46 protein-coding genes, 5 pseudogenes and 1 riboswitch (2 of these 52 cut by a window edge) are annotated in these 57,671 nt (G+C 58.7%); of the genes and pseudogenes, 29 read left to right on the top strand and 22 right to left on the bottom strand.

Annotation, left to right across the window (positions count from 1 at the left end):
• From Electrica_RS12875 to nhoA, 4 genes are all read left to right on the top strand, one after another.
• Positions 1 to 131 carry the 3' portion of an ABC transporter ATP-binding protein gene (locus Electrica_RS12875; protein ID WP_160704019.1) on the top strand. It extends 574 nt beyond the left edge of the window, so the window shows 131 of its 705 coding nt (coding positions 575-705); its start codon lies off the left edge, out of view; its stop codon occupies positions 129 to 131.
• On the top strand, positions 128 to 1,096 hold the full coding sequence (locus Electrica_RS12870) for an ABC transporter substrate-binding protein (RefSeq protein WP_141964641.1): 969 nt from the start codon (positions 128 to 130) through the stop codon (positions 1,094 to 1,096). Before Electrica_RS12875 ends, Electrica_RS12870 begins: the two co-directional genes overlap by 4 nt.
• A gap of 155 nt (positions 1,097 to 1,251) precedes the next feature.
• A complete protein-coding gene (locus Electrica_RS12865; protein ID WP_141964640.1) occupies positions 1,252 to 2,913 on the top strand; it encodes an ABC transporter permease in 1,662 nt (553 codons plus the stop codon).
• A 70-nt stretch (positions 2,914 to 2,983) separates the two neighbouring features.
• The gene (gene nhoA, locus Electrica_RS12860) at positions 2,984 to 3,829 is read left to right on the top strand and encodes an N-hydroxyarylamine O-acetyltransferase (RefSeq protein ID WP_141964639.1); all 846 of its coding nucleotides are present in this window, start codon (positions 2,984 to 2,986) and stop codon (positions 3,827 to 3,829) included.
• Between the two features lie 79 nt (positions 3,830 to 3,908).
• Here the strand turns inward: nhoA and Electrica_RS12855 are convergent, their stop codons facing one another.
• Positions 3,909 to 4,319 carry a tautomerase family protein gene (locus Electrica_RS12855; RefSeq protein WP_141964638.1) on the bottom strand — a complete coding sequence of 137 codons (411 nt, stop codon included), beginning with the start codon at positions 4,317 to 4,319 and terminating at the stop codon, positions 3,909 to 3,911.
• A 10-nt stretch (positions 4,320 to 4,329) separates the two neighbouring features.
• Positions 4,330 to 4,644 (bottom strand): carboxymuconolactone decarboxylase family protein, encoded by a 315-nt coding sequence (locus Electrica_RS12850; protein ID WP_100684279.1) that lies wholly within the window; start codon positions 4,642 to 4,644, stop codon positions 4,330 to 4,332.
• Between the two features lie 105 nt (positions 4,645 to 4,749).
• On the opposite strand from Electrica_RS12850, the pseudogene Electrica_RS12845 reads away from it, so the two are divergent.
• Positions 4,750 to 5,658: pseudogene (locus Electrica_RS12845) on the top strand (LysR substrate-binding domain-containing protein).
• Between the two features lie 47 nt (positions 5,659 to 5,705).
• Here the strand turns inward: Electrica_RS12845 and Electrica_RS12840 are convergent.
• Positions 5,706 to 5,978: a hypothetical protein gene (locus Electrica_RS12840; RefSeq protein WP_141964637.1), complete on the bottom strand. Its 273-nt coding sequence runs from the start codon at positions 5,976 to 5,978 to the stop codon at positions 5,706 to 5,708.
• A 238-nt stretch (positions 5,979 to 6,216) separates the two neighbouring features.
• The gene (locus tag Electrica_RS12835; protein WP_141964636.1) at positions 6,217 to 6,798 is read right to left on the bottom strand and encodes a TetR family transcriptional regulator; all 582 of its coding nucleotides are present in this window, start codon (positions 6,796 to 6,798) and stop codon (positions 6,217 to 6,219) included.
• Between the two features lie 119 nt (positions 6,799 to 6,917).
• Between Electrica_RS12835 and Electrica_RS12830 the strand changes: the two genes are divergently transcribed.
• Positions 6,918 to 8,408 (top strand): SmvA family efflux MFS transporter, encoded by a 1,491-nt coding sequence (locus Electrica_RS12830; protein ID WP_100684276.1) that lies wholly within the window; start codon positions 6,918 to 6,920, stop codon positions 8,406 to 8,408.
• 2 nt (positions 8,409 to 8,410) lie between these two features.
• Here Electrica_RS12830 and Electrica_RS12825 read toward each other — a convergent pair.
• Positions 8,411 to 9,308: pseudogene (locus tag Electrica_RS12825) on the bottom strand (IclR family transcriptional regulator domain-containing protein).
• Between the two features lie 112 nt (positions 9,309 to 9,420).
• Between Electrica_RS12825 and Electrica_RS12820 the strand changes: the two are divergent.
• The 4 genes and pseudogenes from Electrica_RS12820 to Electrica_RS28870 all read left to right on the top strand — a co-directional run.
• Entirely contained in the window at positions 9,421 to 10,587 is a 1,167-nt protein-coding gene (locus Electrica_RS12820) for a muconate cycloisomerase family protein (RefSeq protein ID WP_160704015.1), read from the top strand.
• A 19-nt stretch (positions 10,588 to 10,606) separates the two neighbouring features.
• A complete protein-coding gene (catC, locus tag Electrica_RS12815; protein WP_131049052.1) occupies positions 10,607 to 10,897 on the top strand; it encodes a muconolactone Delta-isomerase in 291 nt (96 codons plus the stop codon).
• A gap of 76 nt (positions 10,898 to 10,973) precedes the next feature.
• On the top strand, positions 10,974 to 11,903 hold the full coding sequence (gene catA / locus Electrica_RS12810; protein ID WP_131049053.1) for a catechol 1,2-dioxygenase: 930 nt from the start codon (positions 10,974 to 10,976) through the stop codon (positions 11,901 to 11,903).
• A gap of 84 nt (positions 11,904 to 11,987) precedes the next feature.
• Positions 11,988 to 12,065 (top strand): annotated as a pseudogene (locus tag Electrica_RS28870) (hypothetical protein); the annotation flags it as partial.
• Here Electrica_RS28870 and yddG read toward each other — a convergent pair.
• On the bottom strand, positions 12,062 to 12,940 hold the full coding sequence (yddG, locus tag Electrica_RS12805) for an aromatic amino acid DMT transporter YddG (protein ID WP_100684267.1): 879 nt from the start codon (positions 12,938 to 12,940) through the stop codon (positions 12,062 to 12,064). The pseudogene Electrica_RS28870 and the gene yddG overlap by 4 nt on opposite strands.
• A 223-nt stretch (positions 12,941 to 13,163) precedes the next feature.
• On the opposite strand from yddG, the gene fdnG reads away from it, so the two are divergent.
• From fdnG to fdnI, 3 genes are read left to right on the top strand one after another with little or no spacing between them, the layout of a single operon-like run.
• Positions 13,164 to 16,211: a formate dehydrogenase-N subunit alpha gene (gene fdnG, locus Electrica_RS12800; RefSeq protein ID WP_141964633.1), complete on the top strand. Its 3,048-nt coding sequence runs from the start codon at positions 13,164 to 13,166 to the stop codon at positions 16,209 to 16,211.
• Positions 16,212 to 16,222: 11 nt separating this feature from the next.
• The gene (gene fdxH, locus Electrica_RS12795) at positions 16,223 to 17,107 is read left to right on the top strand and encodes a formate dehydrogenase subunit beta (RefSeq protein ID WP_141964632.1); all 885 of its coding nucleotides are present in this window, start codon (positions 16,223 to 16,225) and stop codon (positions 17,105 to 17,107) included.
• The gene (gene fdnI, locus Electrica_RS12790; protein ID WP_131049057.1) at positions 17,100 to 17,768 is read left to right on the top strand and encodes a formate dehydrogenase-N subunit gamma; all 669 of its coding nucleotides are present in this window, start codon (positions 17,100 to 17,102) and stop codon (positions 17,766 to 17,768) included. The genes fdxH and fdnI overlap by 8 nt, the downstream gene beginning before the upstream one ends.
• A gap of 38 nt (positions 17,769 to 17,806) precedes the next feature.
• Here fdnI and Electrica_RS12785 read toward each other — a convergent pair whose 3' ends face one another.
• Positions 17,807 to 18,238 (bottom strand): VOC family protein, encoded by a 432-nt coding sequence (locus Electrica_RS12785; RefSeq protein WP_141964631.1) that lies wholly within the window; start codon positions 18,236 to 18,238, stop codon positions 17,807 to 17,809.
• Positions 18,239 to 18,398: 160 nt separating this feature from the next.
• Positions 18,399 to 19,217: a polyphosphate kinase 2 gene (gene ppk2, locus Electrica_RS12780; RefSeq protein ID WP_141964630.1), complete on the bottom strand. Its 819-nt coding sequence runs from the start codon at positions 19,215 to 19,217 to the stop codon at positions 18,399 to 18,401.
• 420 nt (positions 19,218 to 19,637) lie between these two features.
• On the opposite strand from ppk2, the gene araJ reads away from it, so the two are divergent.
• On the top strand, positions 19,638 to 20,807 hold the full coding sequence (gene araJ, locus Electrica_RS12775) for an MFS transporter AraJ (protein ID WP_141964629.1): 1,170 nt from the start codon (positions 19,638 to 19,640) through the stop codon (positions 20,805 to 20,807).
• Here araJ and Electrica_RS12770 read toward each other — a convergent pair.
• From Electrica_RS12770 to Electrica_RS12745, 6 genes and pseudogenes are all read right to left on the bottom strand, one after another.
• A pseudogene (locus Electrica_RS12770) lies at positions 20,804 to 21,898 on the bottom strand (alkylhydroperoxidase domain protein). The gene araJ and the pseudogene Electrica_RS12770 sit on opposite strands and share 4 nt — an antisense overlap.
• 8 nt (positions 21,899 to 21,906) lie before the next feature.
• On the bottom strand, positions 21,907 to 22,896 hold the full coding sequence (locus tag Electrica_RS12765) for a putative FMN-dependent luciferase-like monooxygenase (RefSeq protein WP_141964628.1): 990 nt from the start codon (positions 22,894 to 22,896) through the stop codon (positions 21,907 to 21,909).
• A complete protein-coding gene (locus tag Electrica_RS12760) occupies positions 22,893 to 24,497 on the bottom strand; it encodes a dipeptide ABC transporter ATP-binding protein (protein WP_141964627.1) in 1,605 nt (534 codons plus the stop codon). The genes Electrica_RS12765 and Electrica_RS12760 overlap by 4 nt, the downstream gene beginning before the upstream one ends.
• The gene (locus Electrica_RS12755) at positions 24,494 to 25,345 is read right to left on the bottom strand and encodes an ABC transporter permease (protein ID WP_141964626.1); all 852 of its coding nucleotides are present in this window, start codon (positions 25,343 to 25,345) and stop codon (positions 24,494 to 24,496) included. The genes Electrica_RS12760 and Electrica_RS12755 overlap by 4 nt, the downstream gene beginning before the upstream one ends.
• A complete protein-coding gene (locus Electrica_RS12750; protein WP_100684257.1) occupies positions 25,342 to 26,286 on the bottom strand; it encodes an ABC transporter permease in 945 nt (314 codons plus the stop codon). The genes Electrica_RS12755 and Electrica_RS12750 overlap by 4 nt, the downstream gene beginning before the upstream one ends.
• Before the next feature lie 10 nt (positions 26,287 to 26,296).
• Positions 26,297 to 27,919: a TIGR04028 family ABC transporter substrate-binding protein gene (locus Electrica_RS12745; protein ID WP_141964625.1), complete on the bottom strand. Its 1,623-nt coding sequence runs from the start codon at positions 27,917 to 27,919 to the stop codon at positions 26,297 to 26,299.
• Between the two features lie 164 nt (positions 27,920 to 28,083).
• On the opposite strand from Electrica_RS12745, the pseudogene Electrica_RS29300 reads away from it, so the two are divergent.
• Positions 28,084 to 28,177: pseudogene (locus tag Electrica_RS29300) on the top strand (inorganic diphosphatase); the annotation flags it as partial.
• Between the two features lie 201 nt (positions 28,178 to 28,378).
• Positions 28,379 to 29,356 (top strand): bifunctional helix-turn-helix transcriptional regulator/GNAT family N-acetyltransferase, encoded by a 978-nt coding sequence (locus Electrica_RS12740; protein ID WP_141964624.1) that lies wholly within the window; start codon positions 28,379 to 28,381, stop codon positions 29,354 to 29,356.
• Positions 29,357 to 29,416: 60 nt separating this feature from the next.
• On the opposite strand, the gene Electrica_RS12735 is transcribed toward Electrica_RS12740, so the two are convergent.
• The 4 genes from Electrica_RS12735 to Electrica_RS12720 all read right to left on the bottom strand — a co-directional run bounded on the left by Electrica_RS12735 (position 29,417) and on the right by Electrica_RS12720 (position 34,492).
• Positions 29,417 to 31,129: an ATP-binding cassette domain-containing protein gene (locus Electrica_RS12735; protein WP_141964623.1), complete on the bottom strand. Its 1,713-nt coding sequence runs from the start codon at positions 31,127 to 31,129 to the stop codon at positions 29,417 to 29,419.
• 339 nt (positions 31,130 to 31,468) lie between these two features.
• Entirely contained in the window at positions 31,469 to 33,166 is a 1,698-nt protein-coding gene (locus Electrica_RS12730) for an NAD-dependent malic enzyme (RefSeq protein WP_100684253.1), read from the bottom strand.
• A 172-nt stretch (positions 33,167 to 33,338) separates the two neighbouring features.
• Positions 33,339 to 33,479: a stationary-phase-induced ribosome-associated protein gene (gene sra / locus Electrica_RS12725; RefSeq protein WP_004861775.1), complete on the bottom strand. Its 141-nt coding sequence runs from the start codon at positions 33,477 to 33,479 to the stop codon at positions 33,339 to 33,341.
• Positions 33,480 to 33,640: 161 nt separating this feature from the next.
• A complete protein-coding gene (locus tag Electrica_RS12720) occupies positions 33,641 to 34,492 on the bottom strand; it encodes a Vmh family MBL fold metallo-hydrolase (protein WP_141964622.1) in 852 nt (283 codons plus the stop codon).
• Positions 34,493 to 34,605: 113 nt separating this feature from the next.
• Here Electrica_RS12720 and Electrica_RS12715 point away from each other — a divergent pair, with 113 nt between their 5' ends.
• The 6 genes from Electrica_RS12715 (at position 34,606) to Electrica_RS12690 (ending at position 42,083) form a co-directional block, all read left to right on the top strand.
• Positions 34,606 to 35,490: a LysR family transcriptional regulator gene (locus tag Electrica_RS12715; protein ID WP_141964621.1), complete on the top strand. Its 885-nt coding sequence runs from the start codon at positions 34,606 to 34,608 to the stop codon at positions 35,488 to 35,490.
• 175 nt (positions 35,491 to 35,665) lie between these two features.
• Complete coding sequence (locus Electrica_RS12710; protein WP_100684249.1) at positions 35,666 to 36,097, top strand: OsmC family protein; 432 nt, start codon at positions 35,666 to 35,668, stop codon at positions 36,095 to 36,097.
• A 128-nt stretch (positions 36,098 to 36,225) separates the two neighbouring features.
• Positions 36,226 to 37,095, top strand: a complete 870-nt coding sequence (locus Electrica_RS12705) for an oxygenase MpaB family protein (protein WP_141964620.1) — start codon at positions 36,226 to 36,228, stop codon at positions 37,093 to 37,095.
• A gap of 400 nt (positions 37,096 to 37,495) precedes the next feature.
• Positions 37,496 to 38,413 (top strand): bestrophin family protein, encoded by a 918-nt coding sequence (locus Electrica_RS12700; RefSeq protein WP_100684247.1) that lies wholly within the window; start codon positions 37,496 to 37,498, stop codon positions 38,411 to 38,413.
• Between the two features lie 214 nt (positions 38,414 to 38,627).
• Entirely contained in the window at positions 38,628 to 40,928 is a 2,301-nt protein-coding gene (locus Electrica_RS12695) for an FdhF/YdeP family oxidoreductase (RefSeq protein WP_141964619.1), read from the top strand.
• Positions 40,929 to 41,201: 273 nt separating this feature from the next.
• Positions 41,202 to 42,083, top strand: coding sequence for a LysR family transcriptional regulator (locus Electrica_RS12690; protein ID WP_131049071.1), 882 nt, complete (start codon positions 41,202 to 41,204; stop codon positions 42,081 to 42,083).
• A gap of 135 nt (positions 42,084 to 42,218) precedes the next feature.
• Here the strand turns inward: Electrica_RS12690 and Electrica_RS12685 are convergent, their stop codons facing one another.
• From Electrica_RS12685 to Electrica_RS12675, 3 genes are all read right to left on the bottom strand, one after another.
• Positions 42,219 to 43,628: an MFS transporter gene (locus Electrica_RS12685; protein WP_141964618.1), complete on the bottom strand. Its 1,410-nt coding sequence runs from the start codon at positions 43,626 to 43,628 to the stop codon at positions 42,219 to 42,221.
• Between the two features lie 219 nt (positions 43,629 to 43,847).
• Positions 43,848 to 44,870, bottom strand: coding sequence for an ABC transporter substrate-binding protein (locus Electrica_RS12680; protein ID WP_131049072.1), 1,023 nt, complete (start codon positions 44,868 to 44,870; stop codon positions 43,848 to 43,850).
• Positions 44,871 to 44,878: 8 nt separating this feature from the next.
• Positions 44,879 to 46,948, bottom strand: a complete 2,070-nt coding sequence (locus tag Electrica_RS12675; RefSeq protein WP_407081234.1) for a TonB-dependent receptor — start codon at positions 46,946 to 46,948, stop codon at positions 44,879 to 44,881.
• Positions 46,949 to 47,375: 427 nt separating this feature from the next.
• On the opposite strand from Electrica_RS12675, the gene zapE reads away from it, so the two are divergent.
• The gene (gene zapE / locus Electrica_RS12670) at positions 47,376 to 48,401 is read left to right on the top strand and encodes a cell division protein ZapE (protein WP_141964616.1); all 1,026 of its coding nucleotides are present in this window, start codon (positions 47,376 to 47,378) and stop codon (positions 48,399 to 48,401) included.
• A gap of 51 nt (positions 48,402 to 48,452) precedes the next feature.
• On the opposite strand, the gene katG is transcribed toward zapE, so the two are convergent.
• On the bottom strand, positions 48,453 to 50,630 hold the full coding sequence (gene katG, locus Electrica_RS12665) for a catalase/peroxidase HPI (RefSeq protein ID WP_141964615.1): 2,178 nt from the start codon (positions 50,628 to 50,630) through the stop codon (positions 48,453 to 48,455).
• A gap of 566 nt (positions 50,631 to 51,196) precedes the next feature.
• A riboswitch (guanidine-I (ykkC/yxkD leader) is annotated at positions 51,197 to 51,295 on the top strand.
• 56 nt (positions 51,296 to 51,351) lie between these two features.
• Here katG and Electrica_RS12660 point away from each other — a divergent pair.
• The 6 genes from Electrica_RS12660 to uca all read left to right on the top strand — a co-directional run.
• Positions 51,352 to 52,410 (top strand): putative urea ABC transporter substrate-binding protein, encoded by a 1,059-nt coding sequence (locus tag Electrica_RS12660; RefSeq protein ID WP_100684237.1) that lies wholly within the window; start codon positions 51,352 to 51,354, stop codon positions 52,408 to 52,410.
• Positions 52,411 to 52,434: 24 nt separating this feature from the next.
• Positions 52,435 to 53,250 (top strand): ABC transporter permease, encoded by an 816-nt coding sequence (locus tag Electrica_RS12655; RefSeq protein WP_131049076.1) that lies wholly within the window; start codon positions 52,435 to 52,437, stop codon positions 53,248 to 53,250.
• A complete protein-coding gene (locus tag Electrica_RS12650) occupies positions 53,247 to 54,029 on the top strand; it encodes an ABC transporter ATP-binding protein (protein WP_131049077.1) in 783 nt (260 codons plus the stop codon). Before Electrica_RS12655 ends, Electrica_RS12650 begins: the two co-directional genes overlap by 4 nt.
• A 4-nt stretch (positions 54,030 to 54,033) precedes the next feature.
• Positions 54,034 to 54,762, top strand: coding sequence for an urea amidolyase associated protein UAAP1 (locus Electrica_RS12645; RefSeq protein WP_131049078.1), 729 nt, complete (start codon positions 54,034 to 54,036; stop codon positions 54,760 to 54,762).
• A gap of 10 nt (positions 54,763 to 54,772) precedes the next feature.
• Entirely contained in the window at positions 54,773 to 55,408 is a 636-nt protein-coding gene (locus Electrica_RS12640; RefSeq protein WP_131049079.1) for an urea amidolyase associated protein UAAP2, read from the top strand.
• Positions 55,409 to 55,576: 168 nt separating this feature from the next.
• Positions 55,577 to 57,671 carry the 5' portion of an urea carboxylase gene (gene uca, locus Electrica_RS12635; protein ID WP_141964614.1) on the top strand. The gene runs 1,511 nt beyond the window's last position, so the window shows 2,095 of its 3,606 coding nt (coding positions 1-2,095); it begins with the start codon at positions 55,577 to 55,579; its stop codon lies beyond the right edge, outside the window.

The raw sequence follows: 57,671 nt of genomic DNA, 5'->3' as shown, positions 1-57,671 counted from the left end.
GGATCACCGCGGTGTATGTGACTCACGACCGCCGCGAAGCCGAACTGCTGGCCGACCGAATTGTTCATTTATCTGCCGGCACTATTGCCGCCGTTCGTACCATCACTTCATCCTCCGGGGAACTCGCATGAAAACCGTTATGACCGTTAAGAAAGGAGCTGTGCTCGCGATGTTGTTGTCTGCCACCATGATGTCCAGCGCCCACGCGCTGACCGTATATACCGCTGGACCGGGTTCGCTGGCGAAAAGTCTCGCCAGCGGCTATGAGAAGAAAACCGGGGTGAAGGTCAATATTTTCCAGGCCACGACCGGCAAAGTAATGGCTCGTCTTGATGCGGAGCAGGCCAACCCGCAGGCGGATGTGCTGATCTCCGCCTCCTGGGATACCGCGGAAGATTTGCATCAACGCGGCTGGCTGCTGCCGTATCAAAGCGCTAATGCCGATAAGGTCCCGGCGAACCTGAAATCGGCGGATTATGTGGCGCAGGGGATATCGGCACTGGGGATCGTCTGGAACAGCAAAAGTGGCACCCCGGAGCCGAAAGAGTGGCGCGACCTGACCGAAACGGCGTTTAAAGATAAGGTCACCACGCCAGATCCGGCGCTCTCCGGCGCATCGCTGGATTTGCTGATCGGGTTGCAAAATGGCATGGGCGACAAGGCCTGGGCACTGTTCGACGATCTGAAAAAGAACGGCATGGTGGTCAGCGGGCCGAATGCGCAGGCGGTGACGCCGGTGATGCAGGGGGCGAAAGCGGCGGTGTTTGGCGCGGTGGACTATGTCTCTTACGGCAATATCGACCAGGGTGAATCCCTGAAGGTGATTTTCCCCGCCAGCGGCACGGTGATTGCCCCGCGACCGATGATGATCCTCAAAACCACGGCGCATGCTGACGATGCCAAAGCCTTCGTGGACTACGTGCTGTCGCCGGAGGGCCAGGCGCTGGTCGCCGGGGCGTGGCTGATGCCTGCGCGTAGCGACATTCCGGCCAAACGCCCGCTGCTCAAAGAACTGAAAATCCTGCCGACCACCAGCGATGGCAAGAGCGAACGCAGCGCGGTGCTTTCCCGCTTTAATACGCTTTTCGCCCAGTAAACCAACTTTTCCCGGGTTGCGAAAGTTTGCTCGGGCACATTACCCGGAGGCGGCGCTGGCGCGCCTGTCCGGGCTACTGGACCGCAGATGGCTGTGAACCTGTAGCCCGGCTAAGCGCAGCGCGAGCCGGGTAAGATCGTATCCAGGAAAATACCGTGAAACAGAAACTGATTTCCGGCGTCACCCTGACGGTGCTGCTGGTGCTGGTGGCGTTACCGCTTTTATTCATCGTGTTACAGGCGATTTTCCCCCATTTTAGCGCCGGTTCCCTGAGCGAAGCGTTGACCGGCGTACCGACGCTGTTAGCCGATCCTCAGCTCCTGCCGATGCTCGGCGGCACCCTGTGGGTCGCCGGCGGCGTGGCGCTGATGAGTGTGGTTATCGGCCTGCCGCTGGGGGTGCTGCGCGGTCTGTTTAATGTTCCGCTGCCGCGCCTGTGGGACCTGCTGTTCCTGATCCCGTTTCTCACGCCGCCCTATATCGCGGCGCTGTCGTGGATGCTGGTGCTGCAAAGCAACGGTTATCTGCAACAGCTAACCGGCTGGGATCTGAACGATCTGTTGTTCAGCCGCAGCGGCATCGTGCTGGTGATGACCTTTAATATTTTCCCGGTGGTCTATTTTGCCGTCTCCCGCAGCCTGCTGGCGAGCGGCCAGCGGCTGGCGATCGTCGCGCGCGTTCACGGCGCCAGCGCCTGGCGGGCCTTCTGGCATATTACGCTGCCGATGCTTTCCCCGGCGCTGGCGGCAGGGATGCTGCTGGCGTTTACCCTGGCGATTGAGGAGTTTGGCGTCCCGGCGGCGCTGGGCACGCGGGCCGGGCTGGTGATGCTGACCGTCGGTATCGAGAAAAAGCTGGCCGACTGGCCCATCGATCTGCCCGGCGCGTCGTTGCTGTCGCTGCTGCTGATTGCGGTGGCGCTGCTGGCCTGGTGGCTGCAAAAGCGGTTGGTGGGGGATAAAGAGATTACCAGCGTGACCGGCAAGCCGGGAGAAAATTGTGGGGCGGAGCTGGGGTGGCTGGCGTTGCCCGCGGTTCTGCTGATGCTGGGCATCGGAGGCGTCGCGGTGGTGCTGCCGGGGGCGGCGATGGTTCTGACCGGCCTGATGGGCACCTTATCAGGCGGCATTCATGCCGATAATTTTACCTTCCGCCATTTTGCCGCGCTGTTTGCCCGGCAGGGGGATGCGCTGTCGGCGCTGGGCACCAGCCTTTCTCTGGCGCTGGCCTCGGCGCTGATCGTCGGTCTGTTGGGGCTGGTCGTCGCGTGGCTGGTGCTGGTGCAGAAAATCAAAGGCCGCGGGATCGTCGATGCGCTGTCGCTGGTGCCGGCGGCGCTGCCGGGCGTGGTCGTCGGCGTCGGGCTGATTCTGCTGTGGAACCAGCCGTTCTGGCCGGTTTCGCCCTATAACAGCGGATGGATGCTGCTGCTGTCTTATTGTTGCCTGTTGCTGCCGTGGCCGGTGCGCTATGTTGGCAGCGCCCTGCGTCAGCTGGGCACGAATCTCGAACCGGCGGCGCGAGTGCACGGCGCGTCGCCGCTGCAGGCGCTGCGTCTGATTGTGCTGCCGCTGGTCTTTCCGGCGCTGCTGGCGGCGATGCTGATGGTGTTTGCCATCGCTTCACGCGAGCTGGTGACGTCGCTGCTGCTGGCTCCGGCGGGGACGCAAACCGTGGCGGTATTTATCTGGCGTCAGTTTGAGCAGGGGTCGATAGGCGAGGGTATGGCGATGGCCTCGCTGACGCTGTTGACCGGTCTGGTGTTGATGCTCGGCGCGCTGGCCTTGATGCAGCGCGGCACGCGCGGTCAACGGTGAACGCACAAAATATGCAGTCAGACGGGAAAAATAGGCTATAAATGTCGGACACCGATTGCTGGAGGCATTGATGAGTCAATTTTTAAGCGCTTATTTTTCTCGTCTGGGCTGGACGGGAACCCCTGAGGTATCGCTTAACACCCTGCGCGAACTGCATATTCACCACAATGGCGCGATCCCGTTTGAAAATCTGGATGTGCTGCTGCCCAGAGAGATCCATCTCGACGATCGGACGCTGGAAGAGAAGCTGATTCATGGCCGTCGCGGTGGTTACTGCTTTGAGCAAAACGGGCTGCTGGAGCGGGCGCTGCGCGAGCTGGGTTTTGATGTCCGCAGCCTGCTGGGCCGCGTGGTGCTGGCGAATCCGCCGCAGATGCCGCCGCGAACCCATCGCCTGCTGCTGGTCGAGGTTGAAGGCGAGCGCTGGATTGCCGATGTCGGCTTCGGCGGCCAGACCCTGACCGCGCCCATCCGCCTGCTGGCGGATGTGGAACAGTCAACTCCGCACGGCGTCTACCGGCTGATTTGTGAAGGCGATGAATGGACGTTGCAGTACAGCCATCACGGCCACTGGCAGTCGATGTACCTTTTCGACCTCGGGCACCAGTATGCCGCTGACTATGTGATGGGGAATTTCTGGTCGGCGCACTGGCCGCAGTCGCATTTCCGCCACCATCTGCTGATGTGCCGTCACCTGCCGGACGGCGGAAAAATGACGTTAACCAATTTCCACTTCACCCATTGGGATAACGCCCATGTGGTCGAGAAGGTTGATTTACCGGATGTTCCGGCGCTGTATGAAGCGCTGCAAACCCGCTTCGGTCTTGGCGTCGATGATACCAAATATGGCTTTACCGAAGCCGAGCTTGCAGCGGTCATGGCGGCGTTTGATACCCATCCGGAGGCGGGGAAGTAGTCAGTCATTGCCAGGACGAGGGGGCGAAAGCCTGTCTCCGGCCCCTCGCTGAACTCAGCCTCCGTTATCCGCACATTGCTCACAGCGGCGGCGGAATATCCGTTAAGCCGAACATTTTCCCGCAGCCGAATGACCAGTCCTCCGGCGCGGTAAATGCGATGACCACCATGATGTTGTGCGGGCTGATCCCCAACGACTGTTCAAGTCTGGCGACTAAATGTTGATAAAAAACCTGTTTCTGATGAGGGCTGCGCGCTTTACCGGCCGTTATCTGAAACAGCAGATAATCGTCGCTGCGCCCGCCCTCTGCGCCGCAGAGGTAGTCAGGGTCAAACACGCGCTGTCGCGGGCTGTAGCAGTCAAAAAGCTGAAAACAGTCGCCAGGCGGGACCGAAAAATGGTCGACAAGCGCCTGCTGCAAGTCGATGGAGATTTGAGCGTGCCATTGCCCGAAGCGCGCCTCAGATATGGCGATGTGGGTTACCGGCATAAATGTCTCCTCATTCGGTATCGGGCTGGCTAAACACATTCAGTGCCGACACCGCCGCAGGCCATCCGGCGTAAAACGACAGATGGGTAAAAAGCTCGGTGATTTCGCTCTCCGTTACGCCGTTAGCGCGGGCAAATTTCAGGTGCCAGGCAAGCTGTTCCGGGCGATACATCGCGACCAGCGCGCTGAGAGTGATGAGGCTTCTGTCGCGCGGCGACAGCGCCGGGCGCTGCCAGATATCGCCAAACAGGACCTCTTCACTCAGTGATGCCAGCTTTGGCGCCAGCGCCGCCAGGTTTTCTCGTGTCAGATTAACTTTGTCCATTTTCAACCTCATAGGTGGGATGTCAGGGAGACGATATCCGGTTATGATGGTTTCGATAATCATATAATTTATGACTAATAATCCTGAAAAACGGGATGGTTAATGATGAGCAGACGACCTCTGACCTTTGATGCCGACGCGCTGCGCGCTTTCGTGACCGGGATGGAACTCGGCAGTTTTGCGTTGGCTGCCGAACGCCTCGGGCGTTCCACATCGGCTATCAGCGCTCAGCTTAAAAAGCTTGAGCAGCAGACCGGTACGGCGCTGGTACAAAAAGCCGGGCGTCATCTGGCGTTGACGGCAGAAGGGGAGATCATGCTGAGCTACGCGCGGCGCATGCTGAGCCTGAATGACGAAGCCTGGACTGCGCTCCAGGCCAGAAGGGTAAGCGGCGAGGTGCGTCTTGGACTGCAGGAAGATTTTGGCGAGGTGCTACTGCCGGCGGTCCTCGGGCAGTTTGCCCGGGCCTGTCCCGCGGTTGAGATCGCGGTTACCGTCACGCGAAATGCGCCGCTGCGCGAGGCGATGATGCGCTAGGAACTTGATCTGGCCCTGAGCTGGGAAGGGCCAGACGAACCGGCTTTTGATCATCTGTTGGGAAGACTGCCGCTGCAATGGATCGCGGCGACGGAGTTCGATCTCTCCGGCTGCCTCGACAGAAACCAGCCGCTGCCGCTGCTGGCCTTCGAAGCGCCGTGCGTCATGCGCACCGCCGCCACCAGGGCGTTGGACAAAGCCAGTATCCCCTGGCGTATTGCCGTTACCAGCCGCAGCCTGAACGGTATCTGGGCCGCCGCATCGGCAGGACTGGGGGTGGCGCTACGGCCCACAATGGGCATGCCCGCTTCGCTACAGGTCGTTCATGGCGCGAAATTACCCGCGGCGGGTGATATTGGCGTCGGGTTATACGGTGATGAAAATCTGCTTTCCGCGCCGGCGAAACTGCTGCTGCACACGATTATCGCCTGTTTTGCGCCGCCTGTACCGCCGACGGATGATTCTGGTTGGCGCTGAAAGCCGGTCTGTGAACCGGTGTTTGTGAGCCTGGCGGCGTAAATTCGCTAGCTATTTGAAAAGAGAAAAACGATGAAAATAACCATCGCGCACAGGCAGATAAATATAGTGCTTGCGCTGTACTCCTTGACCTCCGTCAGGTAATCGTCATTAAATTGATTTAACGCTTTAACGGCATCTGCTTCATTTTCAGCGTCTACATCAAGGTGATGTTTTCTGAAACCCTGTCGTTTAATCTCTTTAATCAAAGAGGATGTCACCTGGTCTTTTGGTACGGCTTTCCCGCCACGGCTGCTGATAAAAATGACATATTTACCCATGGTTCCCTCGCAAACGTATCATCCGGCTGAGTCAGAGGCTTCAGGCGCAGGTCTGAAACACGAAAAGAGTATAAGCCATTGCCGGCAGCGACTACAGCTTTACCCCTTCTTTAGCGCCTGTTTTTAAACGCATCAGCCCCTGGCGCGGAGGCTGATTTGTCTGCTGAACAGGATGCCAGTTTGTGCCTTATACCTGAAATGTGATGCAAACTGCCGTGCTGTTGGCGGCGCAAAGGCTTTAGCGGGGCATCAGCTCTAACGTTATGTAATGATTGATGTATTGTGTAAATGCGCTGTCGTCGATAGCCTCCATTCCCAGCGCATAAATCCCGTCCAGCCCGCAGACCAGGGCAATTAAGCGCCAGGCGATATTCTCCGCGCTATCCACGGGGTGGAATTCGCCGCTGTCACAACCGCGGCGTATTATCCTGACCGTCTCTTCATGCCACATCGACATGGTGAGCAGATAGGCCTCTTTGATGTCGCTATCGCTACCGGAAAGCAGCTGTCCCTCGCGCCACAGGCGGATGTAGGGTTCCAGCCGACCATCCTCGCTGCCGAGCATTGAGAATAAACGCTCGCGGGAGCTGGCGTCTTCCGCGACCAGCTGGATATCGAGCATCTCGCGGTTTAAACGGACGAAGACCTGCGCCTTAAGTTTGCCGATGGAGGTGAAATGGTGATGCAGCTGCCCGGTGGCGACCCCGGCTTCGGCGGCGATTTGCCGGACGGTCATGGCGCCCAGGCCACCCTGCAGTGCGACGCGCATCGCCGCCAGCATGATCACCTCGCGACGAGCTTCCCGATTTAAGTAGTGCATATTTCCCCGCAGAACCGTGGTTTTCCTCGATAGTAACAAAAAGTTGGACAGTCGTTCAACAATCCGGCAGGATCGTAATCCTGGACGCGTGTCCAATTTGGAAAGTAGAGGAACAAGGTATGTCTCGGCAATGGTTAACGCTGGTGGCGATTTTACTGGTTTATCTGCCGGTGGCGATTGACGCCACGGTACTGCATGTCGCCGCGCCAACGCTTAGTATGTCGTTGGGGACCAGCAGCAATGAGCTGCTGTGGATCATTGATATTTATTCATTAGTGATGGCCGGTATGGTGCTGCCGATGGGCGCGCTCGGCGATAAAATCGGCTTTAAACGTCTGCTGCTGCTCGGCAGCGCTATTTTTGGCGTCTCGTCGCTGGCGGCGGCATTTTCACCCACAGCGCTGGCGCTGATCGGCTCCCGCGCGCTGCTGGCTATCGGCGCGGCGATGATCGTCCCGGCGACGCTCGCCGGTATCCGCACCACGTTTTCGCAGGCGCGTCACCGCAACATGGCGCTTGGCCTGTGGGCGGCGATTGGCTCTGGCGGGGCCGCCTTCGGCCCGCTGGTGGGCGGCATCCTGCTGGAACATTTTTACTGGGGGTCGGTGTTCCTGCTCAACGTGCCCATCGTGCTGGCGGTTATCGCCTTCAGCGCCCGGATGGTACCTCGTCAGCCGGCGCGCCGCGAACAGCCGCTTAATCTGACCCAGGCATTGATGCTGATTGTGGCGATCCTGATGCTGGTGTTCAGCGCAAAATCGGCGCTGAAAGGGCAAATGGCCGTATGGATGACCGGCGCCATCGCGCTGGTGGGGCTGGCGCTGCTGGTGCGTTTTGTTCGCCAGCAGCTTTCCGCCGCGACTCCGATGGTCGATATGCGCCTGTTTACGCATCGCATTATCTTAAGCGGCGTGATGATGGCGATGACCGCGCTGATCACCCTCGTCGGCTTTGAGTTGCTGATGGCGCAGGAACTGCAGTTCGTCCACGGCAAAACGCCGTTTGAAGCCGGGCTGTTTATGCTGCCGCTGATGCTGGCGAGCGGGTTTAGCGGCCCCGTCGCCGGAGCGATGGTTTCCCGTCTCGGTCTGCGCCAGGTCGCAACCGGCGGGATGCTGCTGAGCGCGCTCAGTTTCCTTGGCCTGTCGATGACCGATTTCAGCACCCAGCAGTGGCTGGCATGGGGATTAATGACTCTCTTAGGGTTCAGCGTCGCCAGCGCATTGTTGGCTTCCAGCTCCGCCATTATGGCGGCGGCGCCGAAAGAGAAAGCGGCGGCGGCTGGCGCCATTGAAACCATGGCGTATGAGCTGGGGGCCGGTCTGGGGATCGCGCTGTTCGGCCTGATCCTGACCCGCAGCTACAGTTCATCGATTGTGCTGCCCGTCGGGGTGGACGGCCAGACCGCGGCGCAGGCCTCATCATCCATCAGCGAAGCGATCGCGCTGGCGCAGTCGCTGCCCGCGGTTCCGGCGCATTCGCTGATTGTCGCGGCGAAAACCGCATTTATCAGCGCTCACAGTATTGTGCTGGCCACCGCCGGAGTGCTGCTGTTGCTGCTGGCCGCCGGGATCTGGCGCAGTCTGGCGCAGGCGCCGAAAATGAACTAGCCCTATAGCTGGAGAGAAAGCGCCATGGCCGCTCGTCGCAGCGGGTCCAGCGCTTTCTCTCGCAGCGCGGCGGCGCTCATGGCGCTGGCGGGTACGCCGACATTGAGCGCCGCGACCACCTGGCCGCTGCGGGACAGCAGCGGAACCGCCAGCGAACATAATCCCACCTCAATTTGCCGATCGGCTATCGCGTACCCCTGCATACGGACCCGGGCTATTTCCTGCCGCAATCCCGCTAAATCACACAGCGTATGCGGGGTGTAGCGAAGTAAATTTGCGCGTGACAATGTCACGTTTAGCTGTTCTTCCGCCAGGGCGCTAAGCAGGACGCGGCCCATTGAGGTCGCCCACGCGGGGAGACGACTGCCGCGACCGATGTCGACGCTCAGCAGATTGTTGACGGCGGCTCTGGCGATGTAGAGCACGTTATCGCCATCGAGGGTGGCGGCGGAGCAGGACTCGCCGAGGGTCTTGCCGAGATTATCCAGCGCGCTCTGAGCCACTTTCGCCAGCGGCGTCCCGGCCAGGTAGGCATGGCCGACGGCCAATACCCGCGGTAGCAATTCATAGCTGCGTCCGTCCGTGCTGTGCACCATGCCGAGCGCGGCGAGGGTATACAGGCAGCGGCGGACGGCGGCGCGGGAAATCTGCGTTTTCTGACTGAGCTGCGAGATAGTCAGCCGCTGGCGCTGGGGAGTAAAGGCATTGAGAACTTCCAGTCCGCGCGCCAGCGACAGCATGAAATTCGGGTCGTGTTCGGCCTGCCTGGCGCTGAGGGGGGTTGGCGGTGTCGCGCTCATTGAATTCCTCTCCGTTCGAAAACAAAAGCTCACGGGGCACCACTATACCGCGGGGAAAAAGGGCGGCGACGGAATGTGCCCGTTTTACCACCCGGATCACACTATTAACCTCATTTTAACAAGCGCGTCGATAATCGCACAACATTTCGATTATCGCCGTTGACCATTTCACCGGCTCGCCCCTATTGTCAAAGTCACCGTCACCCCTCGTTATGGTTGGCGGCACAAAAAGTTATGTATTTAACGAGCAGGAAGAAAACATGACCGCGACCGTAGAACGCATTGAAAGCTGGCTGGTTGACGTCCCGACCATTCGCCCGCACAAACTCTCGATGACAACCATGGGCTGCCAGACGTTGGTGATTGTCCGCATTACGCGCTCTGACGGCATTTGTGGAATCGGCGAGGCGACCACCATCGGCGGGTTGAGCTATGGCGTCGAGAGTCCGGAAGCCATCTCCAGCGCCATTAACCATTACCTGACGCCGCTGCTCAAGGGGCAGCCCGCCGATAACCTGAATGCGCTGATGCAGCGTATCAACAGCGCCATCAAAGGTAATACGTTCGCCAAATCGGCGATTGAAACCGCGCTGTTGGATGCGCAGGGCAAGGCGCTGGGTCTGCCGGTTTCGGCGCTGCTGGGCGGCGCGCTGCAGACGTCGCTGCCGGTGCTGTGGACCCTGGCGAGCGGGGAGACCAGCAAGGACATCGCCGAAGGGGAAAGGCTGCTGGTCGAAGGCCGCCACCAGGCATTTAAGTTAAAAATCGGCGCGCGCGAACTGGCGACCGATTTACGCCACACCCGAGCGATTGTCGAGGCGCTGGGCGATCGGGCGAGTATTCGCGTCGACGTTAACCAGGCCTGGGACGCCACCGCGGCGGCCAAAGGCTGTCGTGAACTGGCGGCAATGGGCATCGACTTAATTGAGCAACCGGTCAGCGCGCAGGACAGCGCGGCGCTGGTTCGCCTTAGTCAGCATATTGAAACCGCGATTCTGGCGGATGAAGCGGTGGCGACGCATTACGATGGTTATCGCCTGGCGCAGCAGGGCTTTAGCGGCGCCTATGCGCTGAAAATCGCCAAAGCGGGCGGCCCGGCCAGCGTTTTAGCCCTGGCGCATGTCGCGCAGGCGGCGGGTATCGGGTTGTATGGCGGAACCATGCTGGAAGGCACCGTCGGCACCGTCGCATCGCTGCACGCCTGGTCGACGCTGCCGCTGCAATGGGGCACGGAAATGTTCGGCCCGCTGTTGCTCAAAGATGACATCGTCAGCGTACCGCTGACCTTCGCCAACGGCAGCGTCGTTGTGCCTCAGACCCCGGGCTTAGGTGTCGAACTTGATGAAGATAAATTGCACTTCTATGCCCGCAAAGCGTAGGGCATGACAGGAGAAAAATATGCTGTTTAAAGTGGATATGACCGTCAAGATCCCGCTGGGCTATCCCGCCGCCGAGCTTGAGGAGATTAAACAACGAGAAAAAGCTTATTCGCAGCAATTACAGCGTGCAGGCACCTGGCGACATATCTGGCGCGTCGCCGGACTGTACGCCAATGTCAGTATTTTTGATGTGCGTGATGCCGATGAGTTGCACCAGATATTAATGGGGTTGCCATTATACCCGTTTATGGAAATCCGCGTGGAGGCCTTGTGCCGCCATCCCTCCTCGATTCGTGAAGACGATAGCTAAAAATAATAAAAACCTCGCGCCGGACAGGCCGGCGTAAACCCTACAAGCCACCTGCAAGCAATAAGTGAGAATCAAAATGAAAAATTCTTTCGTACAACAAGAAGCCGTGCAGAAATTATTACGTGAAAGTGCCGGATTAACCGTTCCCGGCGGTAATGAGCGTTTTAAAGTCATTGTCCATCGTTTACTGGAAGATATATGCACCCTGATCGACGATTATAATATTACCCAGGAAGAGTTCTGGCATGCGGTGAACTATCTGCACGAACTGGGCGGACGTCAGGAAGCGGCGCTGCTGGCGGCGGGTCTCGGGCTGGAACATTTCCTCGATCTGCGTCAGGATGCGATCGACGCCGCAGCGCATCGTGAAACCGGCACGCCGCGTACCATTGAAGGGCCGCTGTACGTTGCCAATGCGCCGCTTGTCGAAGGGCACGCGCGGATGGATGACGGTCTCGATGCCGGGGAGGTCATGTGGTTGCACGGTCAGGTTTGCGATACCCAGGGCCGTCCGGTCGCCAACGCGATTGTGGATATCTGGCATGCCAACACCCTCGGGAACTACTCGTTCTTTGACCAGAGCCAGAGTGAATACAACCTGCGTCGCCGCATCCGTACCGGCGCAGATGGCCGCTACAGCGTGCGCAGTATCATGCCTTCCGGTTACGGCTGTCCGCCGGATGGTCCGACGCAAAAGTTGCTTAACCAGTTGGGTCGTCACGGCAACCGTCCGGCGCATATTCACTTCTTCGTCTCCGCGCCGGGCCACAAGCATTTAACCAGCCAGATTAACCTTAACGGCGATAAGTATCTGTGGGACGACTTTGCCTTCGCCACCCGCGATGGCCTGATTGCCGACCCGGTAAAAATCACCGATCGTGAGCTGATTGCGCAGCGTAAGCTCGACGGCGAGCACACCGAAGTTCGCTTCGACTTTACCTTGTGCCCGGCCCTCAACGCCGAAGAAGAGCAGCGTATTTCCCGCCTGCGCGCACAAGAGTCATGACCGGTACACCTCCCGGGCCGGTGCGCCCGGGGCGGTGAGTCATACTATTGCCCGGCCTGCCGCGCGGCCGGGGATATTCCTGAATTGATTATTCTTGCCAGCGATGAGGCCAGTTATATCACCGGCGTCACGCTGCCGGTGGCCGGAGGCGACCTCGGTTAGCGTCGGGTGGCATACCAGCAGAGCAGGGAGCCGGCGCAAACCATACCGGCGCCCTGCCAGAACGGCCAGGAGAGGGCCGCGCTGAGCAGCACCGCCGCCAGCGCCGAAGAGAGCACCGGGGTAAAGTAAGAGGCGGCCGCCAGCAGGCTGACGTTGCCGTGCAGAATACCGACGTTCCAGGCCGCATAGCCAAATCCCAGCGCCACCGCGCACATTACCAGCTTAATGACCACCGGCCAGCTGAAAATCATCGGCGGTTGATCGCTGAGCATAAACTTCAGCCACAGGGTCAGGGCGGTTAATAAAACAAACAGGGTAATGCCGTTTTTGCCGCGCGCATATTTCGCGGTGACCGTGCAGTAGGTCGCCCAGATAAATGCGCCGACAAAAGCCAGAATATAGCTCAGGGGGCTGGAGACGACGTTGCGGGTAATTTCATCACTATTCAGGCCGTGCTCGCCGCCTAATACCCAGGTGACGCCAAGCAGCGCGAGAAATAAGCCGGGCACGACCAGCCAGCTGGTTTTCTGCCCATTAAAGAGAATGGCAAAGAGTATCGTCAGGCTGGGCCACAGATAATTGACCATCCCGACTTCAATCGCCTGCTGACGGCTACCGGCAAAGCCCAGCGACAGCGCCAGACATATTTCATAGCTGACGAACAGCAGACTGCCGGCCAGCAGATAGGCGCGCGGCATCTGCCGCAGCCGGGGAAACCCGACGGTGGTCAGCAGCAATAAGCCGCTCAGCGTATAGATCATTGCCGCGCCGCCGACCGGGCCTAACCCTTCGCTGACGCCGCGAATTAATCCGACCATCGTGCTCCACAGCACAATGGCGGCCAGACCGGTCAACGTCGCTTTTTTCTTTTCCATGTCAAACCTGACACCGATATTTATCAAGAGCCGATTTATAACACTTTTTCATTCCGTCTGGCCCCTGTTTTCCTTCGCGCTTAATACCAAGGGGGTAATGAAATCCGCTGACCTTGACTATTAAGGGGGCGACGGTTTTCGACATTGATTTGACGCAAAAAAATCAGGGACATTGCTGGTAGTTTCCCCCGCGATGAACACGCATCCTGCATGGAGAAAATCAATGGACGTCAGCCGCAGAAAGTTTTTTAAAATCTGCGCAGGCGGTATGGCCGGAACAACAGCCGCTGCCCTGGGTTTCGCACCCAAAATGGCGCTGGCTCAGGCGCGTAATTACAAATTATTGCGCGCCAAAGAGATCCGCAACACCTGCACATACTGCTCCGTGGGCTGCGGGCTATTAATGTATAGCCTCGGCGACGGCGCGAAGAACGCGAAAGAAGCCATCTATCATATTGAAGGGGATCCCGATCATCCGGTCAGCCGGGGCGCTTTATGCCCGAAAGGCGCGGGGCTGCTGGATTATGTTCATAGCGACAACCGACTGCGCTACCCGGAATACCGCGCGCCGGGGTCTGACAAATGGCAGCGTATCTCCTGGGACGACGCCTTCAACCGGATCGCCAGGCTGATGAAAGCCGACCGTGATGCCAACTTTATTGAGAAAAACGAGCAGGGCACCGTGGTTAACCGCTGGCTTTCAACCGGGATGCTGTGCGCCTCGGCGGCCAGTAACGAAACCGGGATGCTGACGCAGAAATTTGCGCGCTCGCTCGGCATGCTGGCAGTGGATAACCAGGCGCGCGTCTGACACGGACCAACGGTAGCAAGTCTTGCTCCAACATTTGGTCGCGGTGCGATGACCAACCACTGGGTTGATATCAAAAACGCTAATGTCGTGATGGTGATGGGCGGCAACGCCGCTGAAGCCCATCCGGTGGGATTCCGCTGGGTGATGGAGGCGAAAAACAACAACGATGCTCTGCTTATCGTCGTCGACCCGCGCTTTACGCGCACGGCTTCGGTGGCCGATATCTATGCGCCGATTCGTTCCGGCACCGACATTACCTTCCTGTCGGGGGTGCTGCTGTACCTGATTGAAAACAACAAAATCAATGCGCAGTACGTTAAACACTACACCAACGCCAACCTGCTGGTACGCGACGATTTTGCCTTCGAAGATGGCTTGTTCAGCGGCTATGACGCTGAAAAACGGCGGTATGACAAAACATCGTGGAACTATCAGTTTGACGAAAACGGCTATGCGCTGCGCGATGAAACCCTGCAACATCCGCGCTGCGTATGGAACCTGCTGAAGCAGCATGTCTCGCGCTACACGCCGGAGGTGGTGGAGAACATCTGCGGGACGCCGAAAGCCGACTTCCTGAAAGTGTGCGAAGTGCTGGCGTCGACCAGCGCCGCGGACCGGACCACCACTTTCCTGTACGCATTGGGCTGGACGCAGCATACCGTCGGGGCGCAGAACATCCGCACCATGGCGATGATCCAACTGCTGCTCGGCAACATGGGGATGGCGGGCGGTGGGGTGAATGCCCTGCGCGGTCACTCCAACATTCAGGGCTTAACCGACTTAGGTCTGCTCTCTACCAGCCTGCCGGGTTATCTGACGCTGCCATCAGAAAAACAGAGCGACTGGCAGACCTGGCTGAACGCCAACACGCCGAAGGCCACGCTGGCCGACCAGGTGAACTACTGGAGCAACTATCCGAAGTTTGCGGTCAGCCTGATGAAAGCGTTTTACGGCGATGCGGCGCAGAAAGAGAACGACTGGGGCTTTAACTGGCTGCCGAAGTGGGACCAGGCTTACGACGTCATCAAGTATTTCAACATGATGGATAAAGGTCAGGTCACGGGCTATATCTGCCAGGGCTTTAACCCGGTGGCCTCGTTCCCGGACAAAAACAAGGTGGTCCGCAGCCTGAGCAAGCTTAAGTACATGGTGGTTATCGACCCGCTGGTGACCGAAACCTCGACCTTCTGGCAAAACCACGGCGAGTCGAACGATGTCGACCCGGCGGCGATTCAGACCGAAGTGTTCCGTCTGCCGTCCACCTGCTTTGCGGAAGAGGACGGGTCGATTGCCAACTCCGGACGCTGGCTGCAATGGCACTGGAAAGGCCAGGATGCGCCGGGCGAAGCGCGTAACGACGGCGAAATTCTGGCCGGCATTTACCATCGCCTGCGCGAAATGTATCGCACCGAAGGTGGGAAAGGCGCCGAGCCGCTGCTGAAGATGAGCTGGAGCTACAAACAGCCGGATCATCCGGAATCGGAAGAGGTGGCGAAAGAGAACAACGGCTATGCGCTGGCGGATCTGTATGACGGCAACGGTGCCCTGCTGGCGAAAAAAGGCCAGCTGTTGAGCAGCTTCGCGCTGCTGCGCGATGACGGCACCACGGCATCGTCCTGCTGGATCTACGCCGGGAGCTGGACGGAGCAGGGTAACCAGATGGCCAACCGCGATAACGCCGATCCGTCAGGGCTGGGCAATACGCTGGGCTGGGCCTGGGCGTGGCCGCTCAACCGCCGCGTGCTGTATAACCGCGCTTCGGCGGATATTAACGGCAAACCGTGGGATGCGAAACGGATGCTGATCCAGTGGAACGGAACGAAGTGGACGGGGAACGATATCCCTGACTTCAATACCGCCGCGCCGGGCAGCAACACCGGGCCGTTTATCATGCAGCCGGAGGGGCTGGGGCGTCTGTTTGCCCTCGATAAGCTGGCGGAAGGTCCGTTCCCGGAACATTACGAGCCGATGGAAACGCCGCTGGGTACCAACCCGCTGCACCCGAACGTGATCTCCAGTCCGGTGGTGCGTCTGTATGAAGACGACGCCCTGCGCTTAGGGAAGAAAGATAAGTTCCCGTACGTCGGGACCACCTATCGTCTGACCGAGCATTTCCATACCTGGACCAAGCATGCGCGGCTCAACGCCATTGCACAGCCGGAACAGTTTGTGGAAATCAGCGAAGGTCTGGCGCAGGCGAAAGGGATTGCCAACGGCGATCGGGTGACGGTGAGCAGCCAGCGCGGCTTTATCCGCGCGGTGGCGGTGGTGACCCGCCGTCTGCGGACCCTCAACGTTCACGGCCAGCAGGTAGAAACCGTCGGCATCCCGCTGCACTGGGGCTTTGAAGGGGTGGCGCGGAAGGGCTACATCGCCAACACCCTGACGCCAAACGTCGGCGATTCCAATTCGCAAACGCCGGAGTACAAAGCGTTTCTGGTCAACATCGAGAAAGCGTAAGGAGCGATTCAATGGCGATGGAAACACAGGACATTATTCAGCGCTCCGCAACCAACCCGATGACCCCCGCGCCGCGTGCGCGGGACTACAAGGCGGAAGTGGCCAAGCTGATTGATGTCTCCACCTGCGTGGGCTGCAAAGCCTGCCAGGTGGCCTGTTCCGAGTGGAACGATATCCGCGACGAGGTGGGGCACTGCGTCGGGGTGTACGATAACCCGGCGGACCTGAGCGCAAAATCGTGGACGGTGATGCGCTTTAGCGAAACCGAGCAGAACGGCAAGCTGGAGTGGCTGATCCGCAAAGACGGCTGCATGCACTGCGAGGAGCCCGGCTGTCTGAAAGCCTGTCCTTCCGCCGGAGCGATTATTCAGTACGCCAACGGCATCGTCGATTTTCAGCAGGAGAACTGCATCGGCTGCGGCTACTGCATTGCCGGCTGTCCATTTAATGTCCCGCGGCTCAATAAAGAGGATAACCGGGTCTATAAATGTACTCTCTGCGTGGATCGCGTCAGCGTCGGCCAGGAGCCGGCCTGCGTGAAGACCTGCCCAACCGGAGCGATTCATTTTGGTACTAAGAAAGAGATGCTGGAGGTGGCGCACGAGCGCGTGGAAAAGCTGAAGAAGCGCGGCTATCCACACGCCGGGGTCTACAACCCGCCGGGGGTGGGCGGTACCCACGTGATGTACGTCCTGCACCATGCCGACCAGCCTGAGCTGTACCACAATTTGCCGAAGCAGCCGCAGATAGATACCAGTATTAATCTGTGGAAGGGGGCGCTTAAACCGCTGTCGGCGGTCGGCTTTATCGCCACCTTTGCTGGCCTGATTTACCACTACATCGGCATCGGGCCGAATAAAGAAGTGGATGACGACGAGGAGGAGCATGATGCATAAATCGAAAATGATTGTGCGCACCAGGTTTATCGATCGCGCCTGTCACTGGACGGTGGTTATCTGTTTCTTTCTGGTGGCGCTCTCCGGGATCTCGTTCTTTTTCCCGACGCTGCAGTGGCTGACGGAAACCTTCGGTACGCCGCAGATGGGGCGCATTTTGCATCCGTTCTTCGGCGTGGCTATCTTCATGGCGCTGATGTTGATGTTTGTGCGCTTTGTCCAGCATAACATTCCGGACAAGCAGGACATCCCGTGGCTGAAGGGCATTGTTGAAGTGCTGAAGGGCAATGAACATAAAGTGGCCCGCGTCGGCAAATATAACGCCGGGCAGAAGATGATGTTCTGGACCATCATGAGCATGATTTTTGTGCTGCTGGTGACCGGAGTGATCATCTGGCGTCCCTGGTTTGCCCCTTTCTTCCCGATCGAAGTCATTCGCTACAGCCTGCTGCTTCACGCCACCTCGGCGATTATTTTGATTCACGCCATCCTTATCCATATGTATATGGCATTCTGGGTGAAAGGGTCGATTAAGGGGATGGTCGAAGGGAAAGTGAGCCGCCGCTGGGCGCAGAAGCATCACCCGCGCTGGTATCGCGACGTTGAGCGTCTGGAGGCGAAAAAAGAGAGTGAGGAAGGCATCGCCGCGCGCCGTTCCTGATGGTTCTTCATGGCGCGACCGGGTCGCGCCATGTGCTTTCAGCTCTCGCTACGCAGGACTTCCAGTCCGACGCGCTGGCCGTAAGAGAGTTCCAGCGTATTGCCATCCGGGTCGCTGAAAAAGACGTAATAGCCCACCGGCTCCCCGAGCTGCTCCGGCTCCTTTCGCAGCACGCCTTCCCGCCGTGCCATCGCGGTTTTCGCGTCGATCTCCTCTTTGGTCGCGCAGGCGACGCCTAAATGGCCAAACGGCCCCAGCGGGGTATCGGTCGGTTCATCCGCCTGCACCAGTACCAGGGCGAATAAGCGGGTACGATCGCTTAACCACGCCACGTGGCGAGCGGAGGGAAGATCCGGCGAGCGCTGATGGATCACCTGCATGGCGGTGTAGCGGGTATAAAAATCGATGCTCCTGTTGAGATCCCGCACCATAAAGGCCACATGGGTAAAACCGCTGTCAATCTCATGCATATCATGTCCTTATCGTTATCTGACGGTATGCGTTAAGCGTAATACCTGAAGTTAAGTTGAGGTAAACGGCGGATTTATCGATTTGAGCTCACCAGAAAAGGGGGGGATAACCTTTCCCGCTCCGGCAGAAAAGCATGAAGCGGGCAAGGCGAGTCAGCGCTCAGAAGCGCTCGGCAATAAAGCGGAAAGGATAATTGGCGGTTTTCACTTTACCGATTTTACGTTTGGGTAATTTTACCGGTTCGGTATGCACGCTCTTATAGGGGATCTGCGACAGCAGATGGGTAATGATATTCAGGCGCACGCGCTTCTTCTCTTCCGAACGGGCGACAAACCACGGCGCCCAGGCGGTATCGGTGGCGGCAAACATCGCATCCCTGGCCTGCGTGAACTCATCCCAGCGGTTAAACGACTTGATATCCATCGGCGACAATTTCCAGATTTTGCGCCCGTCATCGATGCGGTCGCGGAGCCGACGTTCCTGTTCCTCTGGCGTCACCTCCAGCCAGTATTTGAGCAGGATAATGCCGGACTCTACCATCGAGCGCTCTACCAGCGGCGCCCCCTCGAGGAATTTTTCCACTTCGTCGGCGGTGCAAAATCCCATCACCCGTTCAACGCCGGCCCGGTTATACCAGCTGCGGTCGAAAATGACGATTTCGCCGGCGGCCGGCAGATGCGGGATATAGCGTTGAAAATAGAGCTGGGTCTTCTCTTTGTCGGTCGGGGCCGGCAGAGCAACCACCCGGAATACGCGCGGGCTGACCCGCTCGGTGATCGCTTTAATGGTGCCACCTTTACCGGCGCCATCGCGGCCTTCAAACACAATACAGACCTTCAGTCCCTGGCTGACCACCCACAGCTGTAATTTAACCAGCTCAACGTGAAGTTTACGCAGCGCTTTTTCATACTCTTTCTCGCCAAGCGGCTTCAATTTACTCGAACCCGCTACACCCCTGGCCTTCTTGTTGTTTCCCATGGCTATCGCTCCGTTATGAGAGGGGAAATAGGGCTTGTGTAACGTAAAGTGTAATCACCCCGGGCGAGACTGGCGGACATTATGCAATTTTCGTCGATAAACAGATAACGCTGCGCGGTGTCACAAGCCAGGAGGACGCTGACTTATGCAGATTTGGCGCGGTTTTTCGTTGCTTGCGCGGGCGAGCGCATCCCGTTTGCCGACTGCGGGTCACCAGACCGCCAGGCCTTGCTCATGAGCATTGCCGGTGTGGCGGGCGCCGCATCGAGGCTTCCTGCCTTCTTCTCTGCCAGACCATGACTCGCATGAATGGATCGCGTTATTTTATGGACAAACGGGTCAGCGCACGTTTTTGTCTGGTTTGCCGATCCCGAATGGTCAATAATGCCGACCGAAAAGGCAAAATACGTGATTAACTGAATGAAAAAGACGATTTTTTCGCTCGCGCTGGGCACGTTCGGCCTGGGCATGGCGGAATTTGGCATTATGGGCGTGTTGCCGGAGATCGCTCGCGATGTCGGGATCTCGATTCCTGTCGCCGGCAATATGATAGCCTGGTATGCCTTTGGCGTGGTGATTGGCGCGCCGGTGATGGCGCTGTTTTCCAGCCGCTTTTCATTAAAGTCGGTGATGCTGTTCCTGGCCGCGCTGTGTATTCTCGGGAATACCCTGTTTACCTTTTCCTCCAGCTACCCCATGTTGGCAGCAGGCCGCCTGCTGTCCGGCTTCCCGCATGGTGCCTTTTTTGGCGTCGGGGCGATTATTCTGTCGAAGGTGGCGCCGCCGGGCAAAGTGACCGCCGCAGTGGCCGGGATGATTGCCGGTATGACGGTGGCTAACCTGATCGGTGTTCCCGCCGGAACCTGGCTGGGGCATCAGTTCAGCTGGCGCTATACCTTTCTGGGCATCGCGCTTTTCAACGTTGCGGTGCTGATGGCGATTCTGTGGTGGGTTCCGACGGTCTATGATCGAGCCACGACAAGACTGCGGGAACAGTTTCATTTCTTATCGTCGCCTGCGCCGTGGCTTATTTTCGCTGCGACCCTGTTTGGCAATGCCGGGATATTTACGTGGTTCAGCTATATCAAACCGTTTATGCTCCATGTCTCCGGGTTTTCCGAAAGCGCGATGATCGCCATCATGATGCTGGTGGGGCTGGGGATGGTTATCGGTAATCTGCTGAGCGGGAAAATCTCCGCTCGCTACAGCCCGCTGCGCATCGCGGCCACCACCGACGGCGCTATTGTGGCGGTGATGCTGCTGATCTTTCTCTTTGGTGACCATAAAACGGCGTCGCTGCTGCTGGCATTTTTGTGCTGTGCCGGACTCTTTGCGCTGGCGGCGCCGCTGCAAATCTTATTGCTGCAAAATGCGCGGGGCGGAGAGATGCTGGGGGCGGCTGGCGGGCAGATAGCCTTCAACCTCGGCAGCGCGCTCGGCGCATTTTGCGGCGGGATGATGATTACCTCCGGCTTTGGCTGGAATACGATCGCGCTCCCGGCGGCGTTCCTCTCCTTCCTCGCGATGACATCGCTGTTGCTTTACGCCCGCGGCCAGCGGAACCGCCCGATCGCGGGCACGATGGATTAATCGATTTCCCACGGCTCGCCGAGGGTTAACATCAGCCGGTTGGCCCATGCGAAAAAGGCCGCCGATTGCAGTAAATCAAGCTGAGCCAGGGTATCCAGACCCTGCTCTTGCAGGCCATGGAGATGCGCGGCGGTCAGGGCCGGCGGCGTGACGGAAAGGGCGGCGGCGAAATCTATTTCCGCCCGCCAGCGCGGCGACTGGCCGTCGCTCAATGTTTCCCCCGGCGTCACCGCCAGCAGCGTTTATATCGCGCTCTCATCTTTTGCCAACTGCGCCGCCTTGCGGGCATGCACCGATGCGCAGTAAATACAGCCGTTAACCTTACTGGCGACGGTGGCGGCCAGTTCCCGTTCCGCGCGCGGCAGACCGCCGGGCGTATAGAAGATGCCTTTGTCGGTTAGCGTGCGCTGCTCCAGCACCGGCTGATTGCGCGCCAGCAGGCGAAAATAGGGGGAATCCGTATGGCCAAATTTCGCCAGAATCGCCTGTTCATCATCGCTGAAGGCTTCCAGCGGTTTGGCCTCAAGCCAGGGCTCCCAGTTGAGTTCATCGCGGGTGAAATGTCCTGGGGCCCGCTTGCCGCTGACGGTTTGCCGGGTGGTATGCCAGAAACCGGCCGCCACCGGCGTATCGGCGCTGGCGAAGGGTTTACCGTTCAATAAGCGCAGGCCGTTGAGTAACCGGCTCTGGAAGCTGACGAAGGCGATTAGCTGGGCGAGGGTGACTATCCCACGCGGGGTCCAGCCGGCGCGGGTGAGCGCCTGCAGTGCCGAAGGCGTGGCCTCCAGCGGGCTGAAGGTTAGCAGGCGGGCAAACGCCAGCGCCGCGGTCAGCCGCGCGGAGGTCGGGTCGGCAAGGCCAAAACCGGCATAGTGGGCGGCCAGCGCATCGGCCTGATGCAGCTTCGCCACTCTGGCGGCGACGGCAAAACGCTCATCGGGTGGAAAATCCTCATCCTGCTGGCTGAACAGCACCTCGTAGCTGCCCTGCGCGTGGCGGGTCGCCGCGTCGCGCACGGCCCGGGCCTCGGCTAATGGGGAACCCGGGGAAATCTCTGCCAGCTCTGCCAAAATATCCTGACTCAGTGTCATGGTGACTCCTACCTTAGTTGCGGGGTGATATGCTGAGCGATCAGCTCAAGGGAACGCAGCGTGTCACGGTGCGAGGGCTCAACGGAGTGCACCTGGAACGAAATATCGGTGACGCGGGCCAGCACGCTGTCCCGCGCCAGAGATGCCTGCACATGTTCAACATCGCCGACATGGGCATCCAGCTGCGACAAATAATCCGTGACAGTGTCACCGATTATCTCATGTCCGGCAGCGCGATGTGCCGCCGCCTGTTGGCGTAATCCCGGTTCCGCGACCTGTAGGGCGTACTGCTGGCTGTCGGCAATAAAGGCGGTGCGCGAGGCGAGGATCCTTGGCGCTCTGCCAGCGGGCAACGCCGCGAGGTAGGCATCGATCAGGGGATTCTGGATAGCATCAAGCGCTAAATCCGGCTGCCCGAGCGGGCGCGGCTGTGTACGGGAGAGCATCAGGCCGTGACCGGCCTGACCGGCGCGAACGGCGCCGTCAATTGAAAAGGTCGCTATCCAGATCCGTTCAGCCAACTGCGGCGCCGGTGGATAGAGATGATTTTCCGGATGGCCCAGTGAATCACCGCGCCAGGCGCTGTGGATCAGATGCAGATTTTCGGCGAACACGGCTCCCCGCTGCTCGCTGGTTAAGCCAAACGGCAGAAATGAGGTTGGCGTACCGCCGGAGCCAAAGCCGACCTCAAGACGTCCGTTGGCCAGGAGATCCAGCACCGCCGCGTCTTCGGCGACCCGCAGCGCGTTCTCCATCGGCAGCGTAATAATGGCGGTACCGAGGCGAATATGTGCGGTCTGTGCCGCCACGTGGGCGAGAAAGACCAGCGGCGAAGGCAGGCCGCCTTCATGCTCGTGGAAGTGATGCTGGGCAATCCACGCGCTGTCAAAGCCGAGACGTTCGGCGTGGCGAATCTGTTCGGTTGCCAGCCGGTAGCGCTGTTGCGCAGGGGCAGAGTCCAGCAGGCGGGTGAAAAAACCCAGGCGTTTACGCGTCATGCGATCTCCTTGCTCAGGGTGGATACGTGGGGAATGGCGGCGATGAGCTCGCGGGTATAGGGGTGCAGCGGCTGGCTAAACAGGCGGTTGACCTCGCCGTATTCCACGACCTGACCGGCGCGCAGTACCGTAACGCTCTGCGCGATGCGTCGCACCGTCGCCAGGTCGTGGGTGATAAACAGATAGGTCAGCCCCAGCTGTTGCTGGAGCTGCTGAAGCAGGGCGAGAATCTGCGCCTGCACGGTGACATCCAGCGCGGAAGTGGCTTCGTCGAGGACCAGGATCGTCGGCTCCAGCACCAGCGCCCGCGCAATGGCGACCCGCTGGCGCTGGCCGCCGGAGAGCTCGCGGGCGGTTCGCGTCAGCAGCTCCGGTGCCAGCGCGACCCGGGCGGCAACTGCTTCGACGCGGGAGCGGCGGATGGTCGGGCTCAGCGGGTCGAAATTTTTCAGCGGCTCTTCGATAATCTCAAACAGGGTCTGACGCGGGTCGAGCGAGGCGAACGGGTTCTGATAAACGAACTGAATTTTACGCCGTAGCTGGCGCTGCGCCTCGCGGCTTAAATGACCGGCATCAATACCATCAATGGCGATGTGGCCGCTATCGGCCTGTTCAAAACCGAGCAGAATCCGCGCCAGCGTGGTTTTGCCCGAACCCGACTCGCCAACTAACGCATGGGTCGTGCCGCGTTTGACCTCAAAGCTGACGGCGTCCAGCGCCTGTAGCCCGGCATCGCCCAGCGAAAAACGTTTACTGATATTGGCGACGCGGATAGCGGGCGTCGCCACAGGGTGGCGCGGCGCTGTCCCGATGGTAGGCTGGATTCCCTGCAGATCGCTCAACAGCTGGCGGGTGTAGGCGTGTTGTGGCGCGCGGACGATATCCGCGGTGAGGCCCTGTTCCTGAACTTCTCCGTGGCGAAAAACCAGCAGCCGGTCGGCGCGTTGCGCCGCCAGCGCCAGATCGTGGGTGACGAGCAGCACCGCCGTCCCGGACTCCCGGCGCAGGGTATCGAGTAGGTCGAGAATGCGTTTCTGGACGGTAACATCGAGGGCGCTGGTCGGTTCATCGGCAATGATTAAGTCCGGTTTCAGAGCAATAGCGATGGCAATTAACACCCGCTGCTTCATGCCGCCGGAGAGCTGATGAGGATACTGATAAAAGCGCTGTTCGGGATGGCTGAGGCCAACTTTGCTTAACAGGGCCAGCACCTGCTGCTTACGCACGGCGGCGGGCTCTTTCTGGTGCAGACGAAGTATTTCGCCAACCTGCGCGCCGATCGTTTGTACCGGGTTCAGGGAGTTGCCCGGATCCTGCGGGACCAGACTGATGCGCGTGCCGCGCAGACTATCAAGTCGTTTCCCCGACCAGCCGCTGATATCCTCGCCGTTAATTTCCACTCGTCCGCTGTCGCGCCGGGCATTATTCGCCAGCAGACCGATAATGGCCTGGGCGGTGGTGGTTTTACCGGACCCGGACTCCCCGACAAAGGCCAGCATTTCGCCGCGTTGCAGGCTGAAGCTGACGTTATGCACCACTTCCTGCCAGCGGTGCTGCGATCGGTAGCTGATGCGCAGATTTTCCACGCGTAAGACGTTCATGAGCGCTCTCCGCTAAATTGACGGCTGATACGGTTGGCGGCCAGCACCACGGCAACCACCGCCACGCCGGGGAAGGTGGTCAGCCACCAGGCGGTCGAGAGATAGTTGCGTCCTTCGGCAATCAACAGCCCCCACTCCGGTACCGGCGGCGGGGTCCCGTAGCCGAGAAAGCTCAGGGTGGAGAGGGCGAGGATCGCCTGACCAAACTGCAGCGTGGCGAAGGCCAATACGGCGGTCAGCGAGTTGGGTAAAATATGCCGCCAGAACACGGCAAAGAAGGTGCCGCCGCTGCCAAAGGCCGCTTCGACATAGTCGCTGCGGCGCACGCGGACCACTTCCGCGCGCGCCAGGCGGGCAAAGCTGGCAATAGCGGCGACGCCCACGGCCACCGCGGCGTTCACGGTGCCGAAGCCGAGCAGAATAATCACCGTTAACGACAGCAGCAGCGACGGGATGGCCAGCAGGACATCAACCAGCCGCATCACCAGCGACTCGACGCGTCCGGCAACGGCACCGGCCAGCGTACCGAGCGCGGTACCGACCAACAGGCCGATAGCGACAGCCGCCAGCGCGGCGGAAAGCGAGTGCGCCGCGCCATAGACGATCCGCGTCCACAGGTCGCGACCCAACTGGTCGGTTCCCAGCCAGTGGCCCGCCTGCGGCGCCAGACGCGGCGCGCCGGAGGTGCCATCAAGCGGGTTATAGTCGCTGAACAGCTGCGGGGCGATCGCCATCAACAGCGCGATGAACATGATGCTCCAGGCGAGCCATAGCCCCGGCTGGAAACGTAGCGGCCGACGGCCAGGCACCCGTCGGCGGGCGGCGGTAGCGTAATCAACGAGGCTCATACCACGCCTCCGGTTACGGTTTTCAGGCGGGGATCGAACAGCGGCATCAGCAGATCCACCAGCAGATTAATCAACACAAATGCGAGGGCGGAGATCATCACCACCGCCTGTAATACGGCAATATCCTGGTTGTTGACCGCCTGCTGGGTCAACTGACCCAGACCGCCGCGGCCGAAGACGGTTTCGGTAATCAATGCCCCGGCGATCAGCTCCCCCAGCAGCAGCCCGGCGATATTCAACGCCGGTAGCAGGGCGTTGCCGGTGACGTGTCGCCACAGCACGCCGGTTTCACTCATCCCTTTGGCGCGGGCGACGGCGACAAACGGCAGGGCGGCCACCTGGTCCATGCTGCGCATCAGGATCTGCGCCAGCGGGGCGGAAATGGGCACCGCGACGGCGATGATCGGCAGTATCAGCCCCTGTAGCGGGCCAGGATTAATCACCGGGATCCAGCGCAACTGGAAGGAGAAAAGTTGAATCAGCGCAATCCCCAACCAGAAGGTCGGCAGCGAGATAAACAGCACCGGCAAAGACTGTAAGGTATTGCTCAGCCAGCGCAGCCCCGGCAGACGGGAGGCGAAGGCCAGGCTAAAGGCCAGCGCGATAGCCAGTATAAACGCCGGGATTGCCAGACTGAGTGTGTCCGGCAGGTTGCTGGCCAGCAGGGTACTGACCGCAATACCGGCCTGTAACGAGTAGCCAAAATCCCCCTGCAGCATCGCCGCTAAGGTATGGAAATATTGCTTCCAGACCGGGCTGTCGGCACCGTAGGCGATGCGCATGTCGGCGATTTGCGCCGGGCTGAGACCGAGATCCGGGTTCTGAAACTTGATCAATACCGCATCCCCCGGCAGCACCTGCAGCAGCACGAAGGAGAGGGTAAAGGCCGCCCACAGCACCAGCAAACTCTGGCCCAGACGTCGCAGAAGGTTATGGCTCATCCCAGACTCCTTAGTGTTTTTCCAGCCAGCTGCCGTAGAACGACGGTCGGCCGACGGCTTCAAAGCTTACGCCCTTCACCCAAGGCGCACCGGCAAAGACCTGCGGCTCTTCAAATATCGGGATCACGTAGGCGTTATCCAGCAGATAGCGCTGGGCATCGCCGGTCAGCTGCAGGCGTTTTTGCGCATCGACTTCGGCGGAAATCGCGGTCAGCAGAGCGTTAAGCTTATCGTCGCGAAAGCGCTGCACTTTGTCGCTGGATCCGCCCTGTTGCAGCAGAGCATCGCGGTTGGCCGGGAAGAACATGCTTTTCACCACGTCCGGGTCGGCGCGACCCACTTCCGAAACGGTCAGCGGGGTCTTCAGCGGATCGAGGTTATCAATAACCCGGCTACCGGCATCGCCGGCTTTTACGCTCAGCGCCACCCCTACCTGGCGCCACTGCTGGGCAATCAGCTGGAGCACCTCTTTGTTTTGCGGCTGCGGCAGAGATTCATAAACCGTCAGCGCCAGGCGCTGGCCATCTTTCTCTCTGATCCCGTCGGCGGCCGGTTTCCAGCCGGCTTCATCGAGCAGCTGCCGGGCCCTGGCCTGATCGAAGGTCAGCTTGTCGCTGAGGTTGACGTAGCCTGCCGCTGAACGGGCCAGCACTGACGTCGCCTGTGGATAGTTAGCCGAGAACAGCGTCTCGACCACCTGTCTGGCGTTGGTGGCGTGCAGCAGTGCCTGGCGGACGCGCAGGTCGGAAACCAGCGGGTTATCCGGGCGGAAACTCAGACTGTCATTGACGCCGCGGGTGGGGGCGGCATACACCTGGAATCCCTGGTCGGTCGCCTGCTTTTCATCGTAGGCCTGCACCTGGCGGATAAAATCGGCCTGACCCGCCAGTAATGCCCCGATACGCACGCTGTCTTCCGGGGTGACGATAAAGGTAATGCCGTCGAGGTTGGCTGGCCCCTGTTGAGCCAGGTTTTTCGGCCCCCACTGATAGTCTTTGCGGGCGACCAGCGTCAGCTCGCGACCCGGTTTTTCATCTTTAACGATAAAGGGCCCGGAGCCGATAATATTACGCGCATCGCCGAGTTCGTCGAAATTACGCTGCAAGGTGCTGAGAGAGACCAGCCCGGAGCCGATGGTGGCGGTGCCCTGCAGGAAGCCTGGCGACGGTTTTTTGAAGTAAAACTTCACCGTCAGCGGATTGATGACTTCGCTATGGTCGTAGTTGTTGATAACCTCAGAAACCGGCAGCCGCTGGGTTTTATTGCCAAGACCGTAGGTATCAAAATTTTTGGCCACCGCGTTGGCATCCAGCGGGGTGCCGTCGGAGAAGGTGATGCCGGGACGCAGCGTAAAGGTGTATTCGGTTTTATCGGCGTTCGTCGTCCAGCTCTCGGCAATCCACGGTTCGATCTCCAGCGTTTTGGGGTTTTGCCAGGTCAGCTTATCGGTTATCTGATTGAGAATGCCGCCGTTGGGATAGAATCCTCCGGCCGGTGGATAGAGATTGGTGTGCGGCTGCTGCTCCAGATAGATTAATGTCCCGCCCTTGACCGGTGTATCGGCGGCCCAGACGGAAAAAGCGCCGGATAAAAAAAGGGCTGCCAACGCGGGCAGACGAAAACGGTTTTGCATGGTGAATTCCTTTGTTATCTATTGTGTTGCCATCATCGGGCGCAGATATAAACAAGGGAACCAACGAATTGCGCTAAGCATTTGCGGAAAAGGCATTTGCCGCAGCGGGGAAATATTCCCCATGGGAGATAGCCGGTGAGGCGGCATGAACCGGACGGGCGTAAAAAGTGGAGCTGGACGGCTTTAACGATGCCGCTGCGGCGAAGCAGGAGATCAAACAGGCCTGGGATGCCTGGTAAAGCCAAAAATCCACAATAAGATAAAAACAGGCTCTGCCCGGTAGCGGTGATTTTTTCGTCTGGCAATGGCCGGATCAGGCCATTTTTCATCCTGTAAAAGAGCGGCCTGGCCGGAAGCAAATCCTCATCGGGCCGGTTAGCCCAGTGGCGGCGTGGATTGACAGGGTGAGGGTGATGATGGTTGTATTGTACAACCATTAACTCGCCTGCACCGATCGCCATGACACCTCCATCGCTGATTAACGAATCGCTCATTAATGAAATACGCCGCTCTTCCCGTCTGATGGTTCGTGAGCTTGGCTTCATGAATTCCACGCTGGCGGCCACCGACTATTCTCCCTCCGCCGTGCATACGCTGCTGGAAATTTCCGCACACGGAGCGATGACCGCCGCGCAGCTGGTGCAGATCCTGGGCCTGGAGAAATCGAGCGTCAGCCGCATGGTGTCCCGTCTGCTGGCCGCCGGCGAGTTACAGGAAAAACCCGATGGTGCAGATGCTCGCTTTAAACGGCTCGAACTGACGCAACAGGGGTGCGTGACGGTCAGGCGGATCAACGAGTACGGGGCGATGCGGGTGGTTGATGCCCTGATGCATCTCGATGCCGGACAACAGCAAAACGTGGCGCTGGGGCTGACGGCGTACGCGCAGGCGCTGGCGAAATGCCGTGAAGTACAGCGGCCTGCGGCGACTGATAAGGTGACGATTGTCAGCGGATATCGACCCGGGATGATTGGCCGTATCGCGCAGATGCACGGCGAATATTACGCCCGGCACCACGGTTTCGGCCACTTCTTCGAAGGTAAGGTTGCCTGCGGGCTGGCGGAATTTTCCGCCCGACTTAACGCGCAGTGCAATCACATCTGGCTGGCGGTGCAGGAGGGTAACATCGTCGGTTCTGTGGCTATCGATGGCGAAGATCTGGGCAACAACCAGGCGCATCTACGCTGGTTTATTCTCGACGACAGCTGTCGGGGCCGCGGCGTTGGCCGACGTCTGCTGACGGAGGCGATGGCTTTTTGCGACCGCCGCGCTTTTGCTGCTGTCCAGCTGTGGACCTTCAGCGGACTTGACGCTGCCCGCTCGCTGTACGAAAAATTCGGCTTTACGCTACATAAACAGTGGCAGGGCGATCAGTGGGGGATGATGATGACCGAACAGCAGTTCAGCCGCGACAAGACCGATTCTGCTTCGGCCTGACCGCCGTGCGCCGTGACCCCGGCTAAAGTGTCTCCACCTTAGCCAGGGATTTAGCCTCCGTTAACTCAGTCTGGCGGTAATGACCGCTATCTCGTCACGCCACTGGGCCTGCAGGTGCGGCTTCTGGTGCTTAGGTTTACGCGATATATCATCCGCCAGCCGCTGTTCGAGATCGATTAACCGTTCCAGCAGGGCGTCATGGTCGTCGGCGACGATGGCCGTCGTATCCGCTTCGACACGCCTGTCGACCTGGGGCGCCCCCTCGCGCAGGCGGGCATAGACTTCGTCGGCGGTATGCCACTCGCTGAGCCCGTTATCATCAATCAGCCAGAAGCGGTTACAGCTGCTATCAATCAACTGGCGGTCATGACTGACCAGCAGCAGACCGCCGGAATACTCGCGCAGCGAGGCGGCCAGCGCCTCTTTGCCCTCCATGTCCAGATGGTTGGTGGGCTCATCCAGCAGCAGCAGGCTATAGCTGGCCAGCGACAGACCGACAAACAGCAACCGGGAACGTTCGCCGCCGCTGAGGGTGCTGACCTTTTGCCCGTGACGGTTCCAGCCGAAACCGGCGGAAATCAGCGCCCGCTTACGGCGTTCGCCAGCGGGTTCGAAGTTCTCCAGCGCTTCCAGCAGCGTGGCGTTATCCGCCAGCTGATGCAGCGTCTGGTCGTAGTAGCCCGGATGCAATCGCGGATGCAGACGCAGTCCGGCATCCGGCGCCGCCTGCTGCATTTGCCGCCACAGCAGGCGCAGCAACGACGATTTCCCGCCGCCGTTACGCCCCATAATCGCCACCCGGTCGCCGCTGCGCAGGCGCGCCAGCCCGGCGGTGAACAGGGCGGGCAATCCCGGAGCCGGGGGGACCGGCAGTTGCTCCATCTCAAGTAAACGATCGGCCCGCAGGGCGTCGCCGTTGAGCGCCAGGCGCCACGGCGTACCGGCGGTCAGCTCGGTTTGACTCTCCTTCAGGCGCGCGACCTGTTTTTCCATCTGTTTGGCTTTACGCGACAGATCTTCGTTGTCGTACACCTGTCCCCAGGTGGCCAGCCGTTTAGCGCTGGCGGTGACGCGGTCGATTTCTCGCTGCTCGGCTTTATGACGCAGGGCATCGCTTTCGTCGCGTTCCGCCAACGCCAGGCGCGCCGCGCTGCAGGGAAGAGAGAAGGCGTGCAGGGTTCTGTCGCGCAGGATCCAACTGCTATTAGTTACAGCATCCAGTAAGATGGGGTCATGGGACACCAGCACGAAGCTCCCCTGCCAGGTTTGCAAGAAGCTTTCCAGCCACAACAGGGTCGGCAGGTCGAGATGGTTGCCGGGCTCGTCCAGCAGCAGGAGATCCGGCTGCAGAATTAACGCTCTGGCCAGCAGCAGCCGGGTATGTTGCCCGCCGCTCAGCGTTGCCGCTTGCTGCGTGAACTCCGCCGTCGCGAACCCCATTTCCGCCAGCAGACGCTCTGCCTGCCAGCGCTGTTGTTCACGTCCGCTGGCGGGGAGCCGCGCCAGAACCCCCTCGATCAGCGATTGCTGGAGCAGGGCATCCGGCAGGTGTTGTTCAACCCGTGCCAGCAGACAATGATGGGCCAACGCCACGCTACCGGTAGCGGGCGTCAGCGTGCCGTCCAGTACCTGGAGCAGTGTACTTTTGCCGCAGCCGTTATGACCGATCAGGCCGATACGATCGCCTTTTTTCAGGGTAAAGGAGAGGTCGGTGAAAAGCGGGCCGAATGCCGTTTCAACATGCAGAGACTGCGCGGTAAATAATGTGCTCATAGTGAACTTACTCAAGAGTTACAGGCGTAAAAACGCCTCGTCAAACATCGCTGACGATAACCCGGTAAGCCCGAGGGAAGGGAATTGGTCTAAGTGTCTTCGCTCAAGCTGAAGTTATCGCAGCACGATACCGATAACGCTTGAGTGGGCACGATCGCCAATGGTCAGTGAAAAAATAAACATTTCACAAGACAGCATGGGGATCCTCCTTTTAAGTTCAGTCAGTTGATGGGTAAAGGCAGTCTAGACGGGAAGAGGATATTTGGCTAGTGACTAAAGATGGTGGGGCGGCGACAGAAAAAACGGGCCGTTGTCAGGCCCGTTGGTGAGTCGCTTAAATCAGATCGAGGTCCGGCGATAGTTGCGATACTCCGGCAGCCAGAAGTTATCGCTAATCGCCTGCAACAGCGCTTCGGCAGAGGTCTTCACCGCCACCCCTTGCTCCTGAGCCGTTTTACCGACGGCAAAGGCGATTGCGCGCGATACGGTCTGGATATCTTTTAGCTCCGGCAGAACCGGACCCTCGCCGTTGTTGACCAGCGGCGAGTGCTTCGCCAGCGTCTCACTGGCCGCCATCAGCATGTCGTCGGTGACCCGCGATGCGCCAGAGGCGATGACGCCAAGACCAATACCGGGGAAGATATAGGAGTTGTTGCACTGGGCAATGACATACTGCTTACCTTTCAGCGTGACCGGCGCGAACGGGCTGCCGGTGGCAACCAGCGCTTCGCCGTCGGTCCAGCTGAGGATATTCTGCGGCGTGGCTTCCACGCGAGAAGTCGGGTTCGACAGCGGCATGACGATCGGCCGCGGGCAGTGCTTATGCATCTCACGAATAATCTCTTCGGTGAACAGACCCGGCTGGCCGGAAACGCCGATCAGAATATTCGGTTTAACGTTGCGCACCACATCGAGCAGAGAAAGCACTTCGTTGGTGGTATCCCACTGCTGCAGATTCTCGCGTTTTTGCACCAGTTTGTTCTGGAACGGCAGCAGGTTCGGCATGGCGTCGGTCAGCAGGCCGAAGCGGTCAACCATAAACACGCGCTGACGCGCTTCTTGTTCGCTTAATCCTTCACGCTGGATCTGGGCGATAATCTGCTCGGCAATCCCGCAACCGGCGGAACCGGCGCCGAGGAAGACGATTTTCTGCTCGCTCAGCTGGCTGCCCGCACCGCGGCTGGCGGCAATCAGCGTACCTACGGTCACCGAGGCGGTGCCCTGGATGTCGTCATTGAAGGAGCAAATCTCATTGCGATAGCGGTTGAGCAACGGCATGGCGTTTTTCTGCGCGAAGTCTTCGAACTGCAGCAGAACGTCCGGCCAGCGGTGCTTAATCGCCTGAATAACGTCATCGACAAACTGATAATACTCATCGTCGGTAATACGCGGATGGCGCCAGCCCATATACAGCGGATCGTCGAGCAACTGCTGGTTGTTGGTCCCCACGTCCAGCACGATAGGCAGCGTGTAGGCCGGGCTGATACCGCCGCAGGTGGTGTACAGCGAGAGTTTACCGATAGGGATCCCCATCCCGCCGATGCCCTGATCGCCGAGACCGAGAATACGTTCCCCGTCGGTCACGACGATCACTTTGACGTTGTGGTTCGGCACGTTTTGCAGGATGTCGTCGAGGTTGTGCCGGTTCTGGTAGGAGATAAACACCCCGCGTGAGCGGCGGTAGATCTCAGAGAAGCGTTCGCAGGCGGCGCCGACGGTCGGCGTATAAATGACCGGCATCATCTCATCGAGATGGTTGCCAATCAGGCGATAGAAGAGGGTTTCGTTGGTGTCCTGAATGTTGCGCAGGTAAATGTGTTTGTCGATCTCGGTTTTAAACCCCTGGTACTGGATCCATGCGCGTTCCGCTTGTTCCTCGATTGTTTCAACAACTTCCGGCAGCAGGCCGAGCAGGTTAAAGCTGCTGCGCTCTTCCATGCTGAAGGCGCTACCTTTGTTGAGAAGGGGGAATTCGAGCAGAACGGGGCCAGCGTAGGGGATATACAGAGAACGGTTTTTCTTATGGGTGAATTGCATCGCACTAACTCCTTGATGTTCACTTCAGACCGTGCGCGGCGATAAGCGTGCGGGCTGGCAGGGAAAGCAGCGCAAGCAGTATAGAGCAGATGTTATCAAAGAGGGGAAATTGAATTAAAAAAACACCATCCTGACCAAAGGACGGTGTTTTTATCATCTCTCCGCTGAGAAATTAACCCGCGCGGCGCTTACGCCCGGTGGCATGAGCGTGGTTAATTGTCGTTTCTACATCGCCGTCCAGCACCACTTTTTTCTGCTGGGACAGTTTATAGTTCAGACCGAGAAGATGACGTGCCTGATGGTTCGATTTCATTCTTACTCCTTAATCCAGTTCTGTTTCAAGGACAAGCCCGGCATGGCCGGACGAAATGTAACCCTAAGAACGGCGCGCTGCTAACGCGACCGCGCTATCTATCGTGGTCTATTTTTTCGCCCCTGGCAACTTCATCGCCTGGAATCAGGAATAATCTGCGCTTACCACTTCATCTCGCCGGTGTTCACTTTCGCACTCAGCTCCAGCGAACTGACTTCCGCCAGCTGCGGCCAGCGCTGCTTCATGTCGGCGATCACGCCAGCGGAATCTTTGTGCGTTTTCAGCGCCTGCTCAAACTGCTGCAGATAGTCGCGGGTAAAGACGATCGCGCGATCTGCGGCTGGCGGAGTCCCGAGATAGTGACCGGGAATGGCATGCTGCGGGTGGAGCGCGGCCATATCGTCGAGCGTTTTACGCCACTGCAAGCGGCTTTCGGCGCTCTGGGTATCGGCGGTCCATACGTGCATACCCCAGGCGACGCCGGTACCCCCGAGGATGGTCTTGTTCGCCGGGATCCAGACGAACGCCGCATAGTTCTGGGGTTGCCGAATCTCCACTTTTTCACCGTCAATGGTGAACGAGCTGGCTTCAATCTGCTGCGGTACGTACAACTGCTTTGGCGCGCCGTCTTTCATCTGTGGGCCCCAGAATGCCAGCTTCGCGGAGTGGGTCGCTTCGATGTGCTTAACCACCTCGGCCGTGGCGACAACTTTTGCCTCAGGGAACGCCTTCACCAGCGGTTCGAGGCCGAAATAGAAATCCGGGTCGCCGGAGGTGATAACAATACGGCTCAGTTTCTTGCCGCTTTGACGGATCATATCAACCAGCTTTTCGCCATCTTTAACGCTAAATTGCGCATCAAACAGCACCGCTTCATGCGGGCCGGAAACCAGCGTCGAGTTCACGGCGAAGATGCCTTTATCCTGCGGGTTATAGGTCTGCAAGGTTAAAGGCGCGGCGAACGCAGCGGAGCTGAACAGTGCGGCGGCAACGGCAAGGGCGGATAATTTCATGTCGGTTTTCTCTGTGTCAGGTGAATAACGCTATTTTACGGATTTCCTGATTTGCGAAAATTCCTGAAAAAAGAGATGCTGAGTTTCATAAAACGTGCAGATGGAAGTGAAAGATGGACAGAATTATTGCCGCGCAGGTCTATATGCGGATCTGCGAACTGGGGAGCCTGAGCGCCGCAGCCCGCGCGCTGGGAATGTCGCGTCCGATGGTCAGTCGCTATCTGGAACAGATGGAGCACTGGGCGGGCACCCGCCTGATCCACCGTTCGACGCGCAAATTAACCTTAACCACCGCCGGGGAGAAGGTGCTGCAAAAAACCCGCAGTCTGACGCAGCTGTCGGACGAAATTGCCGGGCAGACCGAGCGGGCGGTACCCAGCGGAACGCTGCGCGTCGCCTGCGCCCACTTTACGGCGATGCACTTAATTTCGCCGTTGTTACCCGATTTTCTCGCCCGTTACCCCCAGTTACGCCTCGAACTGGATATCAATAACCATCCGGTGAGTCTGATTGGCGAGCGCATTGACGTGGCGATTCGGATAACCGATAACCCGGAGCCTGGCGCGATTGCCCGGCGGCTGGGGGTCTGTCGTTCGGTGCTGTGCGCGTCGCCGCGTTGGCTACAGCTCCATGGCCAGCCGCAGACGCCGGCCGAACTCAGCGAACATAACTGCCTGCACTACAGCCATTTTGTCGCGCCGACCTGGCAGCTTACCGACCCGCAGGGCGAGGCCGTTGCCGTGGCGGTTTCCGGGAACCTCAGCGCCGGGATCTCCTCATTATTGCTGGAAGCGGCGGTAGCCGGATGCGGCATCGCGATGCTGCCGGAACTGGAAGCCCAGCGCGCCCTTAACAGCGGGGCGCTGAAACCGGTGTTGCCGGCCTGGACGCCGAAAGCCCTCAGCGTCTACGGCATCTATTTATCGCGTGACTACCAGCCCAGCGCGCTACCGCTGTTTCTCGATGAGATTCAACAGCAACTGACGCAGCTTAGCTAGTCCACGCGCGTCTGTCCCCCCGGCGGCCATGAATTATGGTTATGATGGTGTAAAAAATAACGACTCACTGCGTCACTTGATAATTTTTTGTTTTATAAGGAATTGTCTTAATCCACATCCATGATCCGTCTCACCGTCTATACTGTGGGTTCGACATAGCAACAGGAGCGAATTCATGGCAATCCATAAGAAAGGTCAGGCGCACTGGGAAGGCGATTTAAAAAGCGGCAAGGGGACCGTTTCGACAGAAAGCGGGGCGTTGAGCCAGCAGCCGTATGGTTTCAACACCCGTTTTGAGGGGGTGAAAGGGACCAATCCGGAAGAGCTGATCGGCGCTGCGCACGCGGCTTGCTTCTCCATGGCGCTGTCGCTGATGCTCAGTGAAGCAGGCTACACGGCCACGACGATTGATACGGTGGCGGTGGTGACGCTGGATAAATCCGGCGGCGGTTTTGCGATTACCGAGGTCGCGTTGCAGAGTCAGATTGTCCTGCCGGGTATTGAAGCCGATGTTTTTGACGGCATTATCCAGAAAGCGAAAGCTGGCTGCCCGGTATCACAGGTGTTAAACGCCGAGATTAGCCTCGACTACCAGCTGAATCCTTGACTCTTTGCTGCCCGTTTGTAACGGGCACGCCCTGCGTCTGTCCGCAGTGGATAACGTCACGGCCTGCGCATGAGTCTCGCGCCGAATAGTGGTATGTTTTGCTGTCACGGAGAACATCAGGCAAAACAATGACCAGTATACGCGGAATGATAGAGGCTCAGGTTCTGGGCTTAACCGGCATGGCGCTGAAAGAGATTGATTTTGAGCACCCGAAAGGGGAGCCGGGGCTGTTTGGCCCCCAATCTGCTATCTGGCAGGTACACGGCGACTTTACGTCGATGCTTTGCGGAGGCGTGAGCGCACTATTGCTGCAGATGCTGCATCCGCTGGCGCTGGCCGGCGTCTGGGATCACTCAAATTTCCGTGACGATATCTTCGGCCGCCTGCGGCGCACCAGCCAGTTTATCTCGGCCACCACCTTTGGCACCACCGTCGATGCGCAAAGGCTGATTGCCAAAGTGCAGAGGATTCACCTGCGGGTCAGCGGTCAGGATAAAGACGGGACGCCTTATGAGGCCAGCGATCCGGCGCTGTTGACCTGGGTACACGTGGCCGAATGCAGCAGCTTTATGGCATCGCATTTGCGCTATAAGCGCACGGTGGTAAGCCAGGACCGCCAGACGCAATATTTCCACGAAGCGGCAGACATTGCCCGCCGTCTGGGTGCCCGCGATATCCCGCTGACACCGCAGCAGGTGGCGGAATATCTGCAGGATATGCGCCCGCGTCTGCGCTGCGATGAACGTACGCGGGAGGTGGCGAATGTGCTGCTGACCACCCGGTTACCCGGCCGCCTGAGCCAGTTACCTGGTCAGTTGATGATGCGCGCCGGGATTGATCTGCTCCCGCCCTGGGCGCAGGAGATGCTCTCCCTGACGCTGACCCCCTGGCAGCGGCATAGCGCCCGGATCGCGGTGCACGGTATTGCCAGAGTGCTTCGCGCATCGGTACGCAACGGCGCCTATCATTGCGCGATGCGCAGAATGGCGGTGAATTAACGTTTTCACCGGGGATATCGCGCGTCGGCTATTATTTCAGGAAGTAAAAGTCGGCGGGATTTATATTTTATGCGCGTTATCTACCCTGCGTGAATTAAATTATCGACAATATCTGCCCCTGGCATCGCGGGCGCGTCAACGCCCTGCAGGATGCGGATGATGGCAGACGTTATGTAGCCACATTAATGGCAGGGGTGATTTACCGACGTTATACCCCGCATCCCCACAGTGGTTTTCATATTGCCCGATAAATAAAAAGGGACCATAATTCTTCAGCCATTATTCCATCGCATATTAATGGCCAATAACAAACGCACTGTCGTGTTTATGTTCAATAAAATAATCCAATCGGTTAATAGATATTATCTATAGCCAGGCTGGGCATTCAGGAAGTCATACAATGATCATCCGACCAGAACAACACTGGTTCCTTCGTCTGTTTGACTGGCACGGCTCCGTGCTGTCAAAAATCATTTTCCGCCTGCTGCTTAACGTTCTGATGTCGGTTGTCGCCATCATCAGCTATCAGTGGTACGAACAGCTGGGTATCCATCTGACCGTGGCGCCCTTTAGTTTGCTGGGGATAGCCATCGCGATTTTCCTCGGTTTTCGCAACAGCGCCAGCTACAACCGCTTTGTTGAAGCGCGCAATCTTTGGGGGACGGTACTGATTGCCGAACGAACCCTGATGCGTCAGCTGAAAAATATTCTTCCGACGGAGCACGCAACGCATCGAAAAATCGCCAGCTATCTGATCGCTTTTAGCTGGAGTCTGAAACACCAGTTACGTAAAACCCACCCCGGGGCCGACCTTAACCGGCTGCTGCCTCCTGATACCGTCGCGGAGATCCTCGGCAGCTCGATGCCGACCAACCGTATCCTGTTGCTGGTCGGCCATGAGCTGGGCCAGCTGCGCGAAGCGGGGAAGGTGAGCGATATCACCTATGGTCTGATGGACAATAAGCTCGATGAGCTGGCCCACGTGCTGGGCGGATGCGAACGCCTGGCCAGCACGCCGGTGCCCTTTGCGTATACCCTGATTCTGCAGCGTACGGTCTATCTGTTCTGCACCCTGCTGCCCTTTGCGCTGGTCGGCGATCTGCACTACATGACGCCGTTTGTGTCGGTCTTTATCTCCTACACCTTCTTGTCCTGGGATTCGCTGGCGGAAGAGCTGGAAGATCCGTTTGGCACCGCGGCGAACGATTTGCCCCTCAACGCCATGTGCAACACCATCGAACGCAACCTGCTGGATATGACCGGGCAGCACCCGCTGCCGGAAACGCTGCAGCCCGACCGCTACTACAATCTGACCTGAACTTTCCCCCGGCGTAACTGTTAAATAAGTTAAATCTAACGCGTGATAGATAACATTGATTATACAGTTACGATCCTGATTGTTATGCTTTCGTTAACAAAAAACGTCCGCCGCGGTGTTCTCCGGCGGACGAACTGTTTTCACGTTGCAAATTGCTCCTTCAGGGCGATTTGCACGTTGTTCTCGCTTATCGACGGCGCATTCTGGAGTAGATATGAATATGAAAAGACGTTCAGTACCTGGCGTGCATCCTTATGATGGCCCGGCTGGCGGCTGGGGCGCGTTGAAAGCAACGGCCATCGCCGTGCGCACACAAATGGATGCTCTGGAGGCGCCCGCCACTCTGCTGCGCACCAACCAGCCTGACGGCTTTGATTGCCCCGGCTGCGCATGGCCGGATAAAGAACACAAGTCCACCTTCCAGTTTTGCGAAAATGGCGCCAAAGCGGTGACCTGGGAAGCGACCAGTAAGCGCGTCACGGCGGAATTTCTGGCGGCGAATACGGTTACCTCGTTACTGGCTAAAAGCGATTTTGAACTCGAAGGTTACGGGCGCTTAACCCATCCGCTGGTCTACGATCGCGCCAGCGACACGCTGCGCCCGACCAGCTGGGAAAGCGCCTTTGCGCGTATCGGCGAGGTGGTCAGCGGCATGCAGCCGGACGCCGTCGAGTTCTATACTTCCGGTCGCGCCTCCAACGAAGCGGCCTGGCTGTTCCAGCTGTTTGCCCGTGAACTGGGTACCAACAACTTCCCGGACTGTTCGAATATGTGCCATGAATCGACCAGTGTCGGGCTGCCGCAGTCGATCGGCATCGGAAAGGGAACCGTGTCGCTGGATGATTTTGACAAAACCGAACTGGTGATTTCCATCGGCCATAATCCGGGAACCAACCACCCGCGTATGATGGGGACGCTGCACGAACTGGCCCGTCGCGGCGTACCGATTATCGTGTTTAACCCTTTGAAAGAACGTGCTCTGGAGCGTTTCGCCGACCCGCAGAATGTTATCGAGATGGCGACCCTGGGCTCGACAAATATCGCCTCAACCTATTTTCAGGTGAAGGCGGGGGGCGATGCCGCGGCGCTGAAAGGCATTGCTAAAGCGCTGCTGCAGATGGAAGAAGAGCAGGGTAATGTTCTCGATCGCGCCTTTATCACCGAGCATACGCAGAATTTCCCGGCGTTTGCCGATGATTTACTGAAGACCGCCTGGCAAGATATCGAACGTGAATCGGGCCTCACCCGCGCTGACCTGCAGCGGGTTGCCGACGCTTACGCCAAATCGAACGCCACGATCGTGACCTATGGTATGGGGATCACCCAGCATAATAAGGGCACGTCAAATGTGCGGCTGATCGCCGACCTGCTGCTGATGCGCGGGAATATCGGCAAACCCGGCGCCGGGATCTGTCCGCTGCGCGGACACTCCAATGTCCAGGGCAACCGCACCGTGGGGATTACCGAAAAGCCGGGCGCCGCCTTCCTGGCGAAGCTGGAAGAGGTGTTTGGTTTCGTACCGCCGCAGGAACATGGTCATGACGCGGTGAAAGCGCTGCAGGCGATGATCGAGGGCAAATCGAAGGTTCTGCTGTGTCTTGGCGGTAACTTTGCGGTGGCGATGCCCGACCACGAACGTGCGTTTCCGGCCATGCGCGGGCTGGATCTCAGCGTGCACGTCGGGACGAAACTGAACCGTTCGCATCTGCTGGTGGCGAAAGAGACGTTCATTCTGCCGTGTCTGGGCCGCACCGAGCTGGATATGCAAGAGACCGGGCGTCAGTCAATTACCGTGGAAGATTCCATGTCGATGGTGCACGCCTCGTCGGGAAAACTAAAGCCGGCCTCGCCGCTGCTGCGTTCAGAACCGGCGATTGTCGCCGGAATGGCGATGGCGACCCTGGCGAACACCAAGGTCGACTGGCTCTCCCTGGTGGCGAATTACGACCGAATCCGCGATCTGATTGAGCGCACCATTCCCGGCTTTGACAACTACAACGAGCGCATTCGTCACCCGGGCGGTTTTCGCATGCCGCTGCCGCCAACCGAGCGCATCTGGCCAACGCCAGGCGGTAAAGCCATGTTCTCGGTATTCCGCGGTGTACATGAGAACGTTCATGTTGCCGGCGAGGAGGTGCTGCGGCTGGTCACGCTGCGTAGTCACGATCAGTACAACACCACCATCTACGCCATGGATGACCGCTATCGCGGTATTTTTGGCCGCCGCGACGTGCTGTTTATGAACGAGCAGGATATGGCCAGTCAGGGATTCGAGCACGGTGACCGGGTGGATATCACCACCGCGTTGCCGGGCAGCGACCTACGATTGCAGGATATTACGCTGGTAGCCTACAACATCGCGCCAGGCACCGTTGCCGCCTATTATCCGGAAGCCAACGTCCTGGTTCCGCTGGACTATCTTGATGAAGAGAGCGGCACACCTTCTTATAAATCCGTGCCGATTCGTCTGACCCTGCGCTCGAAAGAGATACTGCCGGTCCCTGGCCTGGGCTAATCTGTCCGCGACCGCTGCCGACCGCAGAGTCGGCAGCGAACTCTCGCTATTCTGGCGCCAGCATCAGCTTGATGCCAGGGCCGACGCAACCCCGTAGCCCCTGTCCCCCCCCTGACGGCTCTGCACCTGGCCGCGATAAATCGTCGCTTCCGCAAGCGCCTGAGCGGCTTGTATTTGGCGGATGCTGAACGTAACATTTAAATAACATATTTTTGACCGGGCGAGGGGAGTCTGCATCGCGCCGGCGTTCGCGTATCACCCACTGGATTAACCATGGATATTAAACAGCTCAAATACCTGATCGCACTCGATCAAACGCGTCATTTTGGCCAGGCCGCGGCGCTGTGTCATATCACGCAGCCGACGCTTTCGATGCGCATTCGCAATCTGGAAGAGGAACTCAATCTGGTTCTGATTCAGCGCGGCCAGCGGTTTGAGGGGTTTACCGCGGAAGGCGAGCGTATTCTGGCCTGGGCGCGGGCGCTGCTGGCGGCCCATGACGGGCTGGAGGCGGAAGCGGCGATTTGTCGCGGCCAGATGGTGGGGCAACTGCGGGTCGGCATGGTGCCGCTGGCGAGCCTTAATCCGATGCAGCTGATTAAACCGCTGGCCGGGAAGTATCCGGAGCTGCAGTTCAGCCTGCTGTCTCTTACCTCGGAACAGATAATCGATGGCGTCAGCCGTAATCAGCTCGATCTGGGCATCTGCTACCTCCAGCACGTCGATAGCCTGCTTTTCAACGTCAAATGGCTGCCCGCAACGCGAATGGGGCTGCTGCATGATAAACGCCATTTTCAGTTTGCCGAAGGTGCGCCGGACTGGGAAACGCTGGCCGCATTACCGCTGGGTTTTCTCAGCAAAGGGATGTATTACCGTGAATCCATTGAGATGAGCTTTAAGAGTAAAGGGTTAACGCCGAAATATGTCTTTGAGAGCGATTCTACCTTCCAGATTATCCAGGCGGTACAGGCGGGAATTTGCTGCGCCATTATGCCGCTCAACAATGGTCTGGAGGCGTTAAGCGATAATCTGGAGATTATGCCCATCGCCGACACCGAAGTGGATTCAAAGCTGGCGCTGATTATGCGCAGCCAGCAGCCGGTCTCGTCGCTGGCGGAAAAATGTTTTGCCGATGCGCAGGTCATTTTTAATTAACATGGACGGGGTATGGGAGGCCGTCCCTGGGGCTCAATGGCATATTCATTTGGCAGACTACGGCTTAGTGCGCTGACGATTGCCCGCCATGAGCCGACTGCGCCGCCGATAATCACCCGGCGGCGCAGCGGACAGTCAGATATTTTCCAGCTCGATACCGCGGGTTTTCGGGCCGTAAATACCCACCGAGAGCATCACCATCAGCATGCTGGCCACGATGAAGCTAATCACCCCCGGGGTGCCGGAGTATTGTAAAATCAGGCCGATCAGAAGGCTGGTGAGCGCCGTTGACAGGCGGCTGAACGAGTAGCAAAAGCCCACGGCTCTGGCGCGAATCCGCGTCGGGAAGATTTCCGCCTGGTAGGCATGATAGCTGATGGTCAGCCAGGCGTTGGACCAGGTAATCATAAACCCGCAGACAACCAGCATCACCGGGTTATTCTGCAGCGCAAACAGGGTACCGAACACCACCGTCATCAGCGCGGAAAGAACGATCTGCCACTTATTCTCAAACCGGTGGACAAAGCGGGTGCAGAACAAGCAGCCCAGCGGGTAGGCGAGAGTGATAAAAAAGGCGTACAGCAGGCTGTGGGTAATGCTCGCCCCCTGGCCGGAAAGCAGCGCCGGCAGCCAGTTGCCGAAGCCAAAAAAGCCGATCGCCTGAAAGAAATTCATCACCATCAGCATGAGGGTTCGTCTACGGTATTCCGGCGCCCAGATCTCTTTAAAGGTTCCACTTTTGCGCTGCGCTTCCCGGGTGTCCGGGATATGCTGCGGCGAAGGCGTGACGCCACAGCGCCGCTCCATCTGACACATCACCGCGTGCGCATCCGCATGGCGACCTTTCACCTCCAGCCAGCGGGCCGACTCCGGCAATTTTTTGCGGATGACCCAAATGATCAGCGAACACAGTGCGCCAAAGATGATCACCCAGCGCCAGCCGGTCAGGCCGAACAGCGTCGTCGGGACCAGCATCCATGACATCAGCGCGACGGCGGGAACCGAGAGAAACTGGATAAAAAAGGCAAAGGCAAACGCTTTGTTGCGCAGATGGGTCGGGACCCATTCGCTCAGGTAGGTGTCGATGGTCACCAGTTCAATTCCCAGCCCAATACCAACCAGGAAGCGGCACAAGATGACCCCTTCGGCGCTGTTCTGGAAAGCCATCAGCAGTGAAAACGCGCCGTACCAGGCCAGCGCAAACATAAAGGTCAATCGGCGGCCCAGCTTGTCCGCCAGCGGCGCCAGCAGACTGGCGCCGATAAATAATCCGAAGAAGGTGGCCGAGGCAAATGAGGCCTGATCGGAGATGCCAAAAATGCCCTGTTGGTCGGTATGAAAAATATGTTCTGCCAGCAGTCCGGTACTGATATACCCGGTCTGAAAAAGATCGTAGAGCTCAAAGAAGCCGCCCAGCGCCAGCAGAGTAATAAACGACCACAGGCCGACAGAGGCAGGCAGGGCATCAATGCGGCGGGTTAAGCTGGAGTGGGGGTGTTCTGCGGGTGCAAAAGGCGCATCCCCCAGAACCTGGGTGGTAGACATATTATTATTTTCCTCAGATAAAATGTTTGCCTGCTAATGTTATTAGATTGTTAATGGTTTTAAATTTTTAATTCCTCTTCCCATGGGACTTCCACAGCAAAAAATCTCGCCGATATGCAAAATGTCTACTGGATACGCTGGTTTCTTCGCAGGGTGGCCGACAGATTTGAAGTAAATGACCATGACACCGGCGGCCAGCATGATGCGCTGAGCCGCTGCTTACTGGCCCACTTTTACCTGCGGCGGCAGCGCCTGTAATATCCGTTCTGCTTCCGACCCGGTCAGCGAATAATCGAAAAAGCGCTGATAAAAATCGCGGGTGATGGCGATCATATCCAGATCGTTAAAACGCTGTGGTTGCAACCGTTTCGCCGCCCATTGGATCTGCAGCGCACTTTCCGTGCCGTAGCGATCCCACGGGAACACGCCTGCCGGATTCTGCCAGACCTTGCCGTTTTTTACCGCCCGTAGCGGCGCGAACAGCTTGCCATAAGCCGAGTGCTGTAAATCGCCGCACCCGGCGCCGAGGATGATGATATCTGGCTGCCAGGCGAGCACTTTCTCCGGGGAAATTTCCTGCATATTGCCGGAGATTTCCGCCGCGGCGTTTCGCCCACCGGCCAGGTGAATCCAGGTATCGATTAGCGTATGGCTGCCGTCAACCTTAAGAGGCTTCAGCGACTGGATATGCAGCACCCGCGGCCGCTCGCCGTCCGTCAGACCCCGGTTGCGCTGAGCGGTAACGGCGATAACCTGTTGCAGATACCGGTTGTACGCCTGGGCCCTGGCCCGAACCTGGGGCGTATCGAAGACCGCTGCAGTGGTCTCTACGGCGTGGGCCAGCGACGGGTAGTCGGTAAAGTGCATTTCCATCACGGCTAATCCCGCCTGGCGATAGGCGTCCGCATCGCCATTGCCCTGCGCCACAAAGACCACCTGAGCATCGCGCGTCAGCAGCGCTTCGCTGGTGAAGTGGGGGCCGCGACTTATCAGCACCTGATTGAGCCGGGGAGCGATATGAAACATCCACGGGCGGCTATCCGGACGGTTAACCGTGGCGACGATACGGTCGCCGACGCCGAGCGTCATCAGCAGCGAGTGGTGCGCGAACCACCCCTCTGCCACCTGAGTCACCCGATCGGGCAATATCACCGGGTGCCCGGCATCGTCCGTCACCTGACGGTCGGCCAGCACCGGGAAAGCGAGTAGCAGCGAAAGCAGACCAGCGGCTATCTTTTTCATGTTGTTCCTCAGAAATCAAACTGTACTGACGCCGTCGCTTCGCGCGGTGCGCCGGGCTGAGCGCTGGCGTAACCTGCGCCGGTATAGCCTGTCAGCGCGCCGGGCACGATGTTGGTCCAGTAGTGGCGATTAGTAATGTTAGTAATTGCTAACCTGAAGGTGGTGTCGGTGCCAAACAGTCGGGTGCGGTAGTTGCTGCCGATATCCACGGTGGTATAGCTGGCGACCCAGCTGTCATTGGCATTATCCGTCGCCCGGCGCCCGACGTAGTGAATATTGCCGTTGACGTCGAGTCCAGGAACCGGGTCGATGCTGTAAATGGCCAGCAGGTTGGCGGTGAAGCGCGGCAGGCCGACAACCTGCTTATCATCGGCATCCGCGCTCGAGGTATTATGCAGACGCGGGTCGAGCCAGGTAGCGCCGCCGAACAGTCGCAGGTTAGAGGTGACGTGTCCGTCGGCCATCAGCTCCAGCCCGCGGTTTTTTTGCGTACCGTCTTCGGCAAAATCGCCGCTATCGTTGGTGTAGGCGAACGGACGTTCGGCCTGGAATAGCGCCGCGGTTAAGAGCAGGTCGCGGTGCGGGGCATATTTCGCGCCGACTTCCAGCTGATGGCTACGATAAGGGTCGAGAACATCTCCGGCATTACTGGCTCCGGCCGGCGCCGTGTCGCCCTGTTGCATGCTGTTTGCCCAGGTCGTGTAGAGCGTTACATTCTCCACCGGTTTATACATCAGACTGGCTGAGCCGCTGGAACCCCGGTCATCATGATTGCTGCTGCGATTTCCGCTTTTGTTGTAATTGTCGACGGTGAACAGGTTTTCGCTACCCGAGAGCAGCAGGCTCCACTGCGGGGTGAAAGTCAGCGTATCGCTCAGTAAAAAAACGTGCTGCGTGGTGGTGGCCGAATGATAGCGATCGGTGAAGTCCGGGTAAGCAGGGCGGGCGTAATCAGGATTTTCCGCCAGCGAGGCGTGTCCCAGCGTTTGCGTCCCGCCTTTGCGTGGATTGTCGTTTTTCCACACGAAACCGCGCATGCCGACCGCCAGATCATGCTGCAGCCAGCCCGTCTCGACGCTGCCGGTAAGATTGGCAAGATAGCTGTTGATGGTAAAACGGCTGGCGGCAGAGTTGGCGGTTGTGGTGGTGTAATGGCCGCGATTGTCGGTGAGCGTATTGGTCACGGCGGTGGATTCGCGGTCGGCAATCTGGCGCAGTACGCCAATGTCCAGCAGCCAGTTACCGTCAAAATCATGCTTAATATGCAGGCTTCCGGTTGTGGTGGTGTTGTCGTTGCCGGCGTAGTACTGCCCATATTGGCTTTTGGTCGGATCCAGCGGTGACGGGAAACGGGTGCCTTTTGCGAGGGCAAAAGTGCCGGGAAGACCTTTTTGATAGAAGTGGTAGTAGCTGAAATTGCTCTCCAGCACCGTCTGGTCGGTCAGCTGGAAGTCGAGCGCCAGACCCGCATACTGGTTGCGCTGACGGCTACCGTGGGTATAGCTGCTGCCGTCCTGATCCCGCAGATTGAGGCGATATTTTACTCTGTCGGCCGCGTCAACCGGCCCACTCAGGTCCAACGCGGCATTCGCGCCGGAGGCGGTCCCACCGCCAACGGTTACCCTGCGCAGCGGCACATCGGTAGGCCGTTTCGAGACCAGGTTAAACATGCCTGCCGGGTTCGCCGGGCCATATAACGCGCCGGCCATACCGTTCAGTACCTCAATGCGTTGAAACTGTTCAGCGGGGTACTCGGTGGTCGACACCACGTTCAGGCCATCAATCATGCTGTTCTGGACCACGCTGCCCTGCATACCGCGGGTTTGCGGACGAACGCCGTCGCCCTGGACGGAGGGCAGATAACGGTAGATATCTTTGACGCTGCTGGCCTGCACCTGGCGGGTCAGAGAGTCGGAGAGCGTCTGCACGGACCACGGAACGTTAATCAACTTCTGCTTGCCGAGGTTGCCTACCGTAGCCTGCTGTTCAGCGGCAGGCGTAACATCATCAAGGGATTGCGTAAGCGGTTCTGCGGTGACAACCAGGGTTTCTGCCGCATATACGGGCATTGCCGGCATAATGAGAGAACAGGGAATCATCCCGGTAAATAAAACGAGTTTATATGAGCGCATTAATTTTGAGTTCAGACAAATGAAAGCGGAATGAGGCGGGTAAAATCTCGTCTCTGCCTGAAGGGTACGGTTTTTATTTGTATGACAAAAAGATAAAAAACATCGCTGTATATGTCAATATATAACGTTGGTTTTTGTAGGTCGGCACAGTCAACCTGCTACTGAATAAACAATGCTATTTATCTGTTTTTGCAGGTTTTAGTCTGCTGATGTGCCCCTGAAGAGAGCGATGGATTTTTTTCAGGTCCGCGAGAGGTATAAAACCGTTGTGCTGCAGATAAGCTTGTTATTGTCGTTCAGGGAAGGTGTAATCGATGAGGATTCCTCATCTTTTTCCGGGGCAGATGCGCCGGTAACACCACGAAGAGCGAAAATGACGCAAGGAATGACTGAATTCAGGTTTACTTCGTTTATGGCGCAGCGGGCTCAGGAGCTGGCGTTGGCCCTTGATGCAGATCAGCAGGCGCTGGTTAATCAACTGGACACGCTGGGGCGCGGACTGACCTCAGGCAAGGCCGCCGGCGCCAAAGGGCTGTACGTCTGGGGGCGTACCGGGCGCGGCAAAAGTTTTATTATCGATCATTTCTTTACCAGCCTGCCGCTGGCGGAAAAGCGCCGGGTGCATTTCCACTATTTCTTTCGCGAACTGCACCAGCGGCTGAACGCGCAGCCCGCGCTAACCCTGCCTGAGGTGCTGGCACAGATGACCGACGGCTGTCGACTCCTGTGTTTTGATGAGTTCCATCTGCACGATCCGGGCGACGCCATGTTGGTGAAAGCGCTGCTTACGCTGCTGTTCCAACGCGGCATCATTCTGCTGGTTACCTCCAACTACCCCCCGGATCAATTACTGGCTAACCCGCTGTATCACGAACGTTTTGTGCCGTCGATTGCGCTTATCAAACAGCACATGACGATAGCCGCGCTCAATGGTGAAGAGGATTACCGGGCGCGCCATGCGCCGGCGGAAAATCCATTCTGCCGCGGGAGGTTTCTGGTGCAGCCCTCTGCACAAACCCGCCAGCGACTTGAACTACCGGATCCCTGCGTCAGCGCGCAGCCGCTGCAGGTGGGCTATCGTACGCTGCACGCCGCCTCTGCGCCGGCGCATTTTCTGCATTTCACCTTCAACCAACTGTGCATGGCGGCAACATCGGTGATGGATTATCTGGCGCTCTGTAAACGGCATGAGCGCTGGCTGCTGGATGCGGTTCCGCCTTTGCGTCAGGCAGGCCCGGCGGCGCAGCAGCGTTTTATTAATCTGGTGGATGTGCTCTATGAAAAGCAGTGTCAGCTGATCGTGGTGGCTGCCTGCGGACTGAGCGAACTGGTGGCGGATGTCGAACAGGAAGATATTCAGCGTACCTACAGCCGGTTATTGCAGCTGGGGAAAACATAAGAGGGGAAGGGGAAAAGCCCCGGCGGGCGTAGCGCCAGCCGGGGAGGGAGATTACAGATCGTAACGGTCGAGGTTCATCACCTTGGTCCAGGCCGCCACAAAGTCCTTAACCAGTTTCTCCTGCGCATCCTGGCTGGCGTAAACTTCCGCCAGCGCCCGCAGGACTGAGTTTGAACCGAAGACCAGGTCGGCGCGGGTTGCTGTGTACTTGCTCTCACCGCTCTGACGATCGCGGCCTGCGAACAGTTCGCCCTGCTCGTCGGTGGCGTTCCAGACGGTGGCCATGCTGAGTAAGTTGACGAAGAAGTCATTGCTCAGTACGCCGACGCGGTCGGTAAAGACCCCGTGCTGGCTGCCGTCATAGTTGGCGCCCAGTACCCGCAGGCCGCCCACCAGCACCGTCATTTCCGGCGCGGTCAGCGTCAGCTGCTGGGCTTTATCCAGCAGCAGCGTTTCTGTCGAGACGCCACCTTCGATACGGCGATAGTTACGGAAACCATCCGCCAGCGGTTCCAGCAGTTCGAAAGAGGCAATATCCGTCTGATCCTGACGGGCATCCACCCGGCCCGGAGCGAATGGTACGCTGACCCGCACGCCGGCAGCCGCAGCGGCCTGTTCGACACCCACCACGCCTGCCAGCACGATGATATCGGCCAGCGACGCTTTCCCCGAGGCTTTCTGAATGGCCTGCAGCGTCGGCAGTACTTTCGCGGCAACGGCGTTCACCGGCCATGATTTCTGCGGCTCCAGCGCCAGACGAGCACCGTTAGCCCCGCCACGTTTGTCACCGCCGCGGAAGGTGGAGGCAGAAGCCCAGGCCACCGACACCAGCTCGCTGACCGACAGGCCGGCATCGGCGATGGCGGTCTTCAGGCTGGCAATATCCGCCGACGTTGGGTGGTGGATGGCGGCGGGTAACGGATCCTGCCAGATCAGGTCTTCTTTCGGCACTTCCGGCCCGAGGTAGCGGGATTTCGGCCCCATATCGCGGTGGATCAGTTTGAACCAGGCGCGGGCAAAGGCTTCGTTAAAGGCCTGCGGATCGTTGAGGAAGCGACGGGAAATTTTGCCGAATTCCGGGTCGAAGCGCAGCGTCAGGTCGGTAACCAGCATGGTCGGCTTGCGTTTTTTCTCCGGATCGAACGGATCGGGGATCAGGTCCGGGGCGTCTTTGGCTTCGAACTGAATAGCGCCTGCCGGGCTGCGGGTCTGGACCCATTCGTATTTGAACAGGTTCTCGAAGAAGTAGTTGCTCCACTGGGTCGGAGTCTGTGTCCAGACCACTTCCAGACCTGAGGTGATGGCATCGGAACCGGCGCCGCTGCCAAAGCTGTTAGCCCAGCCGAGGCCCTGCGCTTCAATCGGAGCGGCTTCAGGTTCTGCGCCGACGTGAGTCGTCACCGCTGCGCCGTGCGTTTTACCGAGGGTATGCCCCCCGGCGATCAGCGCGACGATCTCTTCATCGTCCATTGCCATATTGCCGAAGGTGGCGCGAATGGCTGCGGCAGCGGAGAGCGGGTCGCCGCTGGCGTTCGGGCCTTCAGGGTTTACGTAGATCAGACCCATTTCGGTGGCGCCCAGCGGCTGTTGCGCCAGGCTTTCCGGGTGACGATGTTCGAGCCAGGCTTTCTCATGGCCCCAGTCTACGTCCAGATCCGGTTCCCAGACATCTTCACGACCGGCGCCGAAACCGAAGGTCCGGAAACCAGCATTTTCCAGCGCGACGTTACCGGCCAGCATATAGAGGTCGGCCCAGGAGATTTTCTGGCCGTATTTTTGTTTTATTGGCCACAGCAGGCGGCGGGCTTTATCGAGGCTGACGTTATCCGGCCAGGAGTTCAGCGGCGCAAAGCGCTGCTGTCCGCGGCCTGCGCCGCCGCGACCGTCAACGGTACGGTAGGTGCCCGCGCCATGCCAGGCCATACGAATAAACAGCCCGATATAGCTGCCCCAGTCTGCCGGCCACCACTCTTGCGAATCGGTCAGCAGCGATCTCAGATCTGCCTTCAGCGCGGCATAGTCGAGTTTTTTAAACTCTTCACGATAGTTAAAGTTTTCGCCGAGGGGATTTGAGCGGTTGGAATGCTGGTTCAGCAGGTCCACGCGAAGTTGATTAGGCCACCAGTCGCGGTTGGCGGTGCCGCCACCGGCACTTTGTGTGGGCTTCCCTGTGTGAAAAGGGCACTTCCCGGCGGATGCGTTGTTAGATGAATCGTTAGACGTGCTCATATCAGGCTCCGTTTGCTTTTGTGAATGCCATTACGATATACACTGCAACCAATAAGTGATACTTGAAAGAATCTACGGAATTAATAGTTATATCCTTTTAACAACAGGCAATAAAGAAATCCATGAAATATTTGTGGATTAAAGCCAAAATACGTAAAGCCGCTTACGTAGGCTGCCGTTTGCTAATCAGTATAGGACACTGTCGCGAGGCGTCTGACGATAAAATCAGCGGTTGAAAAAATGCTAAGCGGGTGAATTCTGGTCATTTACTGGCCGCTGTCGTTACCGCGATAAATAAGGTTATCGCGGTTGATCGCCTGCGTTTCTGTCACCCGGCGGTGGGTTGCAAAATGTGCCCGGCTCCAGTTTTCGCTTTATTGCCTGCGGCGGCTTGTCCGCCGCACAGGTTGCCTGCACTAAATCTACGCATTGCCCTAAAACCACTCCCCATTATGGTGTGATGTCACGCCGCATCCAGCTATCTTACTGAATTAAAGATAATAATTTCCTGGCATGCACTTTGCAAAGACAAGCAAGAAGGCAGCGCAACAGACAATCAAGATGATCCAATAGCTGGCTAGGGTTCCGGTTCACGCAGGTGAATGTCTGGTCCGAGAGCTGGCGACCTCTGCGAGGTTACACGGCGGGACAAAAGCCCGGGAGACAGCAGCACCGTCAGGTGTCGCGCTGCTCCTGTTTTTGTGCCAACCAGAGGTTCATAATGAAGACATCCCGCGTAATCCGCTCTTTCATGCTGTCGCTGGCGCTACTGGCCAGTTTCCCTTCCTTTGCCGCCGTAAAAAAAGAGTTCAACGTCTGCTGGACTATCTATGCCGGCTGGATGCCCTGGGGCGCCATCAGCAATGAAAAAATCATTGATAAATGGGCCGCGAAATACGGCATCAAAATCAATATCGTCCAGCTCAACGACTATATCGAGTCAATCAATCAGTACACCGCCGGCCAGTTTGATGGCTGCACCATGACCAACATGGACGCGCTGACGATCCCCGCAGCGGGTGGCGTCGATACCACCGCACTCATTACCGGCAGCTATTCCGACGGCAATGACGGCGTAGTACTCAAAGGTACCGGTAAAACGTTGGCCGATCTGAAAGGCATGCAGGTCTATCTCCCTGAGCTGTCGGTTTCTCACTATCTGCTGGTTCGCGGTCTGGAGAAGGCTGGTCTGCAGGAGAAAGATGTCAAAGTGGTGAATACCTCCGATGCTGATATTGTCTCCGCTTTTGGCACCCGCAGCGTCCGCGCTGCGGTAGCGTGGAACCCGCAGCTGTCGGCGATTAAAAAGACGCCGCAGACCAGCGAAGTCTTTAGCTCGGCGCAGGTTCCCGGTGAGCTTATCGACATGATGGTGGTCAACACGCAAACCCTAAAAGATAACCCCGCGCTGGGCAAAGCCCTGACCGGAGCCTGGTTTGAAATGATGGACAAAATGCATGCCGGAGACGTCCAGGTGTTGAACGCGATGGCGGCAGATTCCGGCACCGATCTGGCGGGCTACCAGGCGCAGTTGAAAACGACCCACCTGTTCTGGACCCCAGGCGAAACCCTGACGTTCATCTCCAGCCCGGAGCTGGCAAAAACTATGCAGCGGGTGGCGCAGTTTTCGTTTGATAAAGGGCTGTTGGGTGAAGGGGCACAAAGCGCCGACTTTATTGGCATGCGCTTCCCCGGTAACGTCACCGTCGGCGATAGCGCGAATACCCGACTGCGCTTCGACGATAGCTACCTGAAAATGGCCGCTGCTGGCCAGCTGTAATCATCGATGACGGGAGTGAACGCCATGCGCCAAATTAACCGCCATCCACAGCAGGGCATGCGGCTGATGCTATTGCTATTGCCCTTTGTGTTGCTGATCGCCGCCTGGTTTATTGGCTCCGCTATTCGCCTTGAAGCTAACCCGCAGGACAAGCTGTTGCCCGGCCTGTCGCAGATGGCGGCGGCCGTCGAACGGATGGCGTTTACGCCGGATAAACGCAGCGGCGAATACCTGCTGTGGGGCGATACGCTGATCAGCCTGACCCGCCTGCTCATCGGGCTGGCGGTGTCGGCGCTGCTTGGCCTGAGCATCGGGATCGTTGCCGGGGTGTTTCCGCTTTATCGCGCGGCGCTGTCGCCGTTGATGACCGTGGTCTCAATGGTGCCGCCGCTGGCGATCCTGCCGGTGCTGTTTATCGTCTTCGGTCTCGATGAGCTCTCTAAGGTGATGCTGATTGTGATTGGCATCACGCCGATGCTGGCACGTGACCTTGAACAGCGGGCGCGGGAAATCCCGGCGGAGCTGTTTATCAAAGCCCAAACCCTCGGCGCCAACAGCTGGACGGTGGTCCTGCGGGTGGTGCTGCCTCAGTTGCTCTCTCGCCTGATTACCTCGCTGCGTTTATTGCTGGGATCGGCGTGGCTGTTTCTGATTTCGGCGGAGGCCATTTCCGCCACCGCCGGACTAGGCTACCGCATCTTCCTCGTACGGCGCTATATGGCGATGGACGTCATCATCCCCTACGTCATCTGGATAACCCTGCTGGCCTGGCTGATGGATCTGGGGCTGCGCCAACTGCATAAATTCTGCTTCCCGTGGGCTGAAGGAGGCCGGACATGAGTTTTATCCGTATCAACAATATCTGGCAGGAGTATGGCGATCATGTGGTGCTGGAACGTATCAACGTAGAGGTCAAAGAAGGGGAGTTCTGTTCGCTGGTCGGAGCCTCCGGCTGCGGAAAATCCACCTTTTTGCGTCTGCTGCTGGGGCAGGAGCAACCGACCCGGGGCGCGATTACGCTCGACGGTCAGCCGCTGGCTCCTGAGCCGGATCGCTGTCGTGGCGTGGTGTTTCAACGTTATTCGGTCTTTCCGCACCTCAGCGTGTTGGATAACGTGACCGTCGGTCTGGAGCTGCCGTCTTCGCCGTGCCTCGGTCGCCTGTTCGGCGCCGGTAAACGCGCTGCTCGCGACCAGGCGGCGCAGATGCTGGACAAAGTCGGGCTCTCCCACGTCCTTGATCGCTATCCGGCGCAGTTGTCCGGCGGCATGCAGCAGCGGCTGGCGATCGCCCAGGCCTTTGTGATGCAGCCGCGGGTTCTGCTGCTCGACGAGCCTTTCGGTGCGCTCGACCCCGGTATCCGTAAAGATATGCACGCGCTGCTGCTCCAGTTGTGGGGCGAGACGCGAATGACGGTTTTCATGGTCACCCACGATCTGGCCGAAGGATTCAACCTCGGCACCCGTCTGCTGGTCTTCGATAAGGTACGCCACGACCCGCAGGCCCCTAACGCCTACGGCGCGCGTATTACCTACGATATTCCGCTTAATGAGACCCGGATGTCGCAGATGACCGGTACCGATAATACCGATAACAATGTCTACGCCTTAAGGAGATAGTCCGATGACAGCGCTTTTTCATACCTCACCGAGTCTGCGTGAAGAACTTCTACCGGGCGGGGGGCATACCTCGTTTGTTCTGCGCCGTGGTCAGATCCTGCGTCTGAGCGATATCGACGGCGGAGCGAACGTCAGCATGATGATGCTCAACCCGCACGAGAAAAGCGAACGTCTGAACCTGCCTGATACCCTTAAAGGGCAGCATACCGCGCGGCTAAGTGCCGGACACTGCTTCTATTCCGATATGGGACGAGTGCTGGCGGGCATCATCGCCGATAGCTGCGGCTGGCACGATCCGTTCGGCGGCGTACTCAATGCGCAAGAGACGGAGGAAAAATATGGCACGGGCCGCTACCAGGAGCTGCGCAACGCCTTCCATCGTAACGGCAGCGATAATCTGCTGGTCGAAATGGGCAAATGGGATCTCGGCCTCGAGGATCTGCTGATGGTGGTCAACTTCTTCAGCAAAGTCACCGTCGATGGCGAAGGACGCTTTCAGTTTTGTGCGGGCCATTCCACCCCAGGTAGCTACGTCGAACTGTTCGCGCCGATGGACGTGCTGATGGTCCTGACCGCGCTGCCGCACCCGATGGATCCGTCGGCCGAATATGCTCCGCGCCCGGTTCAACTGAGCTGGTATCAGGCCGACGATGAACAGGCGGCGATTGAATCGCTGTTTACCCGCGATGAAAACCAGCGCGCCTTCACCAACACCCAACTGTTTACCCATTGAGGAGCCCGCGATGAGCCTTGTAACCAGTACCCGTAACCCCGCCGATGCCGTCTATCGCCACGTGATTCCTGCGGGCGAACCCTGGTTGTTTGAAATCAAAGCGGGGCAGACCCTGCGTCTGCACGACCTTGAAGGCAATCAGGCGATCGACACCTTGTTTTATTGCGCTGACAGCCCGCGCGAGCGTTACGATGCGCAGCGCACGCTGCGTCGCCAGGGCAATGCTTACCTGACAACCGGCAGCGTACTGTACTCCAACCTCGGGAATCCGCTGTTGACTATCGTGGCTGATACCTGCGGGCGGCACGATACCCTCGGCGGGGCCTGCGCGCAGGAGAGCAATACCGTGCGCTATGCGCTGGATAAGCGCTACATGCACAGCTGCCGGGATAATTTTCTCTGTGCCTGCCTGCATGATGGCCGGCTGCATAAGCGCGATATCGCCGCCAATATCAACTTCTTTATGAACGTTCCGGTGACGGAAGCTGGCGGCCTGACCTTTGAAGACGGGATTTCTGGCGCCGGGAAGTACGTCGAGCTGCACGCGGAGCGCAACGTTATCGTGCTGATTTCCAACTGCCCGCAGCTGAATAACCCCTGCAACGGCTGGAATCCGACGCCGGCGGAGGTGCTGGTATGGAACTGACCCGCTGGCAGCGCTGGCGTCTGCTGGCCTGGCGTCTGTTTGCCGTTCGTGCCGACCGCCTGTTAAGCACACCATCGCGCAAGCCCTGAACGCCTGCGCGCCTCGGGGACGACCCCGGGGACGTCGAATTTTTTTGCGGGACGACCCGCCACGACGTGAGTCCCTTGTATGTTCAAAACCTTACTGATTGCTAACCGCGGTGCCATCGCCTGTCGAATTCTGCGCACCCTGCGCGCGATGCAGGTGAAGGGCGTGGCGGTCTATTCCGCCGCGGATCTCAGCAGCCTGCATATTCGTGAAGCCGATGAGGCTGTCGGCCTCGGCGACGGTCCGGCGGCGCAAACCTATCTGATGACAGAAAAAATCATCGCCGCCGCCATATACAGCGGAGCTGAGGCTATCCACCCCGGCTACGGTTTTTTAGCGGAAAACGCCGCCTTCGCCGAGGCCTGCGAAGCCGCCGGGCTGACGTTTGTTGGCCCGACGCCAGAGCAACTGCGCACGTTTGGCCTGAAACACACCGCCCGGTCGCTGGCAAAAGCACAGGGCGTACCGCTGCTGGAAGGTACCGGTCTGCTGGCCGATAGTGCCGAGGCATGCCGGGCGGCGGACACCATCGGCTATCCGGTCATGTTAAAAAGCACCGCCGGGGGCGGCGGCATCGGGATGCGCGTCTGTCGCGACGCCCGCGAGCTGGCGGATGCTTTTGACGTCGTCCAGCGACTGGGGCGGAACAACTTTAGCGACGCGGGCGTGTTTGTTGAGAAATACATTGAGCGCGCGCGCCATCTGGAAGTGCAGATATTTGGCGACGGGCAGGGCGAAGTCATCGCGCTTGGGGTGCGCGACTGCTCGATACAGCGTCGCAATCAGAAAGTGATTGAAGAGACGCCGGCGCCCAATTTACCCGTCGCAACGGCAGAGGCCTTGTGTGCGGCGGCAGTCGCGCTGGGCAAAGCGGTCAGCTACCGCAGCGCCGGGACAGTCGAATTTGTCTATGACAGCGCCGCGCGGCGCTTCTATTTTCTCGAGGTGAATACCCGGCTCCAGGTGGAACACGGTGTTACCGAGCAGGTGTGGGGCGTCGATCTGGTTCATTGGATGGTGGCGTTGGCGGCCGGTGATTTACCGCCGCTCACCACGCTGCTGGCCGACCTGAAACCACAGGGGCACGCCATCCAGGCGCGTATTTATGCCGAGGATCCGGGTCGACAGTTTCAGCCATCTCCGGGGCTGCTGACTGAGGTGGTTTTTCCGCCTGCGGATGGCGAGACGCTCCGTGTCGATCGTTGGGTAGAGGCCGGCTGCGATGTACCGCCATTTTTTGATCCACTGCTGGCCAAAATGATCGCCTGGCGGCCTACCCGCGATGAGGCTATCGCCGAACTGGACCGGGCGCTGGCGAACACCCGCCTGTATGGTGTGGAAACCAACCGCATCTATCTCCAGCAGATTCTGACCTTTGATCCCTTTACGCTGGGCGAGCCCTGGACCCGTTGCCTGGAACAGTTGAGCTATCGGACCGCGACCGTCGAGGTGCTCAGTGCCGGGACGCAGACCAGTGTCCAGGATTATCCTGGACGACTGGGCTACTGGGCTGTGGGCGTACCGCCGTCGGGACCGATGGACGATCGCGCGCTGCGTCTCGGCAACCGGCTGCTGGGTAACCTTCCGGGCGCAGCGGCGCTGGAAATCACCCTCAGCGGACCCACGCTAAAGTTTCATTGCGCAGCCCGGGCGGTGGTGAGCGGTGCCTGCGTTTCGCTCACCGTTGACGGTAGAGCGCAAGAGATGAACCGCGTATTCCGTATCCCAGCCGGGGCGACGCTGAAAATCGGTGCCATCGAAGGGGCGGGAGTCAGGAGCTACCTCTGTCTGCGCGGCGGTATCCAGGTGCCGGAATATCTGGGCAGCAAAAGCACCTTTACTCTTGGGCAGTTTGGCGGCCATGGCGGACGTGCGCTGCGCAGCGGAGATGTTCTGCATCTGGCGCCCGATGGCGAGGAGGAAACCGGCGCCGCGCTACCTGTTGCGCTAGTGCCACCGCTGGCAACGGTGCGTACCCTGCGGGTGATTTACGGTCCGCACGGTGCGCCGGAATTTTTTGCCGCAGACTACATCGACACCTTTTTTGCCACCGACTGGGAGGTGCATTTTAACTCCAGCCGTACCGGCGTGCGGCTGATCGGCCCTAAACCGCTGTGGGCCCGCGACAGCGGTGGCGACGCAGGGCTACATCCGTCAAACATTCACGATAACCCTT

It is taken from the genome of Klebsiella electrica (assembly GCF_006711645.1).
Classification (GTDB): Bacteria; Pseudomonadota; Gammaproteobacteria; order Enterobacterales; family Enterobacteriaceae; genus Klebsiella; species Klebsiella electrica.
This window is presented reverse-complemented; position numbering and strand designations above follow the sequence as displayed.

What these genes read in the sequence shown, in the direction of transcription:
- Electrica_RS12760 (WP_141964627.1), bottom strand. Translation starts at nt 24,497, where the DNA reads ATGAACGTCTTACGCGTGGAAAATCTGCGCATCAGCTACCGATCGCAG.
- zapE (WP_141964616.1), top strand. Translation starts at nt 47,376, where the DNA reads ATGACGCAAGGAATGACTGAATTCAGGTTTACTTCGTTTATGGCGCAG.
- Electrica_RS12685 (WP_141964618.1), bottom strand. Translation starts at nt 43,628, where the DNA reads ATGTCTACCACCCAGGTTCTGGGGGATGCGCCTTTTGCACCCGCAGAA.
- catA (WP_131049053.1), top strand. Translation starts at nt 10,974, where the DNA reads ATGAAAAATTCTTTCGTACAACAAGAAGCCGTGCAGAAATTATTACGT.
- Electrica_RS12820 (WP_160704015.1), top strand. Translation starts at nt 9,421, where the DNA reads ATGGTTGGCGGCACAAAAAGTTATGTATTTAACGAGCAGGAAGAAAAC.
- Electrica_RS12755 (WP_141964626.1), bottom strand. Translation starts at nt 25,345, where the DNA reads ATGAGCCTCGTTGATTACGCTACCGCCGCCCGCCGACGGGTGCCTGGC.
- nhoA (WP_141964639.1), top strand. Translation starts at nt 2,984, where the DNA reads ATGAGTCAATTTTTAAGCGCTTATTTTTCTCGTCTGGGCTGGACGGGA.
- Electrica_RS12750 (WP_100684257.1), bottom strand. Translation starts at nt 26,286, where the DNA reads ATGAGCCATAACCTTCTGCGACGTCTGGGCCAGAGTTTGCTGGTGCTG.
- Electrica_RS12765 (WP_141964628.1), bottom strand. Translation starts at nt 22,896, where the DNA reads ATGACGCGTAAACGCCTGGGTTTTTTCACCCGCCTGCTGGACTCTGCC.
- fdxH (WP_141964632.1), top strand. Translation starts at nt 16,223, where the DNA reads ATGGCGATGGAAACACAGGACATTATTCAGCGCTCCGCAACCAACCCG.
- Electrica_RS12660 (WP_100684237.1), top strand. Translation starts at nt 51,352, where the DNA reads ATGAAGACATCCCGCGTAATCCGCTCTTTCATGCTGTCGCTGGCGCTA.
- Electrica_RS12855 (WP_141964638.1), bottom strand. Translation starts at nt 4,319, where the DNA reads ATGCCGGTAACCCACATCGCCATATCTGAGGCGCGCTTCGGGCAATGG.
- Electrica_RS12655 (WP_131049076.1), top strand. Translation starts at nt 52,435, where the DNA reads ATGCGCCAAATTAACCGCCATCCACAGCAGGGCATGCGGCTGATGCTA.
- fdnI (WP_131049057.1), top strand. Translation starts at nt 17,100, where the DNA reads ATGCATAAATCGAAAATGATTGTGCGCACCAGGTTTATCGATCGCGCC.
- Electrica_RS12740 (WP_141964624.1), top strand. Translation starts at nt 28,379, where the DNA reads ATGACACCTCCATCGCTGATTAACGAATCGCTCATTAATGAAATACGC.
- Electrica_RS12645 (WP_131049078.1), top strand. Translation starts at nt 54,034, where the DNA reads ATGACAGCGCTTTTTCATACCTCACCGAGTCTGCGTGAAGAACTTCTA.
- Electrica_RS12650 (WP_131049077.1), top strand. Translation starts at nt 53,247, where the DNA reads ATGAGTTTTATCCGTATCAACAATATCTGGCAGGAGTATGGCGATCAT.
- katG (WP_141964615.1), bottom strand. Translation starts at nt 50,630, where the DNA reads ATGAGCACGTCTAACGATTCATCTAACAACGCATCCGCCGGGAAGTGC.
- ppk2 (WP_141964630.1), bottom strand. Translation starts at nt 19,217, where the DNA reads ATGGGAAACAACAAGAAGGCCAGGGGTGTAGCGGGTTCGAGTAAATTG.
- Electrica_RS12745 (WP_141964625.1), bottom strand. Translation starts at nt 27,919, where the DNA reads ATGCAAAACCGTTTTCGTCTGCCCGCGTTGGCAGCCCTTTTTTTATCC.
- Electrica_RS12690 (WP_131049071.1), top strand. Translation starts at nt 41,202, where the DNA reads ATGGATATTAAACAGCTCAAATACCTGATCGCACTCGATCAAACGCGT.
- araJ (WP_141964629.1), top strand. Translation starts at nt 19,638, where the DNA reads ATGAAAAAGACGATTTTTTCGCTCGCGCTGGGCACGTTCGGCCTGGGC.
- Electrica_RS12710 (WP_100684249.1), top strand. Translation starts at nt 35,666, where the DNA reads ATGGCAATCCATAAGAAAGGTCAGGCGCACTGGGAAGGCGATTTAAAA.
- sra (WP_004861775.1), bottom strand. Translation starts at nt 33,479, where the DNA reads ATGAAATCGAACCATCAGGCACGTCATCTTCTCGGTCTGAACTATAAA.
- Electrica_RS12715 (WP_141964621.1), top strand. Translation starts at nt 34,606, where the DNA reads ATGGACAGAATTATTGCCGCGCAGGTCTATATGCGGATCTGCGAACTG.
- Electrica_RS12835 (WP_141964636.1), bottom strand. Translation starts at nt 6,798, where the DNA reads ATGCACTACTTAAATCGGGAAGCTCGTCGCGAGGTGATCATGCTGGCG.
- Electrica_RS12680 (WP_131049072.1), bottom strand. Translation starts at nt 44,870, where the DNA reads ATGAAAAAGATAGCCGCTGGTCTGCTTTCGCTGCTACTCGCTTTCCCG.
- Electrica_RS12720 (WP_141964622.1), bottom strand. Translation starts at nt 34,492, where the DNA reads ATGAAATTATCCGCCCTTGCCGTTGCCGCCGCACTGTTCAGCTCCGCT.
- Electrica_RS12735 (WP_141964623.1), bottom strand. Translation starts at nt 31,129, where the DNA reads ATGAGCACATTATTTACCGCGCAGTCTCTGCATGTTGAAACGGCATTC.
- yddG (WP_100684267.1), bottom strand. Translation starts at nt 12,940, where the DNA reads ATGGAAAAGAAAAAAGCGACGTTGACCGGTCTGGCCGCCATTGTGCTG.
- Electrica_RS12785 (WP_141964631.1), bottom strand. Translation starts at nt 18,238, where the DNA reads ATGCATGAGATTGACAGCGGTTTTACCCATGTGGCCTTTATGGTGCGG.
- Electrica_RS12705 (WP_141964620.1), top strand. Translation starts at nt 36,226, where the DNA reads ATGACCAGTATACGCGGAATGATAGAGGCTCAGGTTCTGGGCTTAACC.
- Electrica_RS12840 (WP_141964637.1), bottom strand. Translation starts at nt 5,978, where the DNA reads ATGGGTAAATATGTCATTTTTATCAGCAGCCGTGGCGGGAAAGCCGTA.
- Electrica_RS12675 (WP_407081234.1), bottom strand. Translation starts at nt 46,948, where the DNA reads ATGCCGGCAATGCCCGTATATGCGGCAGAAACCCTGGTTGTCACCGCA.
- Electrica_RS12730 (WP_100684253.1), bottom strand. Translation starts at nt 33,166, where the DNA reads ATGCAATTCACCCATAAGAAAAACCGTTCTCTGTATATCCCCTACGCT.
- Electrica_RS12870 (WP_141964641.1), top strand. Translation starts at nt 128, where the DNA reads ATGAAAACCGTTATGACCGTTAAGAAAGGAGCTGTGCTCGCGATGTTG.
- Electrica_RS12850 (WP_100684279.1), bottom strand. Translation starts at nt 4,644, where the DNA reads ATGGACAAAGTTAATCTGACACGAGAAAACCTGGCGGCGCTGGCGCCA.
- Electrica_RS12830 (WP_100684276.1), top strand. Translation starts at nt 6,918, where the DNA reads ATGTCTCGGCAATGGTTAACGCTGGTGGCGATTTTACTGGTTTATCTG.
- catC (WP_131049052.1), top strand. Translation starts at nt 10,607, where the DNA reads ATGCTGTTTAAAGTGGATATGACCGTCAAGATCCCGCTGGGCTATCCC.
- Electrica_RS12695 (WP_141964619.1), top strand. Translation starts at nt 38,628, where the DNA reads ATGAATATGAAAAGACGTTCAGTACCTGGCGTGCATCCTTATGATGGC.
- Electrica_RS12700 (WP_100684247.1), top strand. Translation starts at nt 37,496, where the DNA reads ATGATCATCCGACCAGAACAACACTGGTTCCTTCGTCTGTTTGACTGG.
- Electrica_RS12640 (WP_131049079.1), top strand. Translation starts at nt 54,773, where the DNA reads ATGAGCCTTGTAACCAGTACCCGTAACCCCGCCGATGCCGTCTATCGC.